Below are 57671 nucleotides of genomic sequence, written 5' to 3'. Positions count from 1 at the left end.
CAGTCCGTCGATGCCCGCGAAGGCGTCGGACAGGTCGGCCTGGGTCGCCGCGGGCCCGGCGAGCCGGGCGTCGGTCCCGGGCACCCGGTCGGCGGCGTCCTCGATCCGCTGGAGCACGTCGGGCAGCCCGTCACCGAGGTCGGGACGGATCTGGACGACGGCCTGAAGCGCCTCGCCGTCGCGTGAGGGCAGCGCGGGGGACGAGGTGCCGACCGTGCCGGGCGTCCCTTCGAGCCCCGCGACGGCGCGGGTGGCCGCCTGCCGGGCCGGGGCGCCGACCGGGCCGCCGCCGTCGGCGGTCCAGACGACGATGACGGGCAGGGTCTCCCCCGCCTGGAACGCCTTCTGCTCCTCGACGACGCGGGTGGACTCGGCGCTGCGGGGCAGGAAGGAGACCCGGTCGTTGGTGGCGACCTCGCCCAGCTTCCCGGCGTAGGGGCCGAGGGCGCCGCCGATCCCGATCCAGGCCAGTAGCAGCACGACGGGGACGAGCCAGCGGGCTCGCCGGTGGGTGACGGTCATCGTCGGGGCTCCAGGTCTCGGTGGCCGTGCGGGGTGGCTCGATAATAGACAATCTCGATCATCGAGTTACTTCGGCCCCGCTCCCCCGGCGGCCGGGGCCTCCCTGGCGGTCAGGGTGCCCCGGGGGTCCGCGGCGGGTCCCGGTCCTCCGGCGGGTCCGTCGGGGTGCCGGGCGGCAGCCGCAGCTCCTCGTTCAGGGCCGTCAGGAAGCGGGCCACGACCGCGATCTCGTCCTCGTCGAAGCGGGACCGCGCCGCTGCGGCGGCCTCGGCCAGCGGCATGAAGTACGTGCGGGCCGCCGCCCGGGCGTCGGGCACGTAGCGCAGGTGGACGACCCTGCGGTCGGTGCTCTCCCGCACCCGGCGCACGTGCCCGGCGCGCTCCAGCCGGTCCACGCAGGCCGTCACCGCGCCGGAGGTCAGCCCGAGGTGCTCGCGCAGCCCCTTGGGCGTCATGGGCTCCCGGGCGTCCAGGATCGCCGCGAGGGCCTGGACGTCGGTGGCGTGCAGCCCGTGGGCGGCGGCGAAGCCGTGCACGAGGCGGTTGATACCGCCGTTCAGCAGCCGCAACTGTGCGGCGAGGACCTGGAGGCCGTCCGCCTCGGGCGCCGTTCCGCTCGGCCGTTCACGCGGGCGCCGTGCGCCCCGGTTCCCTGTCACCACGCGATCAGCGTATAGAGACGGGCCGTACCGGGCCCCACCGCGTCCGGGACGGCCCGTACGGGGAAGGGGTGACCCGACGGCCCCGCCGGGGCCGCCCGGAACCGGACCACCACCCGGCCGAGGAGAGACGGAGACCATGAGCGACGGACAGGGACCCATCAGCGGCGGCGGATCCGGCGGTACCGGCGGGAGCCGACCGGACGACGGCGCGCCGGAGGCGGAAGGCGGGGGCGGCGCGGGTGCGTCCGGCGTCGGGGGCGGGGGCGCGGGTGGCGGCGGTGGCCGGGCCGCGGAGGGCGGTGACGCCGGAAAGGGGGGCGGCACCGCCGGGGCGTCCGGTGGGGGCGCGGGTCCGGGCCGCGAGGGCGGCGGGGACGGGGCCCTCTGCCTGGTCACCGGTGCCACGGGGTACATCGGCGGCCGGCTGGTGCCGGAGCTGCTGGACGCCGGGCACCGGGTGCGCTGCCTGGCCCGTTCGCCCGGGAAACTGCGCGACCACCCGTGGGCCGACCGGGTCGAGGTGGTGCGGGGCGACGTCCTGGACCCCTCCTCGGTCGCCCGCGCCCTGGAGGGCGTCGAGGTCGCCTACTACCTGGTCCACGCGCTCGGCAGCGGCCGGGACTTCGAGGAGACCGACCGTCGGGCGGCGCGGATCTTCGCCGAGGGGGCCGAGGCGGCGGGGGTGCGCAGGATCGTCTACCTGGGCGGGCTGACCCCGGCGGACGTGCCCGAACGGGAGCTGTCTCCGCACCTGCGGTCCCGCGCGGAGGTGGGCCGCATCCTGCTGGCGGGCGGGGTCCCGGCGACGGTGCTGCGGGCCGCGGTCATCATCGGGTCCGGTTCCGCCTCCTTCGAAATGTTGCGCCATCTCACCGAGCGGCTGCCGGTGATGGTGACCCCGAGCTGGGTCCTCACCCGCATCCAGCCGGTCGCCGTCCGGGACGTGCTGCGGGCCCTGGTCGGCAGCGCGGGGATGCCGGACACGGTCGACCGCACCTTCGACGTCGGCGGCCCCGACGTCCTCACCTACCGGGACATGATGACGCGCTACGCCGCGGTCGCCGGGCTGCCCAGGCGGCTGATCCTGCCGGTGCCGATGCTGACGCCCGGGCTGTCCAGCCACTGGGTGGGTCTGGTGACACCCGTCCCGGCGTCCATCGCCCGCCCGCTCACCGAGTCGCTGCGGTACGAGGTGGTGTGCCACGAGAACGACATCGCCCGCTTCGTACCACCGCCGCCCGGCTACCCGCTGGGCTTCGAGGAGGCGCTCCGGCTGGCCCTGCGCCGGGTGCGCGAGGCCAGGGTGACCACCCGCTGGTCGTCGGCGTCGGTGCCCGGCGCGCCCAGTGATCCGCTGCCCACCGACCCGGACTGGGCGGGCGGCAGCCTCTACACCGACCACCGCACGCTCACCGTCGACGCGCCGCCCGAGGCGCTGTGGCGGGTCGTCGAGGGCATCGGCGGCGACAACGGCTGGTACTCCTTCCCCCTGGCCTGGGCGGTGCGGGGGTGGCTGGACCGGCTGGTCGGCGGGGTCGGCCTGCGGCGGGGCCGACGGGACGCCGCGCGGCTGCGGGCCGGGGACTCGCTGGACTTCTGGCGGGTCGAGGAGATCGTTCCCGGCCGCCTGCTGCGGCTGCGCGCCGAGATGCGGCTGCCGGGACCGGCCTGGCTGGAGATGTACGTGGAGACCGACGGGGAGGGCCGCACGCGGTACCGTCAGCGGGCCCTGTTCCATCCGCGCGGGCTGGCGGGGCACCTGTACTGGTGGAGCGTGTGGCCCTTCCACTCCGTGGTCTTCGGCGGCATGGCCCGCAACATCGCCCGCGCCGCCGCCCGCGAGGCCGGGGCCCCTTCCCCCGCCCCGTCCGGGCCCGCCGGGCACCACTGACCGGGTGGGCCGGGCCGCCGCCGTACGCCCGCCGCCCGGCGGGCCCCTTCCGTCCCCGTCCGCGAGGAGCGTCCATGACCGTGTCGGTCGTCCTGTTCACCCGTGATCTGCGGCTGCACGACCATCCGCCGCTGCGCGCCGCCCTGTCCGGGGCGCGCGGCGTGGTGCCGCTGTTCGTGCGCGACCGGGCCGTCGACGCCGCCGGGTTCGCCGCGCCGAACCGGCTGGCCCATCTCGCCGACTGCCTGCGCGACCTGGACGCCGGGCTGCGCGAACGCGGCGGCGCGCTGGTCCACCGGGTGGGCGACACCGTGGCGGAGGTGTGCGCGGTCGCCGACGAGACCGGCGCCGACGAGGTGCACATGGCGGCCGACGTCAGCGCCCACGCGCACCGCCGGGAGGAGCGGCTGCGGTCCGCGCTGGCCGCGGACGGCCGCCGGCTGCACGTCCACGACGCGGTGACCACGGTGCTGGCCCCGGGCGCCGTCACCCCCGCCGCCTCCGACCACTACGCCGTCTTCACCCCGTACTTCCGGCGCTGGTCGCGGGAGCGGGTGCGGGACGTGCTGGCCGCGCCGCGCGCGGTACCCGTCCCGGAGGGCGTCCGCTCGGCCCCGCTGCCCTCCCGGGACGAGCTGACCGGGCTCTCCCCGGGGCTGCCGGAGGGCGGCGAGACCCCGGCCCGGGCCCGGCTGGCGGCCTGGCTGCGGAGCGGTCTGGACCGGTACGCCGACCGGCACGACGACCTGCCCGGCGACGCGACCTCCCGGCTCTCGCCCGACCTGCACCTCGGTGCCCTCTCCCCCGTCGAGGTGGTCCACCGGGCGCGCCGGGCGGGCGGCGCCGGGGCGGAGGCGTTCGTCCGGCAGATGGCCTGGCGGGACTTCCACCACCAGGTGCTCGCCGCCCGGCCGCACGCCGCCCGGGACGACTACCGCACCCGGCACGACCGCTGGCGCGAGGGGCCCGGGGCACGCCGGGACATCGAGGCGTGGAAGCGGGGCCGCACCGGCTACCCGGTGGTGGACGCGGCGATGCGGCAACTGCGCCACGAGGGGTGGATGCACAACCGGGCGCGGCTGCTGGCCGCGTCGTTCCTGACCAAGACGCTCTACGTGGACTGGCGGGTGGGGGCGCGGCACTTCCTGGAGCTGCTGGTCGACGGGGACGTGGCCGACAACCAGCTCAACTGGCAGTGGGTGGCGGGCACGGGCACCGACACCCGGCCCAACCGGGTCCTCAACCCCACGGCCCAGGCAAGGCGGTTCGACCCGGACGGGGCGTACGTGCGCCGCTGGGTGCCCGAACTGGCCGGGCTCGCCGCGCCGTTCGTCCACGAGCCGTGGAAGCTGCGGGGGAAGGAACGGGCCGCGTACGACGCCTACCCGGAACCGGTGGTGGACCTGGCGGAGGGACTGGACCGCTTCAAGCACGCCCGGGGGCGGGACTGACCGGTCCGTGGGCCCGGCGGCTCAGGCGCCGGGCCCGGCGGACGGACGCTCCCCGGGGCCGTCCGGGGTGCCCGGGACGCCTCGGGCGCCCGGACCGGCGGGGGTGTCCGAGGCGCCCGCCGCGCCGGGACCGGGCGATCCGCCGGGGGCATCGCGGGTGCCGGGGGCTTCGCCGGTGCCACGGGGGCCCGGGTTGTCGCGGGCGCCGGGGGCGTCACGGCTGTGGGGGGCCTCGGGAGTGTCGAGGGACTCGGGGCGGGCGGTGTGGTCGGGGTGGCCACGGGTGCGACGGGCCTCCTTCATCTCCGCCTCGTGCAGGTGGTCCCGGCCGTCCGCGAGGGCCTCCACCGCCGCGCGCTCCAGGTCCTTGAAGACCCGGTAGTAGGTGCGGTCGTAGGCCTCGACGAGCTGGAAGGTCCAGTGCCCGGGGACGACGTCGCGGCCGAGGATCTCCGTCTCGACGCGGTCGGCCCACTCCCCGTGCCCGGCCTCCCGCAGCAGCCGCACCGCGCGGTCCAGCTCCAGATCGGCCGTTCCGGTGAGCTGGTGGAATCCGAAGAGGTGGCCGCGGGCCCGCTCGGTCGTCTCCAGCGCCTTGGAGAGCGAGCCGAGCGCCGCCACGGTCTCGTCGCTGACGCCCTCGGGGCGCCGGTGCGGGTCGTCCATCGGTGCCGGTCCCTTCCGCGATCGTCCTTCAGGGGCCGCCGCGGCGGTACGCGGCGGCGGACCTATCCTGGGCGGCGTGTCCGGGCGGCGCACGGCGACGGTGCCCGGTTTCCCCGTCCCTGTCCTCGTTCCCTGGAGACGCCCGTTGAACGCCAGCACCCCCCGTCCGGACGGCTACTACGAGCGCATCGACGAGTACCGGTACAAGCCCACCGCGCACGCGAGCGGCGCGTGGAGCGCGGACGAGCAGCACTTCAGCCCGCTCGGCGGACTGACCGTCCACGCCATCGAGCGCCATCTCGCCGGACGGGACGGGGGCGGCGCCGGGGACGGCCTGCTGCTGAGCCGGATCGGCTTCGACATCCTGGGGCGCCCGGCCCTCGACGAGACCGAGATACGGGTCGAGACGCTGCGCCCGGGGCGCACCATCGAGCTGCTGGAGGCCACCGTGCTGATCGCCGGCCGTCCGGTGGTGCGGGCGCGGGCCTGGCGGCTGGCCGCCCTGGACACCGCCGCCGTCGCGGGCGGCGGGGACGCCGCGCTGCCCGCCCCCGGGACGCTCGCGCCCTGGGCGATGGACGAGACCTGGCCCGGCGGGTACATCGCCTCGCTGGACGTCCGCCCGGTGGCACCGCCGCGGCCGGGCCGGACCACGGCCTGGATCTCCACGGGGCTCGCCCTGGTCGCCGGGGAGGAATCCGGCCCGCTCGCCTCCTACCTGGCGCTGGTCGACACGGCCAACGGCATCGCGGTCCGCCGCCCGCCCACGGAGTGGATGTTCCCCAACGTCGACCTGACCGTCCACCTGCACCGGCAGCCCCGGGGCGGATGGACGGGCCTGGACACCACCGTGGTCTTCGGGCCCACCGGCCAGGGCATCACCAGCACGGTCCTGCACGATGTCGACGGTCCGGTCGGGCACGCCCAGCAGATGCTCACCGTACGGCCGCTGGGCTGAGCCGGACGCCGGGGCGGGACCGCGCGGGGCGAGCGCGGTGGCGGTGCTCCGCGCGCGGCACGCGGGCACGGTGGTCCGCACGTACGGGGCGGGAGCCGGGCGGGGTCCAGGGGGCCACCACGGGCGCCGGGACCGGGGCCGTCCGGGGCGTGCTTCGCCGGTGCCGGGATCGAGGGGCCCCGGCGCCCGTCGCCCCCGGCGTGGTGCGGCGTGCGTGGCCGAGGGACCGGCGGCCCCCTTGCCGCGCGAACGGCCGTTGATCCATGCTCGTCCCTCCCGCCTCACCCCCCGGGAAGGGACCCCGCATGCCGCTCGATCCCGCCGGTTCCGGCTCCGCCTCCTCCGGTCCGCTGCCGCCGGGGCGGGCCGCCGACGCCCTGCTGGCCGAGCTGCGCGCGCTGCGCGAGGGCGACGCGCCGACCCGGGGCGGCCGTACCTTCGCCTATGTGTACGACGCCGGGCTGCCGGGACTGGACGGCCTGGCGGCGGAGGCGTACGCCGTCCACGCGAGCGTCAACGGGCTGGACCCGACGGTCTTCCCGAGCGTGGCCCGGCTGGAGAACGACGTGGTGGGCGCGGTGGCCGCGGTGCTGGGCACGCCCGGCGTCCAGGGCACCTTCACCAGTGGCGGCACGGAGTCCGTCCTGCTGGCCGTGAAGACGGCCCGGGACCACGCCCGTGCCGGGCGGGGTGTCGACCGGCCGGAGCTGGTGCTGCCCTCGACGGCGCACCCGGCGTTCCACAAGGCGGCGCACTACCTGGGCGTGGACCCGGTGGTGGTGCCGGTCGACCCGGTGACGTTCCGGGCGGACCCGGACGCGGTGGCGGCGGCGCTGACCCCGCGGACCGTCCTGGTGGCGGCCTCGGCCCCGTCGTACGCGCACGGGGTGATGGACCCGGTGGCCGGGATCGCGGCGGTGGCGGCGGAGCGCGGGGTGCTGTGCCACGTGGACGCCTGCATCGGCGGCTGGTACCTGCCGTTCCTGCGGCGCACCGGCCGCCCGGTCGAACCGTTCGACCTGTCGGTGCCGGGGGTGACATCGCTCTCGGTGGACCTGCACAAGTACGGCTACGCGGACAAGGGCGCCTCCGTGGTGCTGTACCGGGACGCGGAGCTGCGCCGCCACCAGTACTTCGCGCACGCCGGGTGGCCGGGATATCCGGTGGTCAACCCCACCGCGCAGGGCACCCGGTCCGCCGGGCTGCTGGCGCAGGCGTGGGCGGTGCTGCGGCACATCGGCGGCGACGGGTACACGGCGCTGGCGGAGCGCGTCGCCGCCGCCGCAGAGCGGCTGGTGCCGGGGCTGCGCGGCACGGAGGGCGTCGAGGTGCTGGGCGAACCTGCCGGGAGTCTGGTCGCGTTCACCGTGACGGGGGCGGACAGCTCCCCGGACCTCGGGCTGGTGCTGCACACGGCGGACGGGATGCGGGAGCGCGGCTGGTACCTCCAGCCGCAGCTCTCCTGCGCGGGGATGCCGCCGAACCTGCATCTGACGCTCACCCCGGCCACCGGCGACCGGGTGGAAGCGCTGCTGGCCGACCTCCGCGCCTCGCTGGCGGCGGCCCGCGCCGCGGAGCCGGTCGCGGTGGATCCCGCGGTGGCCGGGGCGGTGGCGGGCCTGGACCCGGACCGGCTCGGCCCCGAGGACATCGCCGGGGTGCTGGCCCTCGCGGGGATCGGGCCCGGGGCGCCGCCGCCGACCCGGACGGCACCGGTGCTGGCACTGCTGGACGCGCTGCCGGACCGGCTGAAGGAACGGCTGATGACGGAGTTCGTGGGCTCCCTCTTCCGGGTCTGACCCGGAGCCCGGGTCCGGCCCCGTCCTCCGGCAGGGCGGGCCCGCGGCCGGGGCACGCGGCACCGGTGCCTCCAGGTCCACCGCCGCGCCCCGGTCCACCGCGGCCTCCCGGCCGGGCCCGGCGCGGCACCCCGGTGCGCCGCCGGGGCCGGAGGTGGAGGCGGCGCAGGCGGACGCGGCCCCGGCGGACGGGAACAGGCGGGAGGCGGGCGCACGGGCCGACGCCGGGGCGGCGACCCGCGAGCACGGAACCGCCCGGCGCGGCCCTCGCCGACCCACGCGGCCCGGCCAAGGCCCCAGCCGAGGCACCGCCGGAGGGAACGGCGAAGGCCCGCAGGAGGAACAGCACGGCAGGCGATGGCGAACTGGCGTGCCGGGCCGGCCGGGCCCGGCGCGGCACCCCGGTTCTCCGCCGGGGTCGGGGCGGCGGACGCGGCCCCGGCGGACGGTGCACGGGGCACGGGGAACAGGCGGGCGCCGGGCGCACGGGCCGACGCCGGGGCGGCGACCCGCGAGCACGGAACCGCCCGGCGCGCAGGCGCGGGCTCGCGCGCCCCGGCCGAGGGCCGACCCGGCTCGGCCAAGGGCCCGGCGGTGAGCCCGGCCGAGGGCCCGGCGCGGCGGGCGATGGACGGCGGGTGTGCCGGGCACACGGGTCCGGCGGGCTCCGCCCGGCCTCCGTGCCGCCTACGGCGCCGGGACCTCCCCGGCCGGGCGGCGGGCGACGAAGACGAGTTCCCGTCCCGGCCGGTCGGCGGCGTCGCGGACCTCGTCGAGGAGCCAGCCCCCGGTGGCCAGGTCCGCCCCGACCTCCTCCCGGCCGCGGAAGCGCAGGGTGGAGTCGGAGGTCAGCACCGCGCCGTCGGCGGCGAAGACGTAGGTCCACCGGAAGCTCACCAGCGGCCCGTCGACCGCCGTCACCCGCACCCAGCTCTCCACCGCGCCGACGCCGGGGATCTCCGTCACCCGTCGCGTCCGGTCCCGGGTCCACCCCTCCCAGGCCCGCCGGTCCGGGTCACGGGTCTCGAACACCAGGCGTCCGCCCGGCCGCAGCGCGGACCGGACGGCGCTCAGGGTGGCCCGCCAGTCCCCGGGGTCCGTGATCTCCTGGGCGACGTTCGCCGTCATGGTCGCCAGGTCCGCCCCGAGCGGCGGCACCACCGTGGCGTCGCCCAGCAGCCAGCGCACCCGCCCGGCGCCGGGCCTGCCCCGGGCCACGTCGAGGGAGGCCCCGGCGGGGTCGACGCCGGTCACCGCGATGCCCCGGCCGGCCAGCAGGAGCGCCAGCGCGCCGGTGCCGCAGCCGACGTCCAGTACGCGGCGGGCCCCGAACTCCTCGGCCATGGCGACATACGCGTCGAGGTCACCGCGGTCCGGGTCGAGCGCGTCGTGGACGGCTGCGAGCCGCGGATGCCGGAAGCAGTTGTCATCGCCCATGGGGCGACGATAGCGACGGGCCCGCATGGGTTCCCCGGCCGGGAAGGGTCCGCATCTGGATGCCCGCACGATGGTATGGGCGTACTGTCCTGATATGCGTGATGTTCGGTGTGGCCGGTCCGGCCCGGTCCTGCCGGAGCCGCCGGTCCTCGGCCACCGGCGCGGGTCCGGGGCGGGCACCACCCGCCCGGACCCGGCGGCGCGCGGGGTGGGCCGCTGATGGACGACACGCTGGCCGCCGTGGTGCGCGAGGCCGGTGCCTTCGCCGGGCTGCTCTACAGCCTGCCGCCGGGCGGGGACGCCCTGTGGCTGGTGATGATGACGGGCGCCCCGCAGGAGACCGCGGCGCCCTGGCGGCGGATCTCGCTGGACGACCCGATGCCGCTGGCCGTCGCCCTGCGCGAGATGCGCCCGGTCTGGGTCGGTGGCCCGGAGGAGATGGCCCGGCGCTTTCCGCGGCTGGCCCTGGCCCTGCCGTACGACTTCGCCCTGTCGGCGGCCCCGGTGCTCTCCGGGACGGTGCCGCGGGGCGGGCTGGTGCTGCTCTGGCACGGTGCCCGGCCGTCCGGGCTGGACGGGGCGGAGGCCGCCGCCGTCGAGGCGGGCCGCCGCCGCCTGGGCGTGCTGCTCCAGCGGGCCGTGGACCGGGGCGCGCCGCTGCGTCCCTTCGACCGGCCGCGGCGCACGGCGCCCCCGGCCGGGCGGCCCCCGCTGCCCGAAGGGACGGCGGCGGCCTCCGCCTTCGCGGACCGGCTGCCGGGCGGCTCCTGCGCCCTCGATCCGCACGGGCGGGTCGTCTTCGTCACCCGGGACGCCGCCGAGCTGGTCGGCGTCGACCCCGCCGACCTCATGGGCGCCCTGCCCTGGGAACTGCTGCCCTGGATGGCGGTGCCGCAGGTCGAGGACCGCTACCGGGCCGCGCTGATCAGCCGCGAGCCGCAGACCTTCACGGTGCTGCGCCCGCCCGACACCTGGCTCGCCGTCCGCCTCTACCCGGACGCCTCCGGGGTGAGCGTCCGCATCACCCGCGCCGAGCCGTCCGGAGCGGGCCCGGATCCGTCGTCGGTGATCCCTGCGGGCCCCACCCGCGCCACGGTCCTGCACCAGCTGATGCACCTGGCGGCCACCCTCACCGAGGCGGTGGGCGTCCAGGACGTGGTCGAGCAGACCGCCGACCAGCTGCTGCCCGCGCTGGGCGCGCAGGGGCTCGTGCTGATGGGCGCCGAGGACGGGCGGCTGCGCATCCTCGGCCACCGGGGCTACCGGGCCGAACTCATGGAGGAGTACGACGCGATACCCGTCGCCGCGCCGATGCCGGGCGGCAAGGTCCTCGTCACCGGGGTCCCGGACTTCTTCACCGACTTCGCCGAACTGAGCCGCGCCTACCCGGACGCGGTGCACGAGGACGGCATGGCCTCCTGGGCGTTCCTGCCGCTGATCGCCTCCGGCCGCCCCATCGGCTCGCTGGTGCTCGCCTACCGGCGCCCGCAGGTGTTCCCGCCCGGTGAGCGCGCCGCGCTGACCGCGCTGGCCGGTCTCATCGGCCAGGCCCTGGACCGCGCCCGGCTCTACGACGCCAAGCACGACCTCGCCCACCGCCTCCAGGCCGCCCTGCTGCCGCACACCCTGCCCCGGATCCCCGGGCTGCGGTGCGCGGCGCGCTATCTGCCGGCGGCCCGGGGGCTGGGCATCGGGGGCGACTTCTACGACCTGATCCGCATCGGCGCGGAGACGGCCGGGGCGGCCATCGGGGACGTCCAGGGCCACAACGTGGACGCTGCGGCCCTGATGGGCCAGGTGCGCACCGCCGTGCACGCCCACGCCATGGCCGGCGCCTCCCCCGACGACGTGCTGGCCCGCACCAACCGGCTGCTCATGGAGCTGGACCCCGGCCTGTTCACCAGCTGCCTCTACGTCCATCTGGACCTGGCCGGACGCCGGGCCCGCATGGCCACGGCGGGCCATCCGCCGCCCCTGCTGCGGCAGGCCGACGGCCGGACCGAGCTGCTGCCGGTGCCGCCCGGGCTGCTGCTCGGCGTCGAGCCGGACACCCGGTGCCCGGCGCTCGACGTCAGGGTGCCCCCCGGCTCCGTGCTCGCCCTCTACACCGACGGGCTGGTGGAGGCACCCGGGGTCGACATCGACGACGCGACCGCCACCCTGGCGGGGCTGCTGGAGCACGGCGACCCCAAGGACCTCGACGCCATGGCGGACGCCCTCATCCGGCACGCCCCGACCCCGGGCGACGACATCGCGCTGCTCCTCATCAGCCTGGACGGGTGACGGCGGCGCCGGTTCCGGCCCCGCGCCCCGTCGACCGCGGGCCCCCTCTTCGTGCATGATCGGTACGGCCCCTCGACCCCAAGGGCGGGGAGGCGTCTGAACCGAAGTGAGGAGATGGCGTTGTCCATCTGGGAGTCATCGGCGATCTTCGCCGCCGGAGTCGGTGCCGGCACCATCAACACCATCGTCGGGTCGGGAACACTGATCACGTTCCCGGTCCTGCTCTCCACCGGCCTGCCGCCGGTGACGGCGACGGTGTCCAACGCCCTCGGGCTGATACCCGGTTCGGTCAGCGGCGCCATCGGCTACCGGGCCGAGCTGAAGGGGCAGCGCCGGCTCGTGCTGCGCCTGGGGGCGGCGGCGGCCGTCGGCGGACTCGCCGGGGCGACGCTGCTGCTCTCCCTCCCGGCGACGGCCTTCGAGACGATCGTCCCGGTCCTGGTGGCGCTGGCCCTGGTCCTGGTGATCCTCCAGCCGCGCATCTCCCGGGCCGTCCAGGCGCGCCGCGAGCGCCGGGGCACGCCCGCGCGGGCCGACGGCGGTCCGGTGCTGTTCGGCGGGCTGCTGCTGTCCAGTGTGTACGGCGGCTACTTCACCGCGGCCCAGGGGATCATCTACCTGTCCCTCATGGGCATGCTGATGAACGACAGCCTCCAGCGCCTGAACGCCGTGAAGAACGTGCTCGCCGCCATCGTGAACGGCATCGCCGCCGCGTTCTTCCTCTTCGTGGCCGACTTCGACTGGACGGCCGTGCTGCTCATCGCCGTCGGCTCGGCGCTCGGCGGGCAGATAGGGGCGCGGATCGGCCGACGGCTGCCGCCGGCCGCCCTGCGGGCCTTCATCGTGGTCGTCGGCAGCTTCGCCATCGCGCAGTTGCTGCTGCGCTGAGCCCGGACCCGGGCGGCCCGGGCCAGCCGGTGCGACCGGTGCGACCGGTGCGACCGGCCCGGGCCGGGCCGGGCCGGGGTGCCCCCCGTCCGGACCGGGCCGACCGCCGGCCGGGGTCAGCCGGTCGTGCCCAGCAGGGCGGCCCATTCCTCCACGGCCGGCCGCTCGGCGAGGTCGGTGACGGCGACGTCCAGGCCGTGGGCGTCGCGCCAGCGGCCGACCAGGACCATCAGCCGGACGGAGTCCAGGCCGTAGTCGACGAGGTTCTCGTCGTCGGGGATGTCCTCGGGGGACTCCCCCAGCACATCCGCGATGTCGGCGCGCAACTGCTCCAGGGTGAGGGCCACGGTGGTCAGTTCCCTTCGAGAACGGTGTCGGTGGTGGTGACGACGGCGCAGCGGCCGGCCGCCCAGCGGAGCGCCATCGCGTGCTCCTCGGCGGAGAAGTCCGCCACGGCGTCCGCGACGACGAAGGCGCGGATGTCCCGCATCCAGGCGTCGCAGGCCGTCATCAGCACGCCGATGTGGGCGTACACGCCGGTGATGACGAGCTGGTCGCGGCCGAGCGCGGCCAGCCGCTCGGCGAGGTCGGTGCGGACGAAGCCGCTGTACTTCCACTTGGTGACGACCTCGTCCCCGGGGCCGGGCGCCACCGCCTGCGCGATGGCCTCGGCGGCCGGGTCGGCGGGCAGGCCGGACCCCCAGAAGTCCTGTTGCAGTCCCCGCTCCCCGGCGCTCTGGCCGCCGGGCTGGGCGGTGTAGAGGACGGGGACGCCGAGTTCGGCGGCCCGCTCCTTCAGCGCCCGCACGTTGCGGAGGAGTTCGGGGACGGGCGGGGCGTCGGTGTCGTAGGCGGACAGGAAGTACGTCTGGAGGTCGTGCACGAGCAGGACCGCCCGGTCCGGGTCGACCTTCCAGTCGACCCTGTTGGCGGGCAGTGCCGCGGCGGCCGGCATGGGGTACGGGGTGATTCTGGGCAGGGCCATGGTGCGGGGTTTCTTCAGCTCTCGGTGAGGGGGGCGGGGTCGGTTCCGGGTGCCGTCTCGGCGGCGGCCCGGAGTTCCTTCTTGGAGATCTTGCCGACGCCGGTGTGCGGGAACGCGGTGACGAACTCGACCCGGTCGGGCACCTTGTAGGCGGCGAGGCCCCGTTCGCGGACGAACCGCTTGACGGCGACCGGCTTCGGGGCCTCGGCACCGGCCCGCAGGATGACGTAGGCGCAGGTGCGTTCCCCGAGGTAGGGGTCCGGTTCGCCGACGACGTTGGCGTCGTGGACGGCGGGGTGGGCGAGGAGGTGGTTCTCCACCTCCTCGGCGGCGATCTTCTCGCCGCCCCGGTTGATCTGGTCCTTGGCCCGTCCCTCGACGACCAGGTGGCCGGTGGGGGTGAGGCGGACGATGTCCCCGGTGCGGTAGAAGCCGTCCGCGGTGAAGGAGCGGGCGTTGTGCTCGGGCGCCCTCCAGTAGCCGCGGATGGTGTAGGGGCCGCGGGTGAGCAGGTGGCCGGTGGCGCCCACGGGCAGGTCCTCGTCCTCGTCGTCGACGACGCGGATCTCGTCGTCGGGCGAGATGGGCCGTCCCTGGGTGGTGACGACGGTCTCCTCGGGGTCGTCCAGGCGGGTGTAGTTGACCAGCCCCTCCGCCATGCCGAAGACCTGCTGGAGGGTGCAGCCGAGGGCCGGGCGGACCCGGCGGGCCGCCTGCTCGCTGAACTTGGCGCCGCCGACCAGCAGGACCTCCAGGCTGCTGAGGTCGTGGGGGGTGCCGGGGGCGGCCTCGGTCCACACCAGGGCGAGCGGCGGCACCAGTCCGGTGATGGTGACCCGCTCGCGCTCGATGAGCGGGAAGGCCGTCTCGGGGCCGGGTGCGGGGCAGAGCACGACACGGGCGCCCGCGTGGAGCGCGCCGAGGGTGCCGGGCGAGGAGAGCGGGAAGTTGTGGGCGGCGGGCAGGGCGCACAGATAGACGCTGTCCTCGTCCACGGCGCAGATCTCGTTGGATCCGCGCAGCGAGTAGAGGTAGTCGTCGTGGGTGCGGGGGATCAGCTTGGGGATGCCGGTGCTGCCGCCGGAGAGCTGGAGGAAGGCCAGGTCGCCGGGTGCGGGTCCGTCGACGTGGACGGGATCGGTGCTCAGGGCGGCCAGGGGCTCGAACTCGCCCGCGTCCGGTCCGGCGACGAACACGTGGCGCAGCGCGGGGACGTCGGCGCGGACGGCGGCGGCGAGCTTGCGGTAGTCGTAGCCGCCGTGCTCGCCCGCGATGACGTAGGCGGCGGCGCCGGTGAAGTCGCAGAAGTAGCGGATCTCGCTCTCGCGGTGCGCGGGGAGGGCGAAGACCGGCAGGGCACCGATCCGGAACAGGGCGAAGACGACCTCGAAGAACTCGGCGATGTTGGGCAGTTGGACGACCACCCGGTCGCCCCTGCCGATGCCGCGGGCCAGCAGCCCGGCGGCGAGCCGGTCGGCGCGGGAGTCGAGTTCGCCGTAGGTCCAGCGGCGAGTGGTCCCGGGCCCGTCGCCGGGGTCGACGACGGCGACCCGGTCGGGGTGGGCGGCGGCCCGCTCGCGGAGCATGCCGCCGAAGGTCTGCCCCTTCCAGTGGCCCGCGGCGCGGTAGCGCTCGGCGAAGTCGGTGGGCCAGGTGGGGGCGTCGGAGGCGGCCGGGGCGGGGGTGATCGGATCGGGGGTGGTCGGATCGGTCACAGCCGGGCTCCCACGGCGCTCAGGAAGGTGCGGAACTTGGCGGCGGTCTCGGCGGTCTCGGCGGCCGGTTCGGAGGCGGCTACGACCCCCGCACCGGCGTAGAGGCGCAGCGAGGTGGGCTCCGCCTCGGCGCAGCGGATGGTGACGACCCATTCGCCGTCGCCGTCGGCGTCGCCCCAGCCGACCATGCCGGTGAAGAAGCCCCGGTCGAAGGGCTCGGTCTCGCGGATGACACGGCGGGCGAGGGAGGTGGGGGTGCCGCAGACGGCGGGGGTGGGGTGCAGGGCGCAGGCGAGTTCGAGGGCGGAGGTGTCGCGGGTGCGCAGGGTGCCGGTGACGGTGGTGGACAGGTGCCACATGGTGGCGGTGCGCACCAGGGTGGGCCGGTCGGGGACGGTCAGGCCGGTGCAGTGGGGGGCCAGGTTCTCCGCGACGGCGTTGACCACGACGGCGTGTTCGTGCAGGTCCTTGGCGGATTCCAGAAGGGCCGCGGCGCGACGGACGTCCTCGGCCAGATCGGTGCTGCGCGCCACGGAGCCGGCCAGCGGGTTGGCGACCACCCGGTCGCCGTGCCGGGAGACCAGCAGTTCGGGGCTGGCGCCGAGAAGGGTGCGGTCGGGGCCGGTGGGCAGCGCGAAGGTGTAGCCGGAGGGGTCGCGGCGGGCGAGGCGCTGCAGCATCGCGGGGACGTCGAGGGGGCGGGCGGCGTCGACCCGGAGGGTGCGGGCGAGCACGACCTTGCTGAACTCGCCCTGCCACATGCGGTCGACGACGGAGGCGACGGAGGCCGCGTACTGCTCCGGAGCCGGTTCCTGGTGGACCGTCAGTTCGTCCTGGGGCGAGGGGGGTTCGGCGGGCAGGGCGACGAGCGGGTCGGCGATCAGGGGCGGCGCCGTGTGCAGGGTGGCGGGCACGGCGAGGGCGGCCGGGGCGTCCTGGTCGAAGGGTATGGCCCCCAGGACGACCGGTGCGGGGTGTCCGGCCGCGCGGGCGTCCGCGAGGGCGGCGGCGACCCGCTGGTGGGGAGGCCGCCCGTCGTGCGGCACCTCTCTGTGCACGCCCTCGCCCAGCAGGGTACGGGTGGGGGTGCCGAGGAAACGGGACCCCGGGGCATAGGAGTTGAGCAGCCCCGTGGCGACCCCTACGGCGGGGTGGGCCGGCTCTGCGAGGGTGTGGGGTTCGGCGACCTGGGGTGCCGTCGACACGATGGCTCCGTTTCTCCCGTGCCCGCGGTGGGCGGGCGTGCGGGGCGGGTGTGCGGGGGTGGGGACGGGGTGCGCGGATGGCGCGGGACGGACGGTCAGCGGAGGGTCGCGCCGCCGTCGACGTACAGCTCCTGGAGGGTGATGTGCCGCGCCAGGTCGGAGGCGAGGAACACCACGGCGTCGGCGATGTCGGCGGGGTCGGCGATGCGGCCGAGCGGGATGCCGGTGCGGTAGGCGGCGGGATCGCCGTCGACGACCCGGCCGGGGGCGTCGGGGTCCTGCCAGAGGGCGCGCTGCATCGGGGTGTCGGTGGAACCGGGGGCGACCACGTTGCAGCGGACGCCGCTGCGGGCCAACTCCAGGCCGAGGCAACGGGTGTACATGGCGGCGGCGGCCTTGGAAGCGGCATAGGCGCCCATGCGGACGCGGGGTATGCCCGCCGCGTTGGAGCCGACGGTGACGATGCTGCCGCGGCCGCGGGCCGCCATGGCGGGGGCGACGGCACGGGCGGTGTGGAAGACGCCGGTGGTGTTCACGGCGAAGGTGTCCGCCCAGTCCTGGTCGGAGAGTTCGGCGGACGGGCCGGTGCGCAGCACCCCGGCCACGTTGACCAGGATGTCCAGCGGACCGTGCCGGGTGACCGCGGCGTCCACGACACTGCGGACGGCCTCCGCGTCCGTGACGTCCATGGTGTACGCGGTGACGGAACCGGCGGCAGGCTCCCCCGTGTCACCGTCGGGCGGGACGTGTTCGGCGTGTTCGGCGGCGAGCTTCCCGACGCCCTCGGCGTCGCGGTCGGTCGCGGCCACGGTGGCGCCCTCTGCGGCGAGCGCGCGGACGACGGCCGCGCCGATGCCCTGGCCGGCTCCGGTGACCAGGGCCGTGCGCCCGGCCAGCAGGCCGCTCGATCCCGTGGTGCCGGGGCGGCCGGAGGTTCTGGGCCGGGCGGGAAGGGCGGAAGCACCGGATGGGTCCTCGGACATGACTGATCCCCAGTTCATAAGGCTAGCCTAACCTTATCTAGGCAGGCCGACAGCCCGTCCGGCGAATGAACCGGACCCTCTTGTCAGCCTTACCTCTTTTTTGGTTAGGCTAACCTCACTACATGCAGACAGGGCATTCCCAGGTACCGCGACCCGACGCCCAACACGCCGGGAAGTCCGGCACGTTGACGGCGGAGGCCGTTCCGCCCGCACCGCCCCCGGCCTCCGGCGACCCGGCCGACGGCCGCGTGGAGCACCCTTCCCCGCGCCGCCGCACCGGGCTGCTGATCACCGGGTTCACGGCCGTGGTCGTCCTCCTGGCCGGCCTCTCCCTGAGCGTCGGCGCGGGCGAGGTCGGGCCCGGCGGGGCACTGGACTACCTGTTCGATCTGGGCGGCGCCCGCTCCGACAGCCGGCTCTCCCTGGTCATCGGCGATCTGCGGCTGCCGCGCACGCTCACCGCCGTCCTCGTCGGCGCCGCGCTCGGAGTGGCCGGATGCCTGCTCCAGGCGGTCACCCGCAACCCGCTCGCCGAGACCGGGCTGCTCGGCGTCAACGCCGGTGCCTCGCTGGGCGTGGTGGCGGGGATCGCCCTGCTCGGCCTGGATTCCGGTTACGCCTATCTGGTGTGCGCCTTCGTGGGCGCGGTCGCCGCCAGCGGGCTGGTCCTGCTGATCGCCGGACGCGGGGGCGGGGGCTCCCCCATGCGGCTGGTGCTCGCGGGCTCGGCGCTCGGCGCCACCTTCGGCGGGGTCACCAGCGTCATCGTGGTCAACTCGGCGGAGACCTACGACCGGTTCCGCTTCTGGGTGCTGGGCTCCCTCGCCGGGGTCGAGGGCTACGGCGAGCTGGGCCGGCTGCTGCCCGTCCTGCTCATCGGCTTCGCCGTGGCCCTCCTCGTCACCCGGCCGCTGTCCGCGCTCGCCCTCGGCGACGACCTGGCGCGCGGTCTCGGCCACCGCCCCTCCCTCATCCGGACGTCGGTGGCCGTCGCCGTCACCCTGCTCACCGCCGCCGCGGTGGCGCTGGCCGGGCCCATCTCCTTCCTCGGCCTGCTCGCCGGGTTCCTCGCGCGGGCGCTGACCGGCACCGGCCTGGCCGCCCGGATCGTCCTCGCCGGGCTGATCGGCGCCGGAGTGCTGACCCTGTCCGACGTGGCGGCCCGGGTGGTGGCCCGGCCGTTCGAGGCACCGGTGTCGGTGATCGTCGCGCTGATCGGCGCACCGGTCCTGATCGGCATCGTGCGCTCCCGACGACTCGCCTCGATGGGCATGACCGAACCGGCCACCGGCGACGGCCCCCCACGACGCCGTCGGCCGCCGGTCCCGGCCCGGCTCGCCGCGCTCCTCGGCCGCTCCCGCGCCGCCGGAGCCGACACCGACGTCGGCACCGGCACCGATGCCCGCTCCGGCGGACCGCGAAAGCCCGCCCGGGCATCCCTCGCCGGGACGGTCGTCCTGCGGCGCGGCCCCGTCTCCCTGCTGGTGCACCGACGCCCCGCGCTGGCCGCCACCGGCCTCGCCGCGCTGGGGCTGCTCGCGGTGACGCTCTCGGCGTACGCGGGCCAGAGCGACATGGACGTGGGCCGCACCTTCCGGGCGCTGTTCGGACAGGGCGACCGCTTCGACGTCCTGCTGGTGCAGAAGTTCCGGCTCGGCCGGATCGTCGCCGGGCTCGCCGCCGGGGCCGCCCTCGGACTCGCCGGCTGTCTGACCCAGACCCTCGCCCGCAACCGCCTCGCCACCCCGGAACTGCTCGGCGTCAACGACGGTGCCACCGCCGCGGTGCTGCTCTCCGTCAGCGTCACCGGCACCTTCGGCGCCTGGTGGGCCGGGCCGCTCGGCGCGCTGGCCGCCGTGCTGGTCGTCACCACCGTCGCCGGGGGGCTCGGCCAACGCGGCTACCGGGTCCTCGTCGTGGGCCTCGCGATGTCCGCGCTGGCCTCGGCGATCACCCAGGTCATGCTCGCCCGGCGGTCCCTCAGCTCGGCCGGTTCGCTGTACGTGTGGACCTCCGGCAGCCTCAACGGCCGCGGGTACTCGGTGGCGGTGCCGGTACTGATCGGGCTCTGCGTCCTCGTCCCGGCGGCCCTCGCCGTCGCCCGGCACCTGGGGGTGCTGCGCTTCGACGACGCGACCGCCGCCTCCGTGGGGGTGCGCCCGGGCCGGGTGCGGACGGTGTGCATGCTGCTCGCCGTCGCGCTGGCGGGCCTCGCGGTGGGCGTGTGCGGACCGGTGGCCTTCGTCGCCCTGGCCTCGCCGGTGATCGCCTCGCGGCTGGCCGGACCGCTGCGGGTGCCGCTGGTCGGCTCGATGCTGACCGGGGCGGTGCTGGTGGTGACCGCCGACACCGTCGGACGGATCGTCTTCTCCGGCTCCGAACTCCCGGTCGGCGTGGTCACCACCGTCCTCGGCGGCCCCTTCCTGCTCTGGGTGCTGCTCGGACGCTCGGCGGCGACCCGGGTGTGAGCGCGCGGCACGGGCCGGGGCCGGGAGCGGCGCCGCACGGGGTTCCCCGCCCGAGACCCCGCGCACGGCCGCGCACTCGCCGGCGGGCCATCGGATGCGGGGCCGCGCGGGACGGTGCGCCGGGGCCGCGGGTGCCCGCGGCGCGGCTCCGCCGCCGGGCCCCGGAGCCGCACGCCGGGGACGGCGCGGAGCCTGAAGGCCCCGGCCCGGCCCCCGGCGGTGCCGGTGCCCCCCGGGGGCGTCGCGCGGCCCCGCCCAGGACACCGAGCCCTCCGCGCCTCCCCTTCCCCTCCTCCCCCGAGTCTTCCTCCCCTCCCCGTGACCCGAGCCCGGACGACACGACGCCAGACGACACCACCACGGACGACACGACGAAAGGCGGACCCCCGTGACCGCGATCCCCAGCCCCGCGCTGCGTACCCTGCGTGACGGGGTGCGGGCCGGAGTACCGGGCGCCGAGGCGGAGTTCTGGCTGCGCGCCGAACGCCTCGGCACCCCCCTGGTCGAGGCCGACCCCGACGGCGACCCGGCGCACCGCCTGGTCACCTTCCTCTGGCGGGACGACCCCGACCGGCCCTCCACCGACGTCCTGCTCCTCGTGCACACCGTCACCGACCGCGACCGGCACGGCGGGGACCTCACCCGGCACCTGATGCGGCGGGTGGCGGGCACCTCCGTCTGGGCGCTCTCGCACCGGCTGCGCTCCGACCACCGCGCCTCGTACCAGTTCCTCCCCGGACACGGGTCCCGTGCGGAGCTGCTCCGCACCGACCGTTCGTCCTGGCGGTCGGCCCTGGACCGGGCGCTGCCCGACCCGTTGAACGCGGCACCGGTGCTGCCGTCGCTCGGCGCCCGCCGTCCCGCCTCGGTGCTGTCCCTGCCGGAGGCGCCGCCGCAGCCGTACGCCGGGCAGGCCACCGTGCCGCGCGGCAGCAGCACCGAGCACGAGCTGACCGGACGCCGGGTGACCGTGCGGCTGCCGCCCGGTGAGGGCGTGGCGCCGGAGGCGGTGGCCGTGCTGCTGGACGGCGAGATGTGGGGGCCGGTGCTGGACCTCGGCGGCACCCTGGACCGGATGCACGCCGCCGGGGCGCTGCCGCCGACGGCCGCCCTCCTCGTCGACACCATGGGGCGCCGCATGGACGACCTGACGTGCGACGAAGCCTTCACCGACTGGCTGGCGGACACCCTGCTCCCGTGGGCGGCACGGGAGTTCGGCGCTCCGCTGCGGCCGGACCGGACGGTGGTGGCCGGGCAGAGCGCGGGCGGACTGGCGGCGGCCTACGCGGCCCACCGGCGGCCCGAGCGGTTCGGGCTGGCGGTGTCGCAGTCGGGCTCCTTCTGGTGGCCCGAGGACGACCCGGAGCGCGGCCCGGAGTGGCTGACCCGGCAGTACGCCACCGGGGAACGGCGCCCGGTGCGGCTGTGGCTGGAGGTAGGGCTCCAGGAGTGGATGCTGCTCGCGGAGAACCGGCGGCTGCACGACGTCCTGCGCGACCGCGGCTACGACGTGATCTACCGGGAGTTCAACGGCGGCCACGACTACGCCTGTTGGCGCGGCGGTCTGGCCGACGCCCTGGTGGGACTGCTGGGCCCGGACGGAGCCCGGTAAGACCCGGTTCGGAACCCCTGGAACACGGTTCCGGACCACCGGGAACCGGTTCCGGACCGCCACCGAACAGCCGGGGCGCCTCCGCGCGATGCGCGCGGAGGCGCCCCATGGCCGGGCCCACCGGGGCGTCAGGGAGCAGGCGAACGCTCCTCGGTCCGCGCCGGTCCGGCTCCGTCGGCGTCGTCCGGTGCCGCGCCCGTCGGCGGCGGCTCCGGGGCGGCGCGGGGCAGCCGCAGGGCGAACAGGGCGGAGACGGCGACCAGGGCGGCGGTCGCCCACACCGCCGTGCGGAAGGGGCCCGCGTCCATCGCCCCGCCCCCCGGGTGGCCACCCCCGCCGACCAGTGCCGCGCACAGCGCGATGCCGAGGGCGCCGCCGAGGGTGCGGACGATCTGGAACAGGCCCATCGCCTGCCCCATGTCGGGGGGCGGGATCGTCTCGAACCCGGCGATCTGCACGGTGAGCACGGCGGTGCCGAGCACCAGCCCGATGCCGAACATCAGGCCCCGCACCGCCCACTCGTTCTCCGCCGTGCCCGGAACCGCGAGCGCGGCGAAGACCAGGGCGGCCGCCAGCAGCGCGGCCACGGCCAGCCGCCGGGGACCGAGCCGGGGCAGCAGCCGGTCCACCGCCTGCGAGGCCAGCATCAGCCCTATGGCTTCGGGGAAGACGCTCAGCCCCGCGTCCAGCGCGGACCCGCCCAGCGCCGCCTGGAAGAGCAGCGGCACCACGAAGAGCACACCCATCAGCCCGGCGGCGGTCAGCGCGGCCAGCGCGGACGCCGGTCCGTAGTGGCGGTCGGCGAACAGCCGCAGCCCCAGCAGCGGTGCCGCGGCCCGGCGCTGCTGGATCACGGTGGCCACCAGCAGGACGGTGCCCGCCGCCGCGCAGAGACCGATCACCGGGTCGGACCAGCCGCGCGAGGGGCCGAAGCCCAGCGCGTAGGTGAGCAGGCCCAGGGCGGGGGTGGCCAGCCAGAAGCCGGCCCGGTCGAACGGGCCCCCGGTGCCCTCCACGTGCTCGCGCAGCCTCACCGCGCCGAGCAGCACGGCGGCCACGCCGACGGGCACGTTGACGAAGAACAGCCAGTGCCAGGACAGGTGTTCGGTGAGCAGTCCGCCGAGCGGCGGGCCGAGGGCGGGCATCAGGGCGGTCGGCACGATCAGCACCCTGCCCAGCCGTATCCGCTCGGCCGGCGGGAAGGCCCGGAACAGCAGGGTCATGCCGACCGGGGTCAGCAGCCCCCCGGCGAGCCCCTGCACCGCCCGCGCCACGACCAGGACCGGGAGGTTCCAGGCCAGGCCGCACAGCGCGGAGGCGGCGGTGAACACCGCGAGGGAGCCGAGGAAGATCCGCTTGGTGCCGTACCGGTCGCCGAGCCAGCCCGCCACCGGCAGGGCCAGCGCCAGGGCGACGAGGAACGCCGTCTCGACGGTGTTGGCCGCCGCGACGGGGCGGCCGAAGTCCTCCGCGATGGTGTAGAGGGCCGGGTTGACGATGGTGGAGTCCAGGCCGTTCATGCACATGGCGGCCACATAGACCAGGACGACGGCCAGGCGCGGCCCGATCAGGGGGCCGCGCCCGGAGCCGCGGGTGGAGGACGGGGTCACCGGGCCGGCAGACCGGTGTCGTGCGCGGTGACCCAGTCCAGCGCGTCCTGGCGCGGGCACGGCCCGTGGACGGCCGTCCAGCCGTCCGGCACCTCGGCGAACACGGGCCACAGCGAGTGCTGCGTCCGCGCGTTCGCCAGCACGAGGAACTCGCCTTCGGCGTCGAAGGGGTTGACGGGGGCGTCGCTGTTCACGGCCATCGGGCTGTCACTTCTCCAGGTCGGTCAGGCGGTCGGAGACCACACGGGCGATGTGCGCGATCGGTTCGGGCAGGGTCATGTCCTTGTGCGAGCAGGCGACGTCGGTGTTGTCGATGCGCCCGTTCACGTACGGGGTCCAGGTGTCCGGGGTCAACTCGTCGTCGATGGTGTCGACGGTGGCGCGGAAGAACAGCACGTCGCCGTCGAAGCGCCGGTGGTCGTAGCCCCGCACGAGGTGGTTGGTGTTCAGATAGATCTCCGCGAGCGCCTCCAGCGTGGCGGCGCTCAGCGCGGCGAGCGGGCTGCCCTCGCGCTGGAGCACGTCGATCACGTTGGCGGTGGTGAGCGGCTTGCCCTCCAGGGCGTCCGGTCCGTGGCCGCCCATCGCCAGCAGGGACTCCATGGCCTCGGCGTGGTCGGGGACCGGCAGTTCCCGGAAGCCCTCGGCCGGGTAGGCGTCGAGGACGGCGAGCAGTTCGACCCGTTCGCCGAGGTCCTGGAGGTGGGTGGCCATGGCCTGGGCGATGATGCCGCCGGTGGACCAGCCGAGCAGCCGGTAGGGACCGGTGGGCTGTGTCGCGCGGATGCGGGAGACGTAGTGCGCGGCCAGTTCCTCCAGGGTGGCGGGGAGCGGGAGGCCGGCGGTGGCGGCGCCGACGCCCTGCGCCTGGAGGCCGTAGATCGGCACGTCGGCCGGCAGGTGCCGGATGAGTCCGGCGTAGCACCAGCTCAGTCCGCCCGCGGGATGGACGCAGTACAGGGGCGCGCGGTCGCCGTCGCGGGCGGGCCGCAGCGGCAGCAGGACGTCCAGCGGGTCGTCCCCGGGGCCGTCGGCGGCGGACTCCAGGGCGGCTTCCAGGGCGGCCGGGGTCGGCGAGCGGAAGACGGTGCCGATGGAGACCTCGCTGCCGAGTGCCTCCCGGACGCGGGCGGCGAGGCGCACGGCGAGCAGCGAATGGCCGCCGAGGTCGAAGAAGTTGTCGTCGACGCCCGCCCGGTCCAGGCCGAGGACCTCCGCGAAGAGGGCGCAGAGCTGTTCCTCGCGGGGGGTGCGGGGGGCCCGGGAGACGGCGTGGCCGGCGGGGCGTCCCGGCGCGGGCAGCGCCGCGCGGTCGAGCTTGCCGTTGCTGGTCAGCGGCAGCCGTTCGAGCGTGACGACGGCGGACGGGACCATGTACAGGGGCAGTTCGCCGGTGGCGTGGGCGCGCAGGTCCGCGGCGAGGTCTCCCTCGGGTCCGGCGGGCACGGCGTAGGCGACGAGGCGCTTGTCGCCGGGGGTGTCCTCGCGGACGACGACGGCGATGTCGGCGACGCCGGGGTGGGCCGCGAGGACGGCCTCGATCTCCCCGAGTTCGATGCGGAAGCCGCGGATCTTGACCTGGTGGTCGGCGCGGCCGAAGTACTCCAGGGTGCCGTCGGCGCGGCGGCGCGCGAGGTCGCCGGAGCGGTACATCCGGGCGCCCTCCTCGCCGAACAGACCGGCGTGCGGGTCGGCGACGAAGCGGGTGGCGGTGAGGTCGGGGCGGCCCAGGTATCCGGCGGCCACGCCCTGCCCGGCGACGTACATCTCCCCGGTGACACCGGGCGGTACGGGCTGGAGGCGTTCGTCGAGGACGTAGACGCGCAGGTCGGGGATGTTGGCGCCGATGGTGGAGGAGGTCGCGGCGGCGGCGGTGGCCCGGTCGAGGGGGAAGTGCGTGACGTGGACGGTCGTCTCGGTGATCCCGTACATGTTGACGAGGACGGGCGCGTCGTCGGGATGGCGGGCGTACCAGTCCTCCAGTCGCCCCAGTTCGAGGGCCTCGCCGCCGAAGACGACGTAGCGCAGGGCGAGTTCGCCGGGGTCGTGCTCCCGGTCGGCGGCGGCGAGCTGGTAGAAGGCGGACGGCGTCTGGTTGAGGACGGTGACGCGTTCCCGGGCGAGCAGCCGCCGGAAGTCGCCGGGGTCGCGGCTGGTCAGGTGGGGGACGACGACGACCTTGCCGCCGTACAGCAGGGCGCCCCAGAGTTCCCAGACGGAGAAGTCGAAGGCGTAGGAGTGGAAGAGGGTCCAGGCGTCGTCGGGTCCGAAGCCGAACCAGTGGTCGGTGGCGGTCAGCAGCCGGGTGACGTTGTGCTGGGTGACGACGACGCCCTTGGGGCGGCCGGTGGAGCCCGAGGTGTAGATGACGTAGGCGGGGTCGTCGGGGGTGAGCGGGCGGGTGCGGTCGTCCTGGGTGAGCGGGCCGTCGGCGTGTCCGTCGGCGGCCCCGCCGTCGGTGGTGAGGCACGGCAGGTCGTGGGCGGGCAGCCGGGGCGCGGTGGCGGTGTCGGTGAGGACGGCGGCGGGACGGGCGTCGGCCAGCATGTAGGCGAGCCGGTCGGCCGGGTAGTCGGGGTCGAGCGGCAGGTAGGCGGCGCCGGCGAGGGAGACCGCGAGCAGGCCGGTGACCAGGTCGAGGGAGCGGGGCAGGGCGAGGGCGACGATCTCGCCGGGGCCGATGCCGCGGGCGGCGAGCAGCCTGGCCAGGCGGTGGGCGCGGGCGGAGAGTTCGGCGTAGGTGAGGGTGTCGCCGTCGTGGGTGGCGGCGATCCGGCCGGGGTGCCGCCGGGCGGCGTCCTCGTAGCGTTCGGCGAGGGTGCCCGGGGCGGTCCGGGCGGTGAGCGGGTGCCGGGTGTTGCCGTCGACCAGGGCGCGACGGCGTTCGTCCTCGCCGAGCAGTGGCAGCAGGCCGAGGGGGGTGTCGGGGGCCTCGGCGGCGGCGGTGAGCAGCCGGGCGAGGCGGTCGGCGAGGGCCTGGGCGGTGGAGCGGTCGAAGAGGTCGGTGCGGAACTCCAGGAAGCCGCCGATGCCGCCCCCGTCCAGTTCGCCCGCGTTGAGGGTGAGGTCGAACTTGGCGCTGCCGGAGGTCATGGTGGAGAGCCGGGCGGTGGTGCCGTCGGTGAGCGGGAAGGCGGCGTCGGGCACCGACTGCCAGGCGAGCATGGTCTGGAAGAGGGGGTGCCGGGCCAGTGAGCGGGCCGGGTTGAGGGCCTCGACGAGGTGGTCGAAGGGCAGGGTGTCGTGCTCGAACGCGGCGAGGGTGCCGGTGCGGACGCGTTCCAGCAGGCGGCGGAAGGTGGGGTCGCCGGAGGTGTCGGTGCGCAGGACGACGGTGTTGGTGAAGAAGCCGACGAGGTCGGCGGTGGTGTCGTCGTCGCGACCGGCGACGGGGGTGCCGAGCGGGATGTCGGTGCCGCAGCCGTGCCGGGTGAGCAGGGCGGCCAGTCCCGCCTGGACGGCCATGAAGACGCTGGCGCCGGTGGTGCGGGCGAGCAGGGCGAGGGCCCGGTGGGCGTCGGCGCCGAGGGCGAAGGGGACGGTGTCGCCGTCGGTGGAGGCGACGGCCGGGCGGGGCCGGTCGGTGGGCAGTTCGAGCTGGTCGGGCAGTCCGGCCAGGGTCCGGCGCCAGTGGTCCAGTTGAGCGGTGGCGAGTGCGGTGGGCGCGGCCGGCGTGCCCAGGATCCGTCGCTGGTGGGCGGCGTGGTCGGCGTACTGGACGGGGAGCGGGGGGAAGGCGGGGGCGCGGCCGTCGAGCCGGGCCCGGTAGGCGGTTGCGAGGTCGCGGGCGAGCGGGGTGGTGGAGGCTCCGTCGCCGGCGATGTGGTGGAGCACCAGCAGCAGGGTGTGCAGGCCGGGGTGTTCGGTGAACAGGGTGGCGCGCAGGGGGATCTCGGTGGCGAGGTCGAAGGTGTGGCGGGCGGCGGCCATAAGGTCGTCGCCGTCGGCGGCACGGTGGGTGCGGGGCCGCGCGGCGGGGTCGCCGGGGGCGAGGATGTGCTGCTGGGGCAGGCTGTCGGGGCCGTCGGCGGGGACCGGGTAGAGGGTCCGCAGGGTCTCGTGGCGGTCGGTGAGGTCGGCCAGGGCGGCGCCGAGGGCGTCCTCGTCGAGGGGGCCCTCGACGGTGAGGACGAGGGGGATGTTGTAGGTGGGGCTCGGACCCTCCAGCCGGTGCAGGAACCAGAGCCGCTGCTGGGCGGGCGACAGGGGCAGGTCGCCGGTGCGGGGCACCGGGACGAGCGGCGTGGCGTCGGTCTCCCCGGCGCCGCTGTGCCGGGCGCGGACGAGGGCGGCGACGGCGGTGGGGGTGGGGGCGCGGAAGACGTCGGCGACGGAGAGGGGCACGTCGAAGGTCTCGCGCAGCCGCGCGGCGAGCCGGGCGGCGAGCAGGGAGTGGCCGCCGAGGTCGAAGAAGGAGGTGCCGGGCCCGGGGGCGGTGTCCAGGCCGAGCAGGTCGGCGAAGAGTCCGGCGGTGACGGCGGTGTGCGGGTCCCCGGTTCCGGCGGGGGCCCCGGTGGCGGCCGGGACGGGCTCGGGGTCGGGCAGGGCGCGGTGGTCGAGCTTGTCGTTGGCGGTGCGCGGGAGGGCGTCCAGCAGGGTCACGACGGCCGGGACCATGTGGGCGGGCAGCGCGGCGGCGAGGTGGTCGCGCAGGGCGGCCGGGTCGGGGGCGGTGCCGGGGCGGGGGACGGCGTAGGCGAGGAGGCGCCTGCCCCCGGCGGCGTCGCGGGCGATGACCGCGGCCCGGTCCACGTCGGGGTGGGCGGCCAGGACGGCCTGGATCTCGCCGAGTTCGACGCGGAAGCCGCGGATCTTGACCTGGTCGTCGGTGCGGCCGAGGAACTCGACGGTGCCGTCGGCGCGGCGGCGCACCAGGTCGCCGGTGCGGTACATACGGGCGCCGGGTTCGCCGTGCAGGGCGCCGAAGGGGTCGGCGACGAACCGTTCGGCGGTCAGGTCGGGGCGGCCCAGGTAGCCGCGGGCCAGACAGGCCCCGGCGACGTACAGCTCGCCGGGGACGCCGTCGGGGGCGGGGCGCAGGGCGGTGTCCAGGACGTAGAGGCGGGTGGCGCGCACGGGGCTGCCGGTGGCGTCCGGACCGGTCCAGTGGCAGGCGTCGACGGTGGTCTCGGTGGGGCCGTACAGGTTGACCGGGTGGACGCCCTCGGTGGCGGCCAGCCGCCGCCAGAGGGGGGCGGGGACGGCTTCGCCGCCGACGACGAGGACGGCGGGCCGGTGGTGGCCCTCGCCGAGGAGTCCTTCGGCGAGGAGGGCCTCGGCGTAGGAGGGGGTGACGTCGAGGTAGTCGACGCGGTGGGTGTCGACGTAGGTGGTGAGGGCGGCCGGGTCGCGGTAGGTGGCGTCGTCGAGGAGGTGCAGCTCGTGGCCGTGGACCATCCAGAGCAGGGGGTCCCAGGAGGCGTCGAAGGTGAAGGAGGCGCTGTGGGCGACCCGGAGCCGGTCGCGTCCGGTGCGGGCGACGGCGGGGGCGATGTGGTCGGTGCCGTGGCCCGCGTACAGGTTGGCGAGGGAGGCGTGGGTGACGACGACGCCCTTGGGCCTGCCGGTGGAGCCGGAGGTGTGGATGATGTACGCCGCGTCGTCGGGTGCGGGGGCGGTGGCGGGCGGTCCGGCGGGGACGTCGCGCAGGGCCGCGGCGGTCTCCGGGGTGTCGAGGGCGGTGACCGGCCGGCCGTGGTCGGGCAGCGCCGCCAGGGTGGCGGTGGTGCCGAGGACGAGGGCGGGGCGGGCGTCGTCGAGGACGGCGAGGGTGCGGGCGGGCGGGTGGCCCGGGTCGAGGGGCTGGCAGACGCCGCCGGCCTTGAGGACGGCGAACAGGGCGGTGACCATGCCGGTGGAGCGGGGCAGGGCGAGTGCGACGGGCGTCTCGGGGCCCACACCCCAGGCGGCGAGGTGGTGGGCGAGCCGGTCGGCGGCGGCGTCCAGCTCCGCGAAGGTGAGCGTCTCCTCTCCGCAGCGCACGGCGGTGGCCCGGGGGGTGACGGCGGCCAGCGCGGCGAGGGCGCCGGGGACGGTGAGGGCGGGCGGCGGCTCGGTACGCCCGGAGGTGACACGGCGTATCCCGTCGGCGCTGAGCAGGTCGATGGCGGCGAGCGGGCGGTGCGGGTCGGTCCGCAGCAGATGGGTCAGGGCGTCCAGGCAGTGCCGGAAGGTGGTGCGATGGCCGTCGAGGACGTCCGCGGTGTAGCGGTCGGGGTTGGCCTCCAGGACGAGGGCGAGGCTGTCGCCGGGGCCGGGCCAGGCGCCGACGGCGAGGTCCTCGACGGGTCCGGCGGCGAGGTTGCGGACGGTGCCGGGCAGTCCGCCGAGGTCCAGCGGTCCGCCGTCGTGCGGCTTGATGTTGACCATGGGGCCGGTCAGCGGCGCGGCAGGAGCGGTCAGGCGGAGGTCGCGGCGCAGGTCGGCCTGCGGGTAGCGCTGGTGGCGGCGGACCCGGCGGATCTCCAGTACGACGCGGCGCAGCAGGTCGGCGGCGCTGTCGCCGGGGTGGACGGCGAGGCGCAGCGGCAGCACGTTGACGGTCATCGCCGGGGTGCGCAGGGCGGCGGGGCTCCGTCGGTTGGTGACGGGGAGTCCGAGGACGACGTCGTTGGCGCCGGTGAGGCGGTGCAGGTGGACGGCGGTGGCGGCGACGACCAGTTCGGCCCAGGTGGCCCGGACGGACTCGGCGGCGGCGCTGAGGCGGGTGAGCGAGCCCGGGGGCAGGGTGGCGGCGGACCGCAGCGGGGAGGTGCCGGGGGCGGTGCCCGCGCCGGGCGGGGCGAGGGTGACCGGGACCGCGCCGCGCATCCGCCCGGTCCAGAAGTCCCGGTCGGCCGCGTACTGTTCGCCCGCGAGGTACTCCTGCTCCTCGGCGACGAGTTCGGCGAGGGGGGCGAAGCGGCAGGCGGGCGGCTCCTGGTCGCCTGCGGTGTAGACCTCGGCGAGGCGGCGGCCGATCAGGGTCAGGGCGTAGGCGTCCACGGCGATGTGGTGGACGCGCTGGTACCACCAGTACCGTGTCCCGCCGAGGCGCAGGAGGATCTGGGCCGTGAGGCCGCCGGGGGCGGCGGGGTCGGCGGGCCGGGCGAGGTCGGCCCGGATCAGGCGTTCGGCCTCCTCGACGGGTGCGGCGTGGCCGCGCAGGTCGATCCGTCGCAGGGTGAACTCCGCTTCGGGGTCCGGGTACTGGGCCGGAACGCCGTCCGTCCCGGTGAACCGGAGCCGCAGGGTGTCGGCCTCGGCGACGGTGCGGGCGAGGGCCCGTTCGAAGCGGTCCTCGTCGAGAGCGCCGTCGATCTCCACGACGTCCGCCGTGTGGTGTCCGGTGCCGCCGGGGTCGAGCTGTTGCGCGTAGTGGATGCCGCTCTGCGAGGTGAGCAGGGAGAACGAGTCCGGATGCGCGTACATCTGGGGGCAACTCCTTGATTGTGCAAGCCTGGCCGCACACACGACGCCATTACTTAGGCAAGCCTAAGCTAAAAACCATGCGAGGGTGTGCCCGACCGTGAACTTCGTGCACACGGCCCACGCCACGCACCCCCGGAACCGGAAGAGGAGCAGATGACCGACGCCCGCGCCACCGGCGCGCCCACCACCCCCGGCCCAGAGGACCTCAAGTCCCGTGTGCGCGAGGAGATCGAGCGGCACTCCGAGGCCCTGCTCGCTCTCAGCCGCCGCATCCACGGGCACCCCGAGACCGCGTTCGCCGAGCACCGCGCCGCCGCCTGGTGCGCCGAAGCACTGGCCGAGCGGGGCTTCACCGTGACCGCACCGGCCTACGGACTGGAGACCGCCTTCGAAGCCACCCTGGGCCGGGGCCCGTTGACGGTGGCGGTGGTGTGCGAGTACGACGCCCTGCCGGACCTGGGGCACGCCTGCGGGCACAATCTGATCGCCGCCGCCGGGGTCGGGGCGGCACTGGGCCTCGCCCCGTTCGCCGACGAACTCGGGCTGCGCGTACGCGTCCTGGGCACGCCGGCGGAGGAACGGGGCGCGGGCAAGGCGCTGATGCTGGAGTCGGGCGCCTTCGACGGGGTGGACGCCGCCATGATGGTGCATCCCTGCCCGTTCGAGATGTCCGACTTCCGCTCCTTCGCGCTCGGCACCCTGTCGGTTTCCTACACCGGCCGCGCCGCCCACCCCAGCCTCAATCCGCACGAGGGGCGCAACGCCGCCGACGCGCTGACCGTGGCCCAGGTGGCGATCGGCCTGCTGCGGCAGCATCTTCCGCCCCAGTGGCGGGTGCACGGAGTCACCACTGAGGCCGGCAGCGCCCCCAACGCGATCCCGGAGCGGGCCCGCGCCGAGTACGAACTGCGCGCCCTGGCGGCCGAGGACCTCGCGGAGCTGCGCGAGCGGGTGGAGGCGTGCTTCCGCGCGGGCGCCCTGGCGACCGGGTGCGAGGTGACGCTGGAGCGGCCCGAGCCGGACTACCTGGACTTCCGCGGAGACCCCGCGCTGACCGCCCTGTGGGAGGCCAACGCCAAGGCGCTCGGGCGTCCGGAGCCGGTCGAACGGCCGCCGTTCGCCTGCACCGACATGGGGAACGTCTCGCACGCGGTGCCGTCGATCCATCCGGTGCTGGACATCAGCGGCGGCGCCTGCGGACCGCACGAGGCCGCCTTCGCCGAGGCCGCCGCGGGTCCGGCCGGGGAGCGCGCGCTGCTCGACGGCGCGACGGCGATGGCGTGGACCGCCGCCGATCTCGCGCGGGCCCGGCGCGCCTGACCCCGGACCGGAGGCGCGTCCGGCCGCGCGGTCCGGGCGCGGTGCCGGCCTGCCCCGGCGGACACCACGCCCGGACACGCCGGCCGGCCCCCGGCCGCTTACGGGCGGCGGTGCGCCCGGCGGCCGGGAGGACGGCCCGCCGGTCCGGGCCGAGGACCCCGGAGCGGCCGGCCGCCGGTCAACGGCGCGTCAGGAAGCCTTCAGGGCCTCGCTGATGTCGTCCATGACCACGTCGGCGGCGAGCGGGCCGCCGCGCGTCGACCAGACGGAGCCCTCGACGGTGACGACATGGCCCTTCTTGACCGCGTTCAGCTCCTTGTAGGCGGGCTTGGACTGCACGTCCCCGAGCGCCTTCTCGCCGTCGGAGGTCAGGGTCGACAGGAACAGCCAGTCGCCGTCGATCTCGTTGATCTTCTCCAGGCTCAGCGACGGGGTGTGCGCGTTGCCGTCCTTGTTCTGGTTCTTGGGCCGCTTCAGGCCCATCTCCAGGGCGATCCCGCTGGCGAACTGCTTGTTCTCCATCCAGCTCGGGCCGTCCGGGTTCCAGCGGACGATGGACACCTCGGCGCCCTTGTTCGCGCCCAGCGCCTCCCCGGCCGCCTTGGCCGCCGACTCGTGGTCGGTGATGACCTTGTTGGCGGTGTCCAGCTTGTTCAGGGCGTTGCCGATGCCGCGGAAGGAGAGCTTCCAGTCGTCCGTGGGGGCCATGGTGACCAGGGTGGCCGGGGTGATCTCGCGCAACTGCTTGAGCACCTGCTCGTCCTGCATGTCACCGGCGAGGATCAGGTCGGGCCGGGCGGCGACCACCTTGTCCATCACCGGCTGGAGCAGGTTGCCGACGACCTCGATGCCCTCGACCTTCCCGGCCAGGTAGGCCGGGGGCTTGTCGAGGCCCTGGCCGTTGGTGATGCCGACCGGCTTCACCCCGAGCGCGAGGACCATGTCCAGGTCCTCCTGAGTGAGCGTCACGATCCGCTGGGGAGCGGCCGGCACCTCCACCGCGCGCCCGGTGGCGTCCTTCACCGTACGGGTGCCCGAGGCGGCGGACCCCTTGTCCCCGGCCTCCTTGGCGTCCTTGGTCCCCGAGCCGCCGGAGTCCGATCCGCAGCCGGTCAGCAGCAGTGCCGCGGCCCCCAGCGCCGCCGCGGTCCGGGCGACACGGCGCGGCAGCATGGGAGAGGGGCGACGGGGCAGGGTCATGGGGAACTCCATGGTTCACGGGGATGTACGACGGCGCCGGGGGACGCCGACGACCGTCGGCCGCCTCAACAACCCCCCTGCTGCGGATAAGGTTAGCCTTACCTCATGCCGGTCCGGCAAGGGGATCGTCTCACTTTCGAAAGGACGGTCCAGGTGGAACTGCGCACCGAAGGGCTCATCGCGGGCTACTCCGGCCGAACGGTCGTCAACGGAGTCGACGTGACCGTGCCCTCGGGCCGGGTCGTCGCGATCGTCGGGCCGAACGGCTGCGGGAAGTCCACGCTGCTGCGCGCGATGGCCCGGCTGCACGCCCCCGAGGCGGGCCGGGTACTGGTGGGCGGGGAGGACGTCTGGCGGATGCGCCAGCGCGAGGCCGCGCACCGCATCGCCCTGCTCCCCCAGTCCCCCCAGGCACCCGAGGCGGTCACGGTGGCCGGGCTGGCCCGCTACGGACGCCATCCGCACCAGGGCCTGTTCCGCCAGTGGTCCCGCGCGGACGAACTGGCCGTGGAGCGCGCCCTGTCGGCCACCGGCACCACCGGCCTGGCCGAGCGGCGCCTGGACGAACTCTCCGGCGGCCAGCGGCAGCGCTGCTGGCTCGCGATGGCCCTGGCCCAGGAGACCCCGGTCCTGCTGCTGGACGAGCCGACCAGCGCCCTCGACATCGGCCACGCCGTCGAAGTCCTCGATCTGGTGAGGGAGATCGCCGCCGACGGCCGTACGGTCGTGATGGTCGTGCACGACCTCGCCGCCGCCGCCCGGTACGCCGACTCCCTGGTCGCGATGCGGGACGGCCGCGTGGTCGCCTGCGGCGCGCCCCGCGACACCATCGACGCCTCCCTGGTCCGGGAGTTGTACGGGGTCGACGCGGAGGTGCTCACCGCCCCGTCCGACGGCTCCCCGGTGGTGGTGCCGGTCGCCCGCACCACCGCCGCGGCCACCGCGCCGGCTCCCCGCTGAACCCTCCGCCGCCGGGTGCCCCGCCCGGGGGCACCCGGCGTCCGGACACCCTGCGCGGCGAGGCGGTCAGGGAGGATCCGTGGTGCTCCCCGGGCAGTGGTGGCAGAGTGCTCTGATGCCCTCGCCCGCAGCAGCAGGAAGAAGCCCGGTGGCCCTCCCGTCCGGCTCCCCGCCGGATCCCGCCCCGGTCCGCCCGGCGCCCACGCCGCACCGCCTGCGCCGGGCGGGGCTGATCGCCGGGATCATCCTGGTCTCCGTCAATCTGCGCCCGGCCATCACCAGCCTCGGCCCCCTGCTCCCGCGGATCCGGGCGGACCTCGGGCTCTCGGGCACCGGAGCCGGCCTGCTCACCATGCTGCCGGTGCTCTGCCTGGGCGCGTTCGCCGCGCTCGGGCCCACGCTGCGGCACCGGTTCGGGGAGGACCGCGTCCTGCTCGGCTGCCTGCCCGTGCTGCTCGTCGGCATCCTGCTGCGGGTGCCTGCCCCGACCGCCCTGCTCTACGCGGGGACGGTGGTGATCGGCGGGGCCATCGCGGTGGCCAACGTCGTCCTGCCGAGCCTGATCAAACGCGAGTTCCCGGACCGGGTGCCGCTGATGATGGCCACGTACACCATGGCCCTCACCTTCGGCGGCGCCGCCGCGGCCGGAGCGGTCATCCCGCTGGAGCGCGTGGCGGGCACGGACTGGCGCGGCTCCCTCGGCCTGCTCGCCGTCCCCGTCGCCGTCGGCGCCCTCGCCTGGCTGCCGTACGGGCGGCGCCGGGTGCGCGGGGGCGGCGGTGTCCGGCGGGCCGCCGTCGCCCCGCTGCTCCGCGACCGGCTGGCCTGGCTCGTGACCGCCTTCGTCGGGCTGGAGGCGCTGCTCGCCTACGTGACCTTCGGCTGGCTGCCCGCGATCTGCGTCGACCGGGGGCTCGGCGAGGAGGCCGCCGGGTACATGATGTCGGCGATCACCTTCCTCCAGGCCGCCGGCTCCATGGCCGTGCCGTTCTTCGTCGGCCGGGGCGGGCGCGGCCAGCGCGGCTTCTGCGTGGCCGTCTCCCTCGGCACCGCCGCCGGGCTGACCGGGGTCGTGCTCGCGCCGATGTGGACGCTCTGGTTCTGGGCCCTCGTCCTCGGCCTCGTCGGCGGCGCCGCCTTCAGCCTGGCGCTGACCCTCATCGGCCTGCGCGCCGGGGACGGCGACAGTGCCGCGGGGCTCTCCAGCATGTCCCAGGGCATCGGCTACGCGCTCGCCGCCGCCGGTCCGTTCGGGATGGGGGTGCTCCACCAGATGACCGGCGGCTGGGGGGTGCCGCTGGCCGTGCTCGTCGCGCTCTGTGTGCTGATGGCCGTCATCGGGCTCGGCGCGGGCCGCGACGCGACCCTCTCGCTCGCCTCCCGGCCCTCTACCTGACGGTGCGGAGGGCCCGGCCCCGGGGCGGGCCGGCCCCGGGGCGGCGTGCCGTGGTCCGTCAGGACGGTTCGGCGACGGCGGCGGGGGCGGTCCCGGCCGCCGGGGCCGCCCCGGGAGCGGCCTCCGGCGCCGCGGCGCCGGGACCGGCGGCCGCGGCCTTCCCGCCCCGGGACTCCGGAGCGCGGCGGACCAGGGGCAGCAGAACGGCGGCGACCAGGGCCGTCACCCCGCCGAGCACGCCCACGGCCGCGGCCAGGCCGCTGAGCGCTCCCTTGCCCGCGAGGAGGACCAGCGGGCAGATGAACTCACCGAGGAAGAACGCCGACATCCACAGGCCGGTGCCGCGGCCCCGGTCGGCGAACTCCAGCCGGGACATGGCCAGCGTCAGCAGCGACGGCAGCAGCAGGCCCGTGCCGACGCAGTTCAGCACCGCGCCGGCGATCAGCAGCGGCAGGCTCCCGGCCAGCCCCATGACGACGAAGCCGGCGCCGCAGAGCAGGAAGACGGCCGGCAGCCGGCGCCGGGGACCCCCGGTGAACCGGGTGAAGAGAATCGATCCTGCAACGGTGGCGGCACTGGCGACGGCGGTGACGGCGCCGATGGCCCCGGTGTTCTCCACCCCCAGGTCGTCGAGGAGGTACGCCATCTCCACCGGCACGGTGTAGAAGACGACCGCGCCGAAGACGGTCAGCAGGCAGACGCCCGCCATGCGGCGCACCGGGAACGGCCGCCGCTCGGTCGCCACGGCCGGGAGACCGGACGCCGCGGCCGATGGCGCCGGGTCGGGCAGCACCCTGGCCATCACGGGGGCGAGCAGCAGGCCCACCGCGTAGAGCCAGAAGGGCACCCGCCAGCCCGCCGCGCCGAGGGCGCCGCCGAGCACGAAGAAGAGGGTGGCGGAGGCTGCCGAGCACATGGTCTGGAGGGCGAGGTACCGGTCGCGGGCCCTGCCGGTGTAGTAGTCGCCTATCAGCGTGGTGCAGGCGGTCATGATGGCCGCCTCGGTGACGCCGAGCAGGACGCGGCTGACCAGGATGCCGTGCAGCGAGCCCATCCACAGCGGAACGGTGCCGAACACGGTGTAGAGGACGGTGGCCACGACCAGCAGGCGCTTGCGGCCGAAGCGGTCGAGGACGAACCCGGCGAACGGCGCGAGCAGGGCCAGGGACAGCGCCGGGACGGTGAGCACCAGCGGGACCAGGGCGGCGCTCCCGGCGACGTCGTCGAAGTGGTCCTGCATACGGGGCAGTACGGGGGCGAGCAGCACCGCGCCCAGGATCGGCAGACAGCTTCCGGCCATCAGCAGGACGGCGGGCAGTCCGCCGCTCGCATCGGATCGTCTTCCGTCCGGGGCGGGCGGGGCGGCGGGAGCGGGCATGCGGGCACTCCAGGGAGTGAGGCGGGGAAGGCGGCACCACGTTACGGGACGAAGATCCACCGAGTGAAGGCAGTCGTCGACATACAGTCACATCGTCCTCATCGGCGGGGTGTTCCCGGAGTTCGGCCCGGCCTTCCGGGGCGAGCGGTTCCGGCGTCCCCCGACACCCCTGCGCGGCCGGGGAATCGGACCGGTGGATCCCAGAAGGCGGCGTAGGGCACGGACATCTGACGTCACGTCGTTCACCTGGGGCACCGGACGGCCTGTACCCGGACATGTTCACCGCCCAGGCCGCGCGGTACGGGCTCCCCGACCCCGGCCCGGACACCGTGCCCGCGCCGCGCGCGGTCCTTTCCGCCCAGGGTCTTCCGTTTGGACCAGGCCGGATCAGGGAGCGGGGTCCGGCGCCGTGCGTCGCAAGGCGGAGGAGGGAGTCAGGGCGGAGCCCTGGCGACCGACGACAACGCGGCGAGGTGCGCTGCCAGACCCCGCGAGCCCGGCGTGATCCAAACGAGAGGCCCCAGCACCGGGAGCCGCGATGACCCGGAGCCGGGCCGCGGAGTCCCGGCCCCCCGGGACGCCGGGCCCGACGGGAGGAACCGGGACGCCGGGCCCCTCCCGTCGCCCGCGCGGGGCCCGGGACTCCCGTACCGCACGGGTGCGCGTACGGCACGGCATCCGTACCGCGCGGACGTTCGACGGCCGAAACCGTGTCCGGCGCGGTGCGGCGACACCGGACGCCCGGGCGCCCGCACCGCGCGTCGCCGCCCCCGGTGCCCACGGCACCGGTCTACGATCACGCCGTGCCGAGGGTGACCGAAACGCTGAAACGCCTGGTCATCGGGCGGGCCATGCGCAGTGAGGAACTGAGCGGGACGCTGCTGCCCAAGCGGCTCGCCCTGCCGATCTTCGCGTCCGACCCGTTGTCCTCCGTCGCCTACGCGACCCAGGAGATCCTGCTCGTCCTCACCCTGGGCGGACTGGCCTATCTGCACTTCACGCCCTGGATCGGGGCCGCGGTCGTCCTGCTGATGGCCGTGGTGGTGCTCTCGTACCGCCAGGTCGTCAACGCCTATCCGAGCGGCGGCGGTTCCTACACGGTCGCCACGGCCAACCTCGGTCCCTCGGCGGGGCTGGTGGTGGGGGCCTCGCTGCTGGTCGACTACGTGATGACGGTGGCGGTGTCGGTTGCCTCCGGGGTGGACAACGTCATCTCGGCGCTGCCCTCGCTGGCGGAGTACCGGGTGCTGATGGCGCTGGGGTTCGTGGCCCTGCTGACGGCGATGAACCTGCGCGGCGTGCGGGAGTCCGGCCGGGTCTTCGCCGCCCCGACCTATCTGTTCACCGGCGGTGTGCTGATCATAGTGGGTACGGGGCTGCTCCGCTGGCTCCTCGGCGACGCCCCCGTCGCCGAGAGCGCCCGCTACGGCATCGCCCCGGCGCAGGGGGACGCGTCACTGGCCGGCGCGGCGCTGGTGATGCTGGTGCTGCGCGCCTTCTCCAGCGGGTGCACGGCGCTGACGGGGGTGGAGGCGATCTCCAACGGCGTACCTGCCTTCCGCCGCCCCAAGTCGAGGAACGCCGCGACCACACTGGCCGCGATGGGGCTGCTCGCGGTCACCATGTTCGCCGGGATCACCACCCTCGCGATCATCGCCGAGGTCCACATCACGGACGACCCCTGCCGGCTCGTCGGGCTGGCCGGCTGCGGCGGGCACACCCAGCGCACCGTCATCGCCCAGCTCGCCTCGGCCGTCTTCGGGGGCAGCACCAGCCCCGGCTTCTACTACATCCAGGCGGCGACGGCCCTGGTCCTGATCCTCGCCGCGAACACCGCCTTCAACGGCTTCCCGCTGCTCGCCTCGTTCCTCGCCGAGAACCGCTACCTGCCGCGCCAGTTGCACAACCGGGGGGACCGGCTCGTCTTCTCCAACGGCATCCTGGCGCTGGCCGCCGTCGCCGGACTCCTCCTCTACGGCTTCCGGGCGAACGTCAGCAACCTGATCCACCTGTACATCCTCGGCGTCTTCACCTCGTTCACGCTCTCCCAGACCGGCATGATCCGGCACTGGAACCGCGTGCTGCGGGCCGGCACCGACCCCGCCGGGCGGCGTCGCCACCGGCTGGCCCGCGCCGTCAACGCCACCGGCGCCGTGATCACCGGACTGGTCCTGGTGATCGTGCTGGCCACCAAGTTCACCCAGGGCGCCTGGATCGCCGTACTCGCCGCGGTCCTGCTGTGGCTGATGATGCGGGGCATCCGGCGCCACTACGACCGGACCGCCGCCGAACTCGCGGTGACCGACCCCCGCGCGGAGAGCGTCCCCCCGTCCCGGGTCCACGCGATCGTGCTCGTCTCCACCCTCCACAAGCCGACCCTGCGCGCCCTGGCCTACGCCCGCGCCTTCCGGCCCGACACACTGGAGGCGGTGACCGTCGCGGTGGACCAGGAGTCGCTGGCGGCGCTGCGGGAGCAGTGGGACGACTTCGGTATCCAGGTGCCGCTGAAGATCCTGCGGTCGCCCTACCGCGAGATCACCCGGCCCGCGGTGGAGTACGTGCGCTCCCTCCACCGCGAGGGCGCCCACGACGTCGTCTCCGTCCTCGTCCCCGAGTACGTCGTCGGCCGGTGGTGGGAGAACCTCCTCCACAACCACTCCGCGCTCTGGCTCAAGAGCCGGCTCCTGTTCATCCCCGGCGTCACGGTGACCAGCGTGCCGTGGCAACTGCCGTCCGCCGCGCATGTGAAGCGGCCCATCGCCCGGGCCCCGGGCTCCGTCCGCCGCGGTGAGCCCCGGTACACCCCCCGCCCCCGCCCGGCCCCGGACTCCCCGCCCTCGGACTGACCGTCCCCGCCGCCCGACCGCCCGGCGCCCATCCGATCGGCGGATGGGCGCACTCTCCTGACGGGACATACGGTCCGACCGCCCGCTCCGCCGGTGATCCCGACGGACCGGCCGGAGCGACCGGACCCCACCGGCGGCCCGACACGACGCGGGCGGACAGCGCCGCCTGCCGCGGGCAGCGAGATCGGCCGGTCCACGCCGAGGGTGACCGGAATTGACTGAACGGCCGCCCGGCCGGGGATCGAAAGCGTGTTCCAGCCATGTGCGGCAGTGGTGCGCATGCGAGACACGGGGTGGGAGTGGCTGGAGTGAGGGCCCATCGGGCCATGGCGGCCGGACCTGTCCACCCGCACCGTGACCTACGGGACCGGAAGGGAGCCCGGAGCATCTGAGGCTGGTGTGACCCGCGCCGGAACGGCCGGTGGAGTACGCCACAGCGGGCCGTTCTTCTGGGACGGTGAGCGCCGGGTTCAAGGGTGTGACGCCTCGTCGGGACACGGGCGGACGCGTACCTCGGCGGGCCTTCACGGCCGTCGCGGGGAGCGAGCTGCCGGAACCGTCCACCCCGAACCGCACGCGCCGCACTCCAGCACTGCCGCACGCGCCGCACTCCAGTACACGCCGCACTGCCGCACTGCCGGACCCGGCGAACGTCCCGCTCCAGCGCGCTCGGCACCCCCGCACGCTCCGCGCTTCGGCACGTCTCCGCGCTTCGGCGGGGTTCGGCACTTCCGCGCCACAGCACCGCGCCGATCCGCACAGACGGCATCGGCCTCACCAACAGGAGGTATCCATGTACGCCCGTACCGCAGCTCCGCCGAACGGACCCGTCCGGGTCGTTCTACTTGTCATGGGCATGTTGGCCACACTGCTGGCCGCCGCCATACCCACCGCCGGCTCCGCTCATGCCGCCGTCCCCGACCAGTACGGATTCGCCTACCTGGACAACCCGACGCCGCCTCCCGGCTACGTGCCCGACCCCAGCCGCCAGTGGGGCAGTTGGGCCTCGCCGTCCACCAACCCCGTCAAGGTCGACCAGATCGGCCTCGGTTCCTACGTGGTGCACTTCCCCCAGATCGCCAGCAGACAGGGGATCGCCCACACCACCGCGGTCAACAGAGTCCCGCACTGGTGCCAGATCGCCGGCTGGCAGCCCGTGGGGAGCGGTGAGGACGTCTACGTGAACTGCTATCTCCCCAGCGGCGCACCCGACAACTCCTCCTTCACCGTCCTCTTCACCACCAGCACCGGCGCTCCCTCCACGCGGACCGGCTCGTACGGCTATGTGCACTCCGACATCAGCGGCGCCGTTCTCACCCAGTACAACTCCGCAGGGGCCGTGAACTCGGTGAGCAAGGGCTCGACCGGCATCTGGAAGGTGTGGCTCCCCAGCCTCGGGGTCTCCACCTTCGCCGGAAACCTCCAGGTCACCGCCGTCGACCCGAAGCAGGGGGCGCGCTGCAAGGTGTCCGACTGGGTGCCGGGCACGTCCGGGCAGACCGTCGAGGTCGCCTGCCACAACGCGTCCAACGCCCCGTACGACACCCGGTGGACCCTGAGCTACGCCTATCAGCGGGCGGTCCACGGACCGGCGTTCCCGCCGAAGTCGTTCGGCCACCTCTGGTACAACGGATCGCTGCCCCCGCTGACCAACTACAACTCCAGCGGTGCCACCAACACCCTCGGCGGCTCGGGAGCGCCCTTCGCCGTCACCATGCCGTCGGTGGCCGTCCCCTCGGACACCGCCCAGGCCACCGCCTTCGGCAAGGGTCCGGAGTACTGCGGCTTCCCCACCCCGTGGGGCAGGACCAGCGGCACGGTCCAACTCTCCGTCAGCTGCTACGGCCCCGGCGGCAAAGCGGTGAAGGCACCCTTCTTCACCGCCTACACCTCGGCGTTCTGACCCCCGCGCTCCGGCGGCCGCCCCCGCGGGTCCCATCCGCGGCCGGCTGACCGGGCCGGTCCGGCCGCGCTCCGGCGGTCGGCCACCGTACGCGATTCGGCGCACCGAGGCGGCGGGCCCCGGTGCGCCGGATCGCTCCGGCTCCCTCGGCGAGCGACAACGTGCGTGAGTGACGCGACCAGCACCTTCCGGGACCGCCGTCCGCCGGGTTCGCCGGCCGGCCCGAGTGCGTCACGGCCCACAACGCCCTCGTGCGCCGAGGCCGCCGGACACCGCACCGTGGTGGGCCTCCCACGGGCCATCCGACCAGGGCCGCGCCCGGCTCGGCCCCCGGGGCGACCCCGGCCCGGCACCCCCCTTGATTCTCATACTTGCGCAATCTCTAAAGTGTAAGAATCCGCGGCGCGCGGTGGAGGGTGGGCGAGAGTGAGGGTGTCACGGTGTTCTCCGATGTCGGTCCGATGGAACTGGTCACGCTGGGGGCGCTCGCCGTGCTCCTCTTCGGCCCGGAGCGGCTGGCGGGCTCACTGCGGACGGTGCGGCGGTTCCTGCGCGCGGTACGGGAGATGTCCGACCGGACCGAGCGGGACATCCGCGCCGAACTGGGTCCGGAGTTCCAGGACTTCCGCTTCGAGGACCTGCGGCGGCCCGACACCCTCGTCCGCAGGCACCTCCTGGACGACGACCGGCTGGGGCTCGACGGGGTCCGCGAGGCACTCGACCCGAGGAGGGAGCTGACGGAGATCGGGGACACCCTGCGGGAGGCGGCGAGCGGCGAGCCCGGACCCGCCTCCGCCGCCCGGGAGCACGCCGGGGACGGGAAGGCGCGGGCGGAGGGGTCGCGGCCGGACGGAGTCTCCCGGGGCGGGACCCCGCCGGGCGGCGCGCCGACGGCCGGGAGCGAGCCGGACGAGGGCGCCCGTTCCGGCACACCGTACGACCCCGACGCCACCTGACGGCGGCCGGCGCGACCGCTCGCGGCCCCGGGGCACCCCGAGCCACGGCCGCACGGACCTCGCTCCGTCCCCGCCGGGCCACGGCGCCCGATCACCGCACGCACCGCACCACCGGCACTACCGGCACTACCGGCACCCCGGGCACCCCGGGCACCCCGGGCACCCCGGGGGGGATTCCACCCGGGTCGCGCCCATTACACTTGCGCAACCTTTAAACTGTTGCCATGACGACGACGCCCGACGCCATCACCCCCGCGGCACCCCCCACGGCCGCCGACACCGCATCCACCATCATCACGTCCGGCATCGCGCCCCCCACCGCCCTCCGGGAGGCCGCCGTACTGGACGGCGGCCCCGCCCACGGGGCGCGCACAACCGTCACCGGGCGCCCCCGCGTGCTCCAGGTGACCGTCCCCTGCCGCACGGAGGGGGCCCCGGAGGGCGTGCGCGTGGAGGCGACGTACGTCTACCGCCTCGACCCCTGCGCGACCGGGGAGCCACTGCGTTACGGCTTCGACCTCGCCAGCCCCTGACCGGCGGGCGGCGGGGCCAGAGCCCCGCGCGACCGGGGGCGGGACGGCCTCAGCGGGCCGCCCCGCCCCCGATGCCGCCACCACCCCCGGCGCCCTCGACGGACCCGGTCCCGCCCGCCTCCGGGGCGGACGCCGGACGGTCGGCGTCCTCCTCCCGCATCGCCTTGGCCTCGCTCTTGAGGATGCGCATCGACCTGCCCACTCCCCTGGCCGCCTCCGGCAGTTTCTTCGAGCCGAACAGCACGAGGATCACGATCGCCACGATCAGCAGGTGCCAGGGTTCCAACGCGTTGCGGAGCATTCCGCCGCCCTTCTCTCGCCGGGGGGCGACGGGCGCGGGACCGGTCCCGCGCCCGTCGCCCCCCGGATTCCATCCTTGCTATATTGCGCAACTGTACAACCATGGGGCGGGTGCGCGTCAGCCTTGCCCTCCCATGGGCCGGACGGACGAAGGCGCGCGGATGACCAGCACCAGCGACCAGGCCACCCCCGCCCGCCACCGTCGGCGCCGGAGCGGGCCGCCCCGCCGCGGAAGGGCGCGCGGCAGGCGTTCCGCCCCGCGCCGCACCCGCCGCCGGATACGGGCGGCACTGGTCGTCGTCCTGTCCCTGGTGGTGCTCGGCACGGCCGGAGCGGGCTGGCTCTACCTCCGGCTGAACGGCGCCATCGACACCTTCGACGCCAAGGGCCTGTCCCGGAGCCGCCCCGAGGCCACCTCCCGGGGCGAGAACATCCTGGTCATCGGCTCCGACGCGCGCACCGGCGGCAACAGCGCGCTCGGCGGCGGCGACCAGGGCGACGTCGGCCGGTCCGACACCGCCTTCCTCCTGCACGTCTACGCCGGTCGCGAGCGCGCCGTGGCCGTCTCCATCCCCCGGGACACCCTGGTGACCGTCCCCCCGTGCCTGCTGCCCGACGGCTCCTGGACCGACCCCAGCCCGGACACCATGTTCAACGCGGCCTTCTCCGTGGGCGGGACGGAGAAGGGCAACCCGGCCTGCACCGTGAACACCGTCGAGCACCTCAGCGGTCTGCGCGTCGACCACACCGTCGTCGTCGACTTCACCGGCTTCGCGGCCCTGACCAGCGCGGTCGGCGGGGTCACCGTGTGCCTGCCGAACGACGTGTACGAGGGGGACCTCAACCCGCACCGGGCCGACCGGGGACGGCTGCTGTTCCCGGAGGGCGAGCAGACCGTCTCGGGGCAGCGGGCGCTGGACTACGTGCGCATCCGGCACGGCATCGGCGACGGCTCCGACATCGGCCGCATCAAGCGCCAGCAGGCGTTCGTCGCCGCCCTGCTCAAGAAGGTGCGCGCCGACGGTCTGACGCCGGGCAGGCTGCTGCCGCTCGCGGAGGCGGCCACGGAGTCGCTCAGCGTCGACCCCGGCCTGGGCTCGGCGGACAAGCTGCTCTCCTTCGCCCTGTCGTTGAAGAACATCGACCTGGGCAACACCACGTTCGTCACGATCCCCTGGCGCTACGCCGGTTCCCGCGTCGCCGTCGTCGAACCGGACGCCTCCCGGCTGTGGGCCGCGCTCCGGGCCGACCGGCCCCTGAACGCGGGGGACGCCGGGGAGGGCGCGGCGCCGTCGGCCACTCCCGGGCCCGGCGCGAGCACCCCGGGCGAGAGCGTCACGGTGGACGTCCGCAACGGCACCACCCGGCCCGGCCTGGCGTCGGAGGCCGCGGCGTTCCTCAGCGGGCGGGGCTTCACCGTCACCGGCATCGGGGACGCCGAACGCCAGGACCACGCGGCCACGGTGGTGCGGCACGGTCCGGGTCTGCGGGAGCGGGCGGAGGCGGTCGCCGCGCTGTTCCCGGGGGCCGAGCTGGAATCCGTCCCGGAGGCGGTCGTCACCCTCGTCCTCGGACAGTCCTACACCACCCCGGACGACCCGGGCGGGGCGACATCGGCCCCGGATCAGGACCCCGCTCCCGGCCGGGACCCGGGCCGAAGCCAGGACCCGGTGGCCGTTCCGTCCTCGGTGACGACGGACGCGCGGCCGGGGGACGCCTCCCCGTGCTCCGACCTGTCCTACGGCTCCGGCGGGTAGGGCGGGGCCGGGGCACCGGCGGGGGCGGCACCGGGGCCTACGGAGCACGGCGGTGCCGCCGGGCGCTCCGCCCGTGACCGGACCCGGCGGCGCCGGGGGTCCCGGTCCGCGGGCACGGCCCCGGCCACACCACGGCCGCGCCGCCCCTGTCCCCCGTCCGCCGCCTACCGCCCGCCGCCTGCCGCCCGCCGCCCGCCGCCCGCCGCCCGCCCGGCCTACACTCGCGTCCCGCCCGGGGCGCGGCGGCGTTCGTAGCGCATCCGGGCGGCCAGCAGTCCGGCGGCGTAGAGCACCAGGACCGCGCCGAGCAGCAGGTAGTACTGGACGGGCAGCGCGGTCAGCCCGAGGACCGGGCCGAGCGGTGAGGGCGGCAGGGCCAGGCCGATCGCGGCGAGGGCGCCCGCCGCCCAGGCCACCGGCCCGGGCCGGTGGCCCCGGGCGGTACGGGCGCCGAGCCGCAGGATCAGCATGACCAGGGCCTGGGTGAGCAGGTTCTCCGTGAACCATCCGGAGTGGAAGACCGCCTCGTCGTCACCCGTCCCGGGGCCGTACAGGGAGAGGGCGAGGACGCCGAAGGTGGCGAGGTCGGCGACGGCGTTGAGCAGCCCGAAGCGGGTGATGAAGCCGAGCAGCGCGCGGGGGCGCAGATCGGCCGGGCGGCGCAGCACGGAGGGGTGCGGGCGGTCGAAGGCGAAGGCGAGCTGGGCCGCGTCGAAGCAGAGGTTCTGGGCGAGCACCTGGACCGGGAGCATCGGCAGGAAGGGCAGGAGCAGCCCGGCGCAGAGCATCGCGAGGACGTTGCCCAGGTTCGAGGACAGGGTGACCCGCAGATAGGAGACGATGTTGCCGCCCGCGTGCCGGCCCGCTCCGATGGCGTGCGTGATCGCGGTGAGGTCCTTGTCGGCGAGCACCACGTCGGCGCCCTCCCGGGCCACGTCGGTGGCGGCGCGCGGGGCGATGCCGACGTCGGCGGCGCGCAGGGCGGGCAGGTCGTTGACGCCGTCGCCGAGGAAACCGACGGTGTGCCCGCCGTCCCGCAGGGCGGCGGTGACCCGGGCCTTGTGCTCGGGGGTGCAGCGGGCGAAGACGGTGGTCCGGTGGACCAGGGCGGCCAGTTCGGCGTCGGGGACGGCGTCGATGCGGGCGGCGGTGAGGACGGCGTCGTCGGGGACGGGGATGCCGAGGTCGGCGCAGGCACGCAGGGCGGTGCCCGGGTGGTCACCGGTGAGGACCTTGACGGCGACACCCCGGTCGGCGAGGACGCCCAGGGCCTCGGCGGCGGTGGGGGCGAGTGCGTCGCGCAGGGTGATCAGCCCGCGCGGGGTCAGTCCGCGGACGTCGGCCGGGAGGTGGCCGCCGCCGCGGCCGGGGCGCTCGGCGGTGGCGACCGCGAGGACCCGCAGCCCGGCGGCGGCGTGCCCGGCGGCGGCGGCCCGCAGCCGCTCCCGTTCGCCGTCGTCGGGCACGCAGCGGTCCAGTACCTCCTCGACGGCACCCTTGACGACCAGGGTGTGGGTGCCGAGGCGGCCGGGAGTGGTCAGCACGGCGGTGGACAGACGGCGCACCGGGTCGAAGGGGAGGGCGGCGATCCCGTCGTGGGTTTGGAGGGCGTCGGGTCCGGCGGCGGCCAGGAGCGCCTCGTCGAGCGCGTCCGGCGCGGGCAGGTCGGCGAGCTGGAGCGTCCACCAGGCGTTGGCGGCGGCCCAGCGCAGCACCTCCGGGTCGTCGCGGCCTTCGGTGTCCAGGGCCCGTTCGACCACCGGGCGGTCCTGGGTGAGGGTGCCGGTCTTGTCCACGCACAGGACGTCGACGGCGCCGAGGTCGTGCAGGGCGGGCAGCCGCTTGACGATCACGCCGTGGGCGCGCGCGAGCAGGGCGGCGCCCCGGGCGAGGCAGCCGGTGACGATGACCGGCAGCATCTCGGGGGTCAGCCCGACGGCCACGGCGACGGCGAACGGCAGCGTCTCCAGCCCCCGGCCGCGCAGGGCGGCGTTGGCCATCAGCACCAGCGGGGGTGTGAGCAGCATGAACCGGATGAGGATCCAGGCGATGCCGTGCACGGAGCGGTCGAAGGCGCTCGCCTCCCGGTGGCCCCCGGCACGGGCGAGGGCGGCGGCGAACCGGGCCCGCGCCCCGGTGGCGACGACGACCGCGGTGGCGCTGCCGGAGGCGACGCTGCTGCCCTGGAAGCAGAGCTCCGGCCGGTCGGGCACGCTCCCCTCGGCATCGCCGGGCGCGTCGAGTGCGGTCTTGGCGACGGGCGCGGACTCGCCCGTGAGGGCGGCCTGGTGGACGCTGAACCCGGTGGCGCGCAGCAGTCGGACGTCGGCCGGCACGAGGTCGCCCGCGCCGAGGCGGACGACGTCGCCGGGGACGAGTTCGGCCACCGGCACCTCGCGGGCGGCCGGTGCGGCGTCCTCGTCGGCGCGGCGCAGCACGGTGGCGGTGCTGGCGACCAGATCGCGCAGCCCCGCCGTGGACCGGTCGGCGCGGTGCTCGCCGGAGGCGCGCAGGGCGCAGCTCACGGTCACCAGGACGAGGGTGACGAGGGCGGTGCCCCAGGAGGCCACGGCGGCCGAGACCAGGCCGAGGCAGAGCAGGACCGCGGTGAAGGGGTCGCGCAGACTGCGGGCGAACAGCAGCGGCCAGGAGGCGTCCCGCCGGGAGGGGAGGGTGTTCTCGCCCAGCCGGGCCAGGCGTTGCCCGGCCTCGGCCCGGGTCAGGCCGCGCGGGCCGGTCTCCAGCCGGCGCAGCACCTCCAGCGCGGTGGGGGCGGCGGCCCCGGCGCCGGGCGGTGCCTGCCGCCCGCCCGGGAGCGTCCCGGTGGCCCGGTCCGGGACGGGGGTGCCCTCAGGCACCGGTCCCGCGCAGCCGCCGCACGGGGGCGGCGGTCCGCCGGTCGTGGGCGGCGAGGCCGCGGGCGGTGAGCTGCCCGACCATCACCCGGACCACGGTCACGATGTCGGGGTCGTCGACGTAGTAGATCTGCCGGCGGCCCTCGCGGCGGGCGCGGACGAGTCCGGCGAGCTTCAGCTTGGCGAGGTGCTGGCTGACCGCGGGCAGGGCTCCGCCGACCCGGTCGGCGAGGTGGGTGACGTCGCTCTCGCCCTGGGCGAGGGCCCACATGATGTGCAGCCGGGCCGAGGAGGCGAGCAGGCCGAAGGCCGCCGCCGCCTCTTCCAGCACCTCCGCGGGCGGGTCCTCGGGGCCACCAGAGTCTGCCGCCACGCTTCTCTCCCGTCCCACCCTGCTCACCTCTGCCGCCGTGCGCGGCCCAGTCTAGGCGGTGCCCCGCGGAACACCGGGCGGACGGGGACGGGGGGGGACGCGCGGGGAGCGGACGGGCGGGGCGGGCCGACCTCCCCTCCTCCGCGCGGGCGGGCCGTGGATAGGCTGCACGGACATGTGATCGGGAACGGGTGGTGGGGGCCATGGGCGTAACCGACGGCGCCAGGCGTCTTCGGCGGGCGGAACTGGGCAGGGCGGCGGTCACGGTGGCCGCCGCGGAGGTGGCGGTCGTCGGCGCGTGCCTCCAGGCGTCCCTGCCCTGGTGGGCGGTGGTGGGCGCGGCCCTGGTGGTGGCCGGTCCCGCCGGCTGGACGGGGCTGAGGATCGGCCGTCGCGCGGGGGTGCGCGCCCGTTCCCTGGAACAGGGCGAGACGGTCCTCGGTACGTACACGGTCCGGCCGCCGTACACCGAGCACACCCCGCCCGCCGCCCACGAGGGCCCGCAGTACCAGTTGATGGCGACCAGCCTCGGCCTGCGGATGTGGGAGCGCTCCGTCCTGCTGTGGTGGCAGCCCTGGCCGGAACTGCGCGTCCTCACCGACGGCCCGCGCCTGCGCGTCCACCACGGCGGCGAGGAGATCGCGGCCATGCTGCTGGAGCCGCCGACGGCGGCGCGGGAGATACGACTCATCGCCGAGCGGCGCACGACGCGCTGAGCACGGGCGGCGGCCCCGGCCCAGGGTTCCGGCCTCGGCCCCGGCAGGTCGGGAGACGCGTTCTCCCGCCCGCCCCGGCCCCCTCACGGGCGGCCTCCCGCGCGCCCGGGGCGACGGCGCCCCGGACCCGCCGGTCCTGCCCCTCGTGGGCGATCTTCGGCGCTCCGGCCGGGGCACCGGCGCGTTCCTCCCGCTCACCTGCGGCGGGCGGCGGCAAGCTGGGCACGTGAACGGAACGGAAGACGGCTCCGGGGGTCTGCGGCTGGCCTCGGCACGGGGTCGCTGGGTGCTGGCCTGTGTCGTGCTCGCGTCCGGGATGGCCATGCTCGACGGGACGGTCGTCAACGTGGCCCTCCCCCGGATGGGCCGCGATCTGGGGGCGTCGCTGTCCGTGCTCCAGTGGGTCGTCAACGCCTACATGCTGACGCTCTCCTCGCTGATCCTCTGGGGCGGCGCGCTCGGCGACCGGCTGGGCCGACGGCGGACGCTGGTGCTGGGGGCCGCCTGGTTCGCCGGGGCCTCGGCGCTGTGCGGTCTCGCGCCCGACGAGTACGTCCTCATCGCCGCCCGCGCGCTGCAGGGCGTGGGCGGCGCGCTGCTCACCCCGGGCTCGCTGGCGCTGGTGCGGGCCTCCTTCCACCCCGACGACCAGTCGCGAGCGGTGGGGGCCTGGTCCGGACTGACCGGGGTGGCCGGCGCGCTGGGCCCGTTCCTCGGGGGCTGGCTGATCGACGGCCCGGGGTGGCGGTGGATCTTCCTGATCAACGTGCCGATCGCGGTGGCCGTGGTGGCCACCGCCCTCTTCTTCGTCCCCGAGAGCCGTGATCCCTCGGCCGCCGGGCGTCCGTTCGACACGCTCGGCGCGTGCCTGGCGGCGGTGGCGCTGGGGGGTGTGAGCTACGCGCTGATCAGCGCAACGCCGGGCGGTTCCGCGGTGCGGGTCGCCGTGCCGGCGGTGGTCGCCGTGGCGGCGGGTGCCGCGTTCCTGACCGTGGAGCGCCGGTCGGCGAACCCGATGATGCCGCTGTCGCTCTTCTCCTCAAGGCTGTTCTCGGCCACCAACGGCATGACGCTGTACCTGTACGCGGCCATCGGCGGCATCCTGTTCCTGCTGCCCGTCCAGCTCCAGATCGCGCTCGGGTACGACGCGTTGCAGGCCGGGCTCGCCACCCTGCCCATCACCCTGCTGATGCTGCTGCTCTCCGCCCGCGCGGGCGCCCTGGCCAAGCGGGTGGGCCCGGCGCCTCCCCTGATCGCGGGGCCCCTGGTGGCCGCGGGCGGCGCGCTGCTCCTGCTGCGCGTCGGACCGCGTTCCGCGTACCTCCCGGACATCCTCCCGCCGGTCGTGGTGATGGGACTGGGCATGAGCCTGTTCGTCGCGCCCCTCACGGCCACCGTGCTGGCCTCCGTCGACTCCGGGCACGCGGGACTGGCGAGCGGGGTCAACAACACCGCGGCACGCGTGGCCCAGCTCCTGATCGTGGCCGCGCTGCCGCTGCTGGTGGGGCTCTCGGGGGACGCGTACACCTCCGGCGCCGCGGTCGACCGGTCCTTCCACCGGGCCGCCGTCGTCACCGCCGTCCTGTTCCTCGCCGCCTCGGTGACGGCGGTGGTGTTCGTCCGTCCCCGGCGCGTGCGCCGCCGTGTGGTGGAGGCACCGAGCCCGCTGTGCCGCTCCCATCTCTCCCTGAACTGCCCGCCGTTGGAGCCCGGCCCCCGGGAGGCCGCGTCGCGGGAGGGGGACGCCGACGACGGCACCGGGGCCCGGGGGGCGGCGCGGCCATGAGATCGTCGTGCCGTGGACGAGACATGGGTGGTCCGGGACGACGGCGATGTCCCCGTGGCCCCGGAAGAGGTGCTGGAGATCCTGCGGGCCCGGATCGGCGGGGGGCGGCTGGAGACCTGGCTGACCGCTTCGTCGGGGCGCTCGCTGGCCTTGGTGACCAACGGTGAGCGGGCCATGGTGATGCTGCTCGCCGGGGAGGGCGATCCCGGTGAGCACGCCGTGGATCCGGGAGCCGGTGACTGGAGCGACGGGTTCGTCCTCGCGAACGGGCAGGACGACGAGTACCCGGACGAGGACACCGTGCCGCTCGACGAGGCGTACCGGATCGTGGAGCACCTCGTACGGACGGGCCACTGGCCGACGGACGCCCGCTGGGTGTCGGATCGCTGAGCCGACCAGCACCGGGCGGGGTCGGCCCCGCGGCGCGCCGGCGCGGCGGCCGGTCCGGCGCGGCGGCGCACAGGGCCCGGGTGCCATGGGCTTGCGTCCGAGCCCGTACCCCCGGAACGGTCGGACGGGGCGGTATCGGGCGGGGCGGTCGGGGTCCGGTCACGCGGGCGGGCTCCCACGGGGGGCAAGCCCCCTGCTCTGTAAGGGCGTTCACGCCGCACCGGGTATCCCGTAGGGCCCCGGGCCCGCCGCGGTCCACGCCGCCGACTCACGCCGCCCGCCCTCATCGCCGGTTCGCGCCGCCGACCCGCACCGCAGCGGACCGCGGGTCGCTCCGCGAGCCCCGGAACCGCCCGTACGGCCGTCTCACCCCGTGGCTCGCACGTGTCAACTGCCCCTGATGTGAACAGGGTTGGTCCGTCATGCGATCCCCGGTTGACGAGCGGCCGGATCTCCTGCTCAATTGACCGCATGAATGGCGAGCAGCACCTGGTCACCCGTGACCACATCGACTTCGGTCGCGTGTGGTCCGCCTCGTGTTGCCGCTGAACCGGCAGCGGGCCGCCTGACCGGCCCGCCCCTCTCCCGGTGTCCGGGCCCCGAGCCCGCGCCCTCCCCCTCTCGGCGCCGCACACCCCGCTGACCCTCGCGGTCCCCGCGCGGGGCGGAGACCCCGAGCCCGGACGCACGGCGCGGTCTCTCTGAACACCGGCTCACCACCGTCCGGTTGAGGGCGAACCGCCGTCCCCGCACACCCCGTACCCCCGTACCCCCACACCCCCGCACCCGGGACCTGTCGTTCCCGGGACACCGGGCCGATCCCCCGTTCCGTCACCGTGCCGTCCGCCCGCCCGTCCGGGCACGGCTCCCACGACCTCACGAAGGGCCAACTCCCGTGCCAGTGGAATTCCTGGGCATCGCCGCCACCCACGACGGCTCCGAGACCACCCCGCGCTCCGGCGCCGCCTTCGACAAGGAGTACACGCTGCGGCTGGCCCGGGCGCACGAGGACCACGGATGGGACCGGGTGCTGTTCGCCTACGGTTCCGGTTCGCCCGACCCCGCGCAGGCCGCCGCGTTCGTCGCCGGACGGCTGGACCGGCTCCAACTCCTGCTCGCCCACCGCCCCAACGTCTCCTATCCGACCTTCGCCGCGAAGACCTTCGCCACCCTCGACCAGATCAGCGAGGGGCGGCTGACGGTGCACTTCATCACCGGCGGCAACGACCACGAGCAGGGCCGCGAGGGCGACACCCTCGGCAAGGACGCACGCTACTCCCGCACCCTCGAGTACATCCGGATCGTGAAGCGGATCTGGACCAGCACCGAACCCTTCGACCACGAGGGCGAGCACTACCGCTTCCACGACTTCGTCAGCGATGTCCGCCCCGCCCAACAGCCGCGCCCGAAGGTGTCGTTCGGCGGCTCCTCACCGGCCGCCTACGCCGCCGGGGCCGCCGAGGCGGACGTCTACTGCCTGTGGGGGGAGCCGCTGGAGCGGACCGCCGAGCAGATCCGGCGGGTGCGGGCCGCCGCCGAGGAGGCGGGACGCACCGATGTGCCGCGCATCCAGGTGGCGTTCCGCCCGATCATCGCCCCCACCGAGGAACTGGCCTGGGAGAAGGCCCACCGCACGCTCGGCGCCATCCGGAGCCGGCGCGAGGCCCTGCCGGCCCGCAGTCGCGGCGGCGCCCCCGAGAACACCGGTTCGCAGCGGCTGGTCGCCATCGCGGAAGCGGGCGAGCGCTACGACCGCGCCCTGTGGACCCCGACCGCCGCCGCCACCGGCGGCGCGGGCAACTCCAACGCCCTGGTCGGCACCCCGGAGACGGTCGCGCGGGCCCTGCTGGACTACTACGACCTCGGCGTCGACATCCTCTCCGCCCGGGGCTACGACCTGCTGGAAGACGCCGTCGACTTCGGCCGGCACGTGATCCCCCTGGTGCGCGAGGAGGTCGCCAGGCGCGATGCCGAGCGCGTGGTCCGGGCGGCGCACACCCCCGCGGCGGTGGGCCGATGACCCCGGTGGCCCGGCCGCCGTCCCCGACGGCCGGGCCGGACTTCGTCCATGTGCCGGTCTCCGACCCGAAGGTCGGGCCCCTGCTGCGGGAACTCGGCCGCGAGTACACCGAGCGCTACGGCCCCCAGGCCCGCGCCGAGATCGCCCGCTACCCCGACGAGGAGTTCACCCCGCCGTACGGAGGGCTGCTGCTCCTGCTGCTGGAGGACGGCGAGGCGGTGGCGGGCGGGGCCTTCCGCCGCTACGACGCGACCACGGCCGAACTGAAGCGGATCTGGACGCACTCGGCCCACCGGCGGCGCGGACTGGCCCGCCGCGTGGTGGCCGCCCTGGAACGGGAGGCGGCCGCGCGCGGCTACCGGCGCGTCTACCTGACCACCGGGCCCCGGCAGCCCGAGGCCCGGAGCCTGTACCTGGCCACGGGCTACACCCCGCTGTTCGACACGGAGGCCGCCCCGGGGACCGTCGACCCGGTCCCCTTCGAGAAGCACCTGCCGGCGGAGCCCGGAGCGGCGCCCGGCCGGCCCGCGCGGGACCGGTTCACCCATGTACGTGCCAGAGACGAGCAGGAACGACACGATGACCTCCACCGCTGACGCCGCACCACCCGGCGCCCTCACCGGCACCCCCGCCCCGCCCCCCGCGGGGGACCCGGACGTCCTCGGGGCCGTCCCCGTCCGCCACTACGCCCGCTGGGCTGCGGCAGTCGCCGTCGCCGTGCTGGCCGCCCAGTTCGTCCACGGGCTGGTCACCAACCCCGTCTGGGAATGGGGCGTCTTCCGCGACTACGTCCTGTCCGAGACGATCGTCCAGGCGGTCTGGGTGACCCTCCAGCTCACCGCGTACGCCACGGTGCTGGGCTTCCTGCTGGGGACGGTGCTGGCGTTCATGCGGCTGTCGCGCAGTCCGGTACTGCGGACCGTCGCCTGGGCCTACATCTGGATCTTCCGATCCATCCCGATGATCGTCCAGTTGGTGTTCTGGTTCAATCTGAGCGCGCTGTACAGGGAGTTGGGGGTCGGCGTGCCCTTCGGGCCGGTGTTCTGGTCCGTCGACAGCAACAGCCTGATCGGCACCATCGGGGCCGCCGTGATCGGCCTGACCCTCCATCAGGCCGCCTACGCCGCCGAGATCGTCCGGGGCGGTGTGCTCTCCGTCGACCCCGGACAGCTGGAGGCCGCGGCGGCGCTGGGCGTCCCCCGGCTGCGGCAGATCCGCCGGATCGTGCTGCCCCAGGCCATGCGGGCGATCCTGCCCACGGCGGGCAACGAGATCATCGGCCTGCTCAAGGGCACCTCGGTGGTCTACGTGATGTCCATCGGCGAGCTGTTCTACCAGGTGCAGGTGATCTACGGCCGCAACGGGCGGGTGGTGCCGCTGCTGCTGGTCGCCACCGCCTGGTACGTGGTGCTGACCTCGCTGCTGTCGGTCGCCCAGTACTACGTGGAGCGCCGCTACGCGCGGGGCACCGACCGAACCCCGCCGCCCTCCCCCCTGGGGCGCGCCCGCGGCCTGGTACGCGGCCCGCGCGCGGCGGCCGTCCGGACCGCCCCGTCCGTGAAGGGTCCGGTCCACCGGGAGGCGTCCGGTGAGTGAGTTCATGGTGGAGGTCCGCGGCGTCCACAAGAGCTACGGCGCCACGGAGGTGCTGCGGGGGGTCGACCTGACGGTCCGTGCCGGTGAGGTGACCGTCGTCCTCGGCCCGTCCGGGTCCGGCAAGTCCACGCTGCTGCGCACCGTCAACCGCCTGGAGCGGGCCGACCGCGGCTGGGTCGCGGTCGACGGCGAGCTGATCGGGTACCGCCGCGCGGGCGGCCGGCTGTACGAGCTGAGGGAGCGGGACATCCTGAAGCAGCGCACCCACATCGGGTTCGTCTTCCAGGACTTCCACCTCTTCCCGCACCTGACCGTGCTGGACAACCTCGTCGAGGCGCCCGTCTCCGCACTGCGGCGCCGCCGCACCGAGGTGGCGGCGGAGGCCCTCCGGCTGCTGGAGCGGGTCGGCCTCGCCGACCGGGCGGACGCCTACCCGCGCCAGCTCTCGGGCGGCCAGCAGCAGCGGGTGGCCATCGCCCGCGCGCTGGCCCTGCGGCCGAAGGTGCTGCTCTTCGACGAGCCCACCTCGGCTCTCGACCCGGAACTCGTCGGCGAGGTCCTCGACGTCATCAGGGACCTGGCCCGCTCCGGAACCACCATGATCGTCGTGACCCACGAGATCGGCTTCGCCCGCGAGGCCGCCGACACCGTGGTGTTCATGGACGGCGGCACCGTGGTGGAGCAGGGGCCGCCGTCGGACGTCCTGGACCGTCCGCGCCACGAGCGCACCCGCGCCTTCCTCGCCAAGGTCCTCTGACCGCCGCCGCCCTCCACTCACCGTTCCACCCGCTCACGCAAGGAGAACCACCATGCCCACCCGCCCCGCCCGCCGCACCGCCGCGGTCGCCCTCGGCCTCGCCTCGGCCCTCGTCCTCGCCGCCTGCGGCAACCCCTCCGACGGGGCCGCGACCGGAGCGGCGGCCACCGGGAGCGCCGCGGCCCGGGCCAACACGGGCCCCGACCAGAAGCGCATCACCACGCCCACGGTCGACTCCATCGCCGCCGAGGTCCCCGAGGCCATCCGGCGGAGAGGCACCCTTGAGATCGTCAACTCCCCCGGCTCAGCCGGGCCGCTCACCTTCTACGCCACCGACAACAAGACCGTGATCGGTGTCGAGACCGACCTCGCGCACCTCGTCGCGGGCGTCCTCGGACTCGAACCGCGCGTCCACCCCGCCTCCTGGGAGAACATGTTCGTCGGCCTGGACAGCGGCAAGTACGACGTCGGCATCGGCAACATCACCGTCACCGAGGAGCGCAAGGACAAGTACGACTTCGCCTCCTACCGCGAGGACCACCTCGCCTTCCAGGCGAAGAAGGGCAGCGGTCTGAAGGTCACCGGGCCCGAGGACGTGGCCGGGAAGAGGGTCGCGGTGAGCAGCGGCACCAACCAGGAGAAGCTGCTCGTCGAGTGGAGCGAGGAGAACGTGCGGGCGGGGCGCGCTCCGGTGGACATCAAGTACTTCCAGCACGAGAGCGACACCTACCTCGCTCTGCGGTCCGGCCGGATCGACCTGCACCTCGGCCCCAACCCGACCGCCGCCTACCGCGCGGCCACCACGGGCGACACGGAGGTCGTCGGCACCTACTCCGGCGGCGGCGCCACCCTCCAGGGCCTCATCGCGGCCACCACCAAGAAGGACAACGGCCTGGTCAAGGCGCTCGCCGACGCCCTCAACGAGGTCATCGGCAACGGCACGTACGCCAAGGTGCTGAAGCGCTGGAGCCTGGCCGGCGAGTCCGTGGCGAAGTCGGAGATCAACCCGCCGGGCCTGCCCCGGACCAACAAGTAGCGCCTGCGCGAGGGGAATCCGGTGCCCCGGGGGCGGCGCGGTGCCGCCCCCGGGGCCGCCCGTCGCGGCGGGACCCCGGCCGGACCGGGGCGACCCGCTTGTAGGCGAGTCGGGTGGGAACGCGTCGGGTCCGGTGGCGGCGACCGCTGCTTCAGGCAGGCGGCCTTGCAGGGGTGTGCGGGGTCGGCCAGGATGGCGACGCTCCCGGCCACCGCTCCGGTCCACCGTCGCGGCCCGGCCCGCTCCCGGCCGAAAGGCGCCCCCGCGGCGCGCCCGGGGACCGGCCTACCCGTCGCCCCCGGGCGGTCCGCCGTCGGCCGGCCCCGGTCGGCGGGGCGCGGACGGGTGCCGTTCCCGCGCGGTCGTGTTCCGGCTCCACGGAGGTGCTCATGCGTCGTCGTACCGCTGCCGCCCTGGCACTGCTGCTCGCCTGTCCGGGGGGTCTGCTGCCGGCCGGGGCCGTGTCCGCCGCCCCGGGCGCCCCGTTCCGGCTGCCCTATCCCGCCGGATCGGCGTACACGATCACTCAGACGCCGGGCAGCGGCTACTCGCACAACGACGCCTACAACCGCCACGCCGTCGACTTCGCGCTCCCCAGCGGTACTCCGGTGGTCGCCTCCGCCGCGGGCACCGTCCGCTTCGAGGGGTGGTCGGCGGGCGGCGGGATCATGGCGCTGATCGACCACGGCGGCAACCGGTGCAGCCAGTACGCGCACCTCGGTTCCACGATCGTCGACGCCGGGAACACGGTGGCGCTCGGGCAGCGGATCGGCACGTCCGGGGCCACCGGCAACGCCACCGGTCCCCATCTGCACTGGAACATCGTGTACTGCGACAGCCAACTCAGCCGGGAGATCCCCGACTCGGTCGAGACCGGGACCTCCTACCCGACGGGGTACGCGCCGGTGAGCCGGAACGGCGGGCAGGTGCTGCGGCCCGATGGCGAGCGGGTGTCCGACTTCAGCGGCGACGGCGCCGCCGATGTCCTCGGCGTCGACGCCAACGGCGACCTGCTGTACTACCCCAACAACGGCTACCGGCTCTCCCC

General features: G+C 75.5%; 41 protein-coding genes and 1 pseudogene (1 of these 42 cut by a window edge). 25 read left to right on the top strand and 17 right to left on the bottom strand.

The window, feature by feature from the left end:
* Both GTY84_RS01655 and GTY84_RS01650 read right to left on the bottom strand, forming a co-directional pair.
* Window positions 1-522, bottom strand: partial view of an efflux RND transporter permease subunit gene (locus tag GTY84_RS01655; protein WP_161224195.1) — the 5' portion only. 1641 nt of this gene lie to the left of the window's left edge; 522 of the gene's 2163 nt are visible here — the first part of the coding sequence; its start codon is at window positions 520-522; its stop codon lies beyond the left edge, outside the window.
* Between the two features lie 110 nt (window positions 523-632).
* Entirely contained in the window at window positions 633-1181 is a 549-nt protein-coding gene (locus tag GTY84_RS01650; RefSeq protein WP_161224459.1) for a MarR family winged helix-turn-helix transcriptional regulator, read from the bottom strand.
* Between the two features lie 139 nt (window positions 1182-1320).
* Here GTY84_RS01650 and GTY84_RS01645 point away from each other — a divergent pair, with 139 nt between their 5' ends.
* Window positions 1321-3075: an SDR family oxidoreductase gene (locus GTY84_RS01645; protein ID WP_237531966.1), complete on the top strand. Its 1755-nt coding sequence runs from the start codon at window positions 1321-1323 to the stop codon at window positions 3073-3075.
* A 74-nt stretch (window positions 3076-3149) separates the two neighbouring features.
* A complete protein-coding gene (locus GTY84_RS01640) occupies window positions 3150-4526 on the top strand; it encodes a deoxyribodipyrimidine photo-lyase (protein WP_161224194.1) in 1377 nt (458 codons plus the stop codon).
* Between the two features lie 246 nt (window positions 4527-4772).
* On the opposite strand, the pseudogene GTY84_RS01635 reads toward GTY84_RS01640, so the two are convergent.
* Window positions 4773-5192 (bottom strand): annotated as a pseudogene (locus tag GTY84_RS01635) (hypothetical protein); the annotation flags it as partial.
* A 145-nt stretch (window positions 5193-5337) separates the two neighbouring features.
* On the opposite strand from GTY84_RS01635, the gene GTY84_RS01630 reads away from it, so the two are divergent.
* Both GTY84_RS01630 and GTY84_RS01625 read left to right on the top strand, forming a co-directional pair.
* Window positions 5338-6150 (top strand): thioesterase family protein, encoded by an 813-nt coding sequence (locus GTY84_RS01630; protein ID WP_161224193.1) that lies wholly within the window; start codon window positions 5338-5340, stop codon window positions 6148-6150.
* 305 nt (window positions 6151-6455) lie between these two features.
* A complete protein-coding gene (locus tag GTY84_RS01625; protein WP_161224192.1) occupies window positions 6456-7949 on the top strand; it encodes an aminotransferase class V-fold PLP-dependent enzyme in 1494 nt (497 codons plus the stop codon).
* 687 nt (window positions 7950-8636) lie between these two features.
* On the opposite strand, the gene GTY84_RS01620 is transcribed toward GTY84_RS01625, so the two are convergent.
* Window positions 8637-9386 carry a class I SAM-dependent methyltransferase gene (locus GTY84_RS01620; protein WP_161224191.1) on the bottom strand — a complete coding sequence of 250 codons (750 nt, stop codon included), beginning with the start codon at window positions 9384-9386 and terminating at the stop codon, window positions 8637-8639.
* Between the two features lie 219 nt (window positions 9387-9605).
* Between GTY84_RS01620 and GTY84_RS01615 the strand changes: the two genes are divergently transcribed.
* Together GTY84_RS01615 and GTY84_RS01610 are read left to right on the top strand one after the other, a co-directional pair.
* Window positions 9606-11669 (top strand): SpoIIE family protein phosphatase, encoded by a 2064-nt coding sequence (locus GTY84_RS01615; RefSeq protein WP_161224190.1) that lies wholly within the window; start codon window positions 9606-9608, stop codon window positions 11667-11669.
* Between the two features lie 114 nt (window positions 11670-11783).
* The gene (locus tag GTY84_RS01610) at window positions 11784-12557 is read left to right on the top strand and encodes a sulfite exporter TauE/SafE family protein (protein ID WP_202548975.1); all 774 of its coding nucleotides are present in this window, start codon (window positions 11784-11786) and stop codon (window positions 12555-12557) included.
* Window positions 12558-12673: 116 nt separating this feature from the next.
* Here the strand turns inward: GTY84_RS01610 and GTY84_RS01605 are convergent, their stop codons facing one another.
* The 5 genes from GTY84_RS01605 to GTY84_RS01585 form a co-directional block, all read right to left on the bottom strand.
* Window positions 12674-12904: a phosphopantetheine-binding protein gene (locus GTY84_RS01605; RefSeq protein ID WP_345943306.1), complete on the bottom strand. Its 231-nt coding sequence runs from the start codon at window positions 12902-12904 to the stop codon at window positions 12674-12676.
* Between the two features lie 5 nt (window positions 12905-12909).
* Complete coding sequence (locus GTY84_RS01600; RefSeq protein WP_161224188.1) at window positions 12910-13542, bottom strand: isochorismatase family protein; 633 nt, start codon at window positions 13540-13542, stop codon at window positions 12910-12912.
* A 14-nt stretch (window positions 13543-13556) separates the two neighbouring features.
* Window positions 13557-15257 carry a (2,3-dihydroxybenzoyl)adenylate synthase gene (locus GTY84_RS01595; protein ID WP_345943305.1) on the bottom strand — a complete coding sequence of 567 codons (1701 nt, stop codon included), beginning with the start codon at window positions 15255-15257 and terminating at the stop codon, window positions 13557-13559.
* Entirely contained in the window at window positions 15254-16462 is a 1209-nt protein-coding gene (locus tag GTY84_RS01590) for an isochorismate synthase (RefSeq protein ID WP_161224187.1), read from the bottom strand. Before GTY84_RS01590 ends, GTY84_RS01595 begins: the two co-directional genes overlap by 4 nt.
* A 95-nt stretch (window positions 16463-16557) precedes the next feature.
* Window positions 16558-17445 carry a 2,3-dihydro-2,3-dihydroxybenzoate dehydrogenase gene (locus GTY84_RS01585; protein WP_161224186.1) on the bottom strand — a complete coding sequence of 296 codons (888 nt, stop codon included), beginning with the start codon at window positions 17443-17445 and terminating at the stop codon, window positions 16558-16560.
* A gap of 122 nt (window positions 17446-17567) precedes the next feature.
* Here GTY84_RS01585 and fhuB point away from each other — a divergent pair, with 122 nt between their 5' ends.
* Window positions 17568-19913: a Fe(3+)-hydroxamate ABC transporter permease FhuB gene (gene fhuB / locus GTY84_RS01580; protein ID WP_237531965.1), complete on the top strand. Its 2346-nt coding sequence runs from the start codon at window positions 17568-17570 to the stop codon at window positions 19911-19913.
* Between the two features lie 388 nt (window positions 19914-20301).
* Window positions 20302-21525 (top strand): enterochelin esterase, encoded by a 1224-nt coding sequence (fes, locus tag GTY84_RS01575; protein WP_161224185.1) that lies wholly within the window; start codon window positions 20302-20304, stop codon window positions 21523-21525.
* Window positions 21526-21653: 128 nt separating this feature from the next.
* Here the strand turns inward: fes and GTY84_RS01570 are convergent, their stop codons facing one another.
* The 3 genes from GTY84_RS01570 to GTY84_RS01560 are packed head-to-tail and all read right to left on the bottom strand — an operon-like array spanning window position 21654 to window position 30545.
* Complete coding sequence (locus GTY84_RS01570) at window positions 21654-23135, bottom strand: DHA2 family efflux MFS transporter permease subunit (protein WP_345943304.1); 1482 nt, start codon at window positions 23133-23135, stop codon at window positions 21654-21656.
* A complete protein-coding gene (locus GTY84_RS01565; RefSeq protein WP_161224184.1) occupies window positions 23132-23335 on the bottom strand; it encodes an MbtH family protein in 204 nt (67 codons plus the stop codon). The genes GTY84_RS01570 and GTY84_RS01565 overlap by 4 nt, the downstream gene beginning before the upstream one ends.
* A 7-nt stretch (window positions 23336-23342) precedes the next feature.
* Window positions 23343-30545 (bottom strand): non-ribosomal peptide synthetase, encoded by a 7203-nt coding sequence (locus tag GTY84_RS01560; RefSeq protein ID WP_161224183.1) that lies wholly within the window; start codon window positions 30543-30545, stop codon window positions 23343-23345.
* A 153-nt stretch (window positions 30546-30698) separates the two neighbouring features.
* Between GTY84_RS01560 and GTY84_RS01555 the strand changes: the two genes are divergently transcribed.
* Window positions 30699-31865, top strand: coding sequence for an amidohydrolase (locus tag GTY84_RS01555; RefSeq protein WP_161224182.1), 1167 nt, complete (start codon window positions 30699-30701; stop codon window positions 31863-31865).
* 189 nt (window positions 31866-32054) lie between these two features.
* Here the strand turns inward: GTY84_RS01555 and GTY84_RS01550 are convergent, their stop codons facing one another.
* A complete protein-coding gene (locus tag GTY84_RS01550; protein WP_161224181.1) occupies window positions 32055-33065 on the bottom strand; it encodes an iron-siderophore ABC transporter substrate-binding protein in 1011 nt (336 codons plus the stop codon).
* Window positions 33066-33218: 153 nt separating this feature from the next.
* Here GTY84_RS01550 and GTY84_RS01545 point away from each other — a divergent pair, with 153 nt between their 5' ends.
* Together GTY84_RS01545 and GTY84_RS01540 are read left to right on the top strand one after the other, a co-directional pair.
* Window positions 33219-34025: an ABC transporter ATP-binding protein gene (locus GTY84_RS01545; protein ID WP_161224180.1), complete on the top strand. Its 807-nt coding sequence runs from the start codon at window positions 33219-33221 to the stop codon at window positions 34023-34025.
* 148 nt (window positions 34026-34173) lie between these two features.
* Window positions 34174-35421, top strand: coding sequence for an MFS transporter (locus GTY84_RS01540; protein WP_345943303.1), 1248 nt, complete (start codon window positions 34174-34176; stop codon window positions 35419-35421).
* A 58-nt stretch (window positions 35422-35479) separates the two neighbouring features.
* Here GTY84_RS01540 and GTY84_RS01535 read toward each other — a convergent pair whose 3' ends face one another.
* Window positions 35480-36721, bottom strand: a complete 1242-nt coding sequence (locus tag GTY84_RS01535) for an MFS transporter (protein ID WP_237531979.1) — start codon at window positions 36719-36721, stop codon at window positions 35480-35482.
* A gap of 929 nt (window positions 36722-37650) precedes the next feature.
* Between GTY84_RS01535 and GTY84_RS01530 the strand changes: the two genes are divergently transcribed.
* From GTY84_RS01530 to GTY84_RS01515, 4 genes are all read left to right on the top strand, one after another.
* On the top strand, window positions 37651-39645 hold the full coding sequence (locus GTY84_RS01530; RefSeq protein WP_161224453.1) for an APC family permease: 1995 nt from the start codon (window positions 37651-37653) through the stop codon (window positions 39643-39645).
* Window positions 39646-40501: 856 nt separating this feature from the next.
* Complete coding sequence (locus GTY84_RS01525) at window positions 40502-41548, top strand: hypothetical protein (protein ID WP_237531963.1); 1047 nt, start codon at window positions 40502-40504, stop codon at window positions 41546-41548.
* A 440-nt stretch (window positions 41549-41988) separates the two neighbouring features.
* Window positions 41989-42504: a hypothetical protein gene (locus GTY84_RS01520; RefSeq protein ID WP_161224176.1), complete on the top strand. Its 516-nt coding sequence runs from the start codon at window positions 41989-41991 to the stop codon at window positions 42502-42504.
* 305 nt (window positions 42505-42809) lie between these two features.
* Window positions 42810-43037: a hypothetical protein gene (locus GTY84_RS01515; protein ID WP_161224452.1), complete on the top strand. Its 228-nt coding sequence runs from the start codon at window positions 42810-42812 to the stop codon at window positions 43035-43037.
* A gap of 49 nt (window positions 43038-43086) precedes the next feature.
* Here GTY84_RS01515 and tatA read toward each other — a convergent pair whose 3' ends face one another.
* Complete coding sequence (tatA, locus tag GTY84_RS01510; protein WP_161224175.1) at window positions 43087-43338, bottom strand: Sec-independent protein translocase subunit TatA; 252 nt, start codon at window positions 43336-43338, stop codon at window positions 43087-43089.
* Window positions 43339-43498: 160 nt separating this feature from the next.
* Between tatA and GTY84_RS01505 the strand changes: the two genes are divergently transcribed.
* Window positions 43499-45094: an LCP family protein gene (locus GTY84_RS01505; protein ID WP_161224174.1), complete on the top strand. Its 1596-nt coding sequence runs from the start codon at window positions 43499-43501 to the stop codon at window positions 45092-45094.
* A 215-nt stretch (window positions 45095-45309) separates the two neighbouring features.
* Here the strand turns inward: GTY84_RS01505 and mgtA are convergent, their stop codons facing one another.
* Both mgtA and GTY84_RS01495 read right to left on the bottom strand, forming a co-directional pair.
* Window positions 45310-47850, bottom strand: coding sequence for a magnesium-translocating P-type ATPase (mgtA, locus tag GTY84_RS01500; protein ID WP_345943321.1), 2541 nt, complete (start codon window positions 47848-47850; stop codon window positions 45310-45312).
* 94 nt (window positions 47851-47944) lie between these two features.
* On the bottom strand, window positions 47945-48322 hold the full coding sequence (locus tag GTY84_RS01495; RefSeq protein ID WP_161224172.1) for a metalloregulator ArsR/SmtB family transcription factor: 378 nt from the start codon (window positions 48320-48322) through the stop codon (window positions 47945-47947).
* 203 nt (window positions 48323-48525) lie between these two features.
* On the opposite strand from GTY84_RS01495, the gene GTY84_RS01490 reads away from it, so the two are divergent.
* The 9 genes from GTY84_RS01490 to GTY84_RS01450 form a co-directional block, all read left to right on the top strand.
* Window positions 48526-49038 carry a hypothetical protein gene (locus GTY84_RS01490; RefSeq protein ID WP_237531962.1) on the top strand — a complete coding sequence of 171 codons (513 nt, stop codon included), beginning with the start codon at window positions 48526-48528 and terminating at the stop codon, window positions 49036-49038.
* 226 nt (window positions 49039-49264) lie between these two features.
* Entirely contained in the window at window positions 49265-50824 is a 1560-nt protein-coding gene (locus GTY84_RS01485) for an MFS transporter (protein WP_345943302.1), read from the top strand.
* A 12-nt stretch (window positions 50825-50836) separates the two neighbouring features.
* Window positions 50837-51214: an Imm1 family immunity protein gene (locus GTY84_RS01480; protein ID WP_161224171.1), complete on the top strand. Its 378-nt coding sequence runs from the start codon at window positions 50837-50839 to the stop codon at window positions 51212-51214.
* An 895-nt stretch (window positions 51215-52109) separates the two neighbouring features.
* Window positions 52110-53234 (top strand): LLM class flavin-dependent oxidoreductase, encoded by a 1125-nt coding sequence (locus GTY84_RS01475; RefSeq protein ID WP_161224170.1) that lies wholly within the window; start codon window positions 52110-52112, stop codon window positions 53232-53234.
* Window positions 53231-53830, top strand: coding sequence for a GNAT family N-acetyltransferase (locus tag GTY84_RS01470; protein WP_161224169.1), 600 nt, complete (start codon window positions 53231-53233; stop codon window positions 53828-53830). The genes GTY84_RS01475 and GTY84_RS01470 overlap by 4 nt, the downstream gene beginning before the upstream one ends.
* Window positions 53814-54830, top strand: a complete 1017-nt coding sequence (locus GTY84_RS01465) for an amino acid ABC transporter permease (RefSeq protein WP_161224168.1) — start codon at window positions 53814-53816, stop codon at window positions 54828-54830. The genes GTY84_RS01470 and GTY84_RS01465 overlap by 17 nt, the downstream gene beginning before the upstream one ends.
* Window positions 54823-55587, top strand: a complete 765-nt coding sequence (locus tag GTY84_RS01460; RefSeq protein WP_161224167.1) for an amino acid ABC transporter ATP-binding protein — start codon at window positions 54823-54825, stop codon at window positions 55585-55587. Before GTY84_RS01465 ends, GTY84_RS01460 begins: the two co-directional genes overlap by 8 nt.
* A gap of 52 nt (window positions 55588-55639) precedes the next feature.
* The gene (locus GTY84_RS01455) at window positions 55640-56623 is read left to right on the top strand and encodes an ABC transporter substrate-binding protein (protein WP_161224166.1); all 984 of its coding nucleotides are present in this window, start codon (window positions 55640-55642) and stop codon (window positions 56621-56623) included.
* 389 nt (window positions 56624-57012) lie between these two features.
* Window positions 57013-57671: M23 family metallopeptidase (locus tag GTY84_RS01450; protein WP_161224165.1), on the top strand; the 659-nt coding region annotated here is incomplete at its 3' end.

This window comes from Streptomyces sp. SID8352, from assembly GCF_009862265.1.
In the GTDB taxonomy this organism is placed as follows: Bacteria; Actinomycetota; Actinomycetes; order Streptomycetales; family Streptomycetaceae; genus Streptomyces.
The sequence above is the reverse complement of the archived record's forward strand: the minus strand, read 5'-3'. Positions and strand labels throughout refer to the sequence as shown.

What these genes read in the sequence shown, in the direction of transcription:
- fhuB (WP_237531965.1), top strand. Translation starts at nt 17,568, where the DNA reads ATGCAGACAGGGCATTCCCAGGTACCGCGACCCGACGCCCAACACGCC.
- GTY84_RS01535 (WP_237531979.1), bottom strand. Translation starts at nt 36,721, where the DNA reads ATGGCCGGAAGCTGTCTGCCGATCCTGGGCGCGGTGCTGCTCGCCCCC.
- tatA (WP_161224175.1), bottom strand. Translation starts at nt 43,338, where the DNA reads ATGCTCCGCAACGCGTTGGAACCCTGGCACCTGCTGATCGTGGCGATC.
- GTY84_RS01640 (WP_161224194.1), top strand. Translation starts at nt 3,150, where the DNA reads ATGACCGTGTCGGTCGTCCTGTTCACCCGTGATCTGCGGCTGCACGAC.
- GTY84_RS01455 (WP_161224166.1), top strand. Translation starts at nt 55,640, where the DNA reads ATGCCCACCCGCCCCGCCCGCCGCACCGCCGCGGTCGCCCTCGGCCTC.
- GTY84_RS01465 (WP_161224168.1), top strand. Translation starts at nt 53,814, where the DNA reads ATGACCTCCACCGCTGACGCCGCACCACCCGGCGCCCTCACCGGCACC.
- GTY84_RS01620 (WP_161224191.1), bottom strand. Translation starts at nt 9,386, where the DNA reads ATGGGCGATGACAACTGCTTCCGGCATCCGCGGCTCGCAGCCGTCCAC.
- GTY84_RS01560 (WP_161224183.1), bottom strand. Translation starts at nt 30,545, where the DNA reads ATGTACGCGCATCCGGACTCGTTCTCCCTGCTCACCTCGCAGAGCGGC.
- GTY84_RS01525 (WP_237531963.1), top strand. Translation starts at nt 40,502, where the DNA reads ATGTTGGCCACACTGCTGGCCGCCGCCATACCCACCGCCGGCTCCGCT.
- GTY84_RS01490 (WP_237531962.1), top strand. Translation starts at nt 48,526, where the DNA reads ATGGGCGTAACCGACGGCGCCAGGCGTCTTCGGCGGGCGGAACTGGGC.
- GTY84_RS01610 (WP_202548975.1), top strand. Translation starts at nt 11,784, where the DNA reads ATGGCGTTGTCCATCTGGGAGTCATCGGCGATCTTCGCCGCCGGAGTC.
- GTY84_RS01505 (WP_161224174.1), top strand. Translation starts at nt 43,499, where the DNA reads ATGACCAGCACCAGCGACCAGGCCACCCCCGCCCGCCACCGTCGGCGC.
- GTY84_RS01625 (WP_161224192.1), top strand. Translation starts at nt 6,456, where the DNA reads ATGCCGCTCGATCCCGCCGGTTCCGGCTCCGCCTCCTCCGGTCCGCTG.
- GTY84_RS01470 (WP_161224169.1), top strand. Translation starts at nt 53,231, where the DNA reads ATGACCCCGGTGGCCCGGCCGCCGTCCCCGACGGCCGGGCCGGACTTC.
- GTY84_RS01585 (WP_161224186.1), bottom strand. Translation starts at nt 17,445, where the DNA reads ATGTCCGAGGACCCATCCGGTGCTTCCGCCCTTCCCGCCCGGCCCAGA.
- GTY84_RS01600 (WP_161224188.1), bottom strand. Translation starts at nt 13,542, where the DNA reads ATGGCCCTGCCCAGAATCACCCCGTACCCCATGCCGGCCGCCGCGGCA.
- GTY84_RS01645 (WP_237531966.1), top strand. Translation starts at nt 1,321, where the DNA reads ATGAGCGACGGACAGGGACCCATCAGCGGCGGCGGATCCGGCGGTACC.
- GTY84_RS01555 (WP_161224182.1), top strand. Translation starts at nt 30,699, where the DNA reads ATGACCGACGCCCGCGCCACCGGCGCGCCCACCACCCCCGGCCCAGAG.
- GTY84_RS01565 (WP_161224184.1), bottom strand. Translation starts at nt 23,335, where the DNA reads ATGGCCGTGAACAGCGACGCCCCCGTCAACCCCTTCGACGCCGAAGGC.
- GTY84_RS01530 (WP_161224453.1), top strand. Translation starts at nt 37,651, where the DNA reads ATGCGCAGTGAGGAACTGAGCGGGACGCTGCTGCCCAAGCGGCTCGCC.
- GTY84_RS01615 (WP_161224190.1), top strand. Translation starts at nt 9,606, where the DNA reads ATGGACGACACGCTGGCCGCCGTGGTGCGCGAGGCCGGTGCCTTCGCC.
- GTY84_RS01550 (WP_161224181.1), bottom strand. Translation starts at nt 33,065, where the DNA reads ATGACCCTGCCCCGTCGCCCCTCTCCCATGCTGCCGCGCCGTGTCGCC.